51 protein-coding genes and 1 riboswitch are annotated in these 57671 nt (G+C 39.7%); of the genes, 30 read left to right on the top strand and 21 right to left on the bottom strand.

Annotation, left to right across the window (positions count from 1 at the left end; all coding sequences use genetic code 11):
- The first annotated feature begins 232 nt into the window (after window positions 1–232).
- The 3 genes from ACE01U_RS12520 (at window position 233) to ACE01U_RS12510 (ending at window position 3544) form a co-directional block, all read left to right on the top strand.
- Complete coding sequence (locus ACE01U_RS12520; protein ID WP_395579603.1) at window positions 233–1951, top strand: glutamine--tRNA ligase/YqeY domain fusion protein; 1719 nt, start codon at window positions 233–235, stop codon at window positions 1949–1951.
- Window positions 1952–2059: 108 nt separating this feature from the next.
- Entirely contained in the window at window positions 2060–2971 is a 912-nt protein-coding gene (locus ACE01U_RS12515; RefSeq protein WP_291373255.1) for a bestrophin family protein, read from the top strand.
- A 114-nt stretch (window positions 2972–3085) separates the two neighbouring features.
- Window positions 3086–3544 (top strand): SRPBCC domain-containing protein, encoded by a 459-nt coding sequence (locus tag ACE01U_RS12510; RefSeq protein ID WP_086210070.1) that lies wholly within the window; start codon window positions 3086–3088, stop codon window positions 3542–3544.
- Here ACE01U_RS12510 and ACE01U_RS12505 read toward each other — a convergent pair.
- Both ACE01U_RS12505 and ACE01U_RS12500 read right to left on the bottom strand, forming a co-directional pair.
- Window positions 3541–4080 (bottom strand): lecithin retinol acyltransferase family protein, encoded by a 540-nt coding sequence (locus tag ACE01U_RS12505; RefSeq protein WP_086210069.1) that lies wholly within the window; start codon window positions 4078–4080, stop codon window positions 3541–3543. The two genes, ACE01U_RS12510 and ACE01U_RS12505, sit on opposite strands and share 4 nt — an antisense overlap.
- Before the next feature lie 519 nt (window positions 4081–4599).
- Complete coding sequence (locus tag ACE01U_RS12500; RefSeq protein ID WP_395579602.1) at window positions 4600–5517, bottom strand: LysR family transcriptional regulator; 918 nt, start codon at window positions 5515–5517, stop codon at window positions 4600–4602.
- Window positions 5518–5611: 94 nt separating this feature from the next.
- Between ACE01U_RS12500 and ACE01U_RS12495 the strand changes: the two genes are divergently transcribed.
- From ACE01U_RS12495 to ACE01U_RS12465, 7 genes are all read left to right on the top strand, one after another.
- Window positions 5612–6853: an acyl-CoA dehydrogenase family protein gene (locus ACE01U_RS12495; protein WP_395579601.1), complete on the top strand. Its 1242-nt coding sequence runs from the start codon at window positions 5612–5614 to the stop codon at window positions 6851–6853.
- A 94-nt stretch (window positions 6854–6947) separates the two neighbouring features.
- Window positions 6948–8069 (top strand): phosphotransferase family protein, encoded by a 1122-nt coding sequence (locus ACE01U_RS12490; protein ID WP_151706412.1) that lies wholly within the window; start codon window positions 6948–6950, stop codon window positions 8067–8069.
- Window positions 8066–8764, top strand: coding sequence for a histidine phosphatase family protein (locus ACE01U_RS12485; protein WP_151706413.1), 699 nt, complete (start codon window positions 8066–8068; stop codon window positions 8762–8764). The genes ACE01U_RS12490 and ACE01U_RS12485 overlap by 4 nt, the downstream gene beginning before the upstream one ends.
- A gap of 15 nt (window positions 8765–8779) precedes the next feature.
- Window positions 8780–9523 carry an SDR family oxidoreductase gene (locus tag ACE01U_RS12480; protein WP_086210064.1) on the top strand — a complete coding sequence of 248 codons (744 nt, stop codon included), beginning with the start codon at window positions 8780–8782 and terminating at the stop codon, window positions 9521–9523.
- Window positions 9524–9675: 152 nt separating this feature from the next.
- Window positions 9676–9999 (top strand): pyrimidine/purine nucleoside phosphorylase, encoded by a 324-nt coding sequence (locus ACE01U_RS12475; RefSeq protein ID WP_110973988.1) that lies wholly within the window; start codon window positions 9676–9678, stop codon window positions 9997–9999.
- A 252-nt stretch (window positions 10000–10251) separates the two neighbouring features.
- Window positions 10252–10971: an SGNH/GDSL hydrolase family protein gene (locus tag ACE01U_RS12470; RefSeq protein WP_110973989.1), complete on the top strand. Its 720-nt coding sequence runs from the start codon at window positions 10252–10254 to the stop codon at window positions 10969–10971.
- A gap of 8 nt (window positions 10972–10979) precedes the next feature.
- Window positions 10980–11573, top strand: a complete 594-nt coding sequence (locus ACE01U_RS12465) for a uracil-DNA glycosylase family protein (RefSeq protein ID WP_395579599.1) — start codon at window positions 10980–10982, stop codon at window positions 11571–11573.
- A 36-nt stretch (window positions 11574–11609) separates the two neighbouring features.
- Here the strand turns inward: ACE01U_RS12465 and ACE01U_RS12460 are convergent, their stop codons facing one another.
- Window positions 11610–12047, bottom strand: coding sequence for a hypothetical protein (locus ACE01U_RS12460; protein ID WP_086210059.1), 438 nt, complete (start codon window positions 12045–12047; stop codon window positions 11610–11612).
- Between the two features lie 259 nt (window positions 12048–12306).
- Window positions 12307–13860 (bottom strand): phospholipase D family protein, encoded by a 1554-nt coding sequence (locus ACE01U_RS12455; RefSeq protein WP_110973992.1) that lies wholly within the window; start codon window positions 13858–13860, stop codon window positions 12307–12309.
- A 118-nt stretch (window positions 13861–13978) separates the two neighbouring features.
- Here ACE01U_RS12455 and ACE01U_RS12450 point away from each other — a divergent pair, with 118 nt between their 5' ends.
- The 6 genes from ACE01U_RS12450 (at window position 13979) to ACE01U_RS12425 (ending at window position 23069) form a co-directional block, all read left to right on the top strand.
- Complete coding sequence (locus tag ACE01U_RS12450) at window positions 13979–15094, top strand: S-(hydroxymethyl)glutathione dehydrogenase/class III alcohol dehydrogenase (protein WP_395579598.1); 1116 nt, start codon at window positions 13979–13981, stop codon at window positions 15092–15094.
- Window positions 15095–15322: 228 nt separating this feature from the next.
- Window positions 15323–16351, top strand: coding sequence for a flavin reductase family protein (locus ACE01U_RS12445; protein ID WP_395579597.1), 1029 nt, complete (start codon window positions 15323–15325; stop codon window positions 16349–16351).
- A gap of 12 nt (window positions 16352–16363) precedes the next feature.
- Window positions 16364–17530: a fatty acid desaturase family protein gene (locus ACE01U_RS12440; RefSeq protein WP_110973995.1), complete on the top strand. Its 1167-nt coding sequence runs from the start codon at window positions 16364–16366 to the stop codon at window positions 17528–17530.
- A gap of 472 nt (window positions 17531–18002) precedes the next feature.
- Window positions 18003–20105, top strand: coding sequence for an EAL domain-containing protein (locus tag ACE01U_RS12435; protein ID WP_395579596.1), 2103 nt, complete (start codon window positions 18003–18005; stop codon window positions 20103–20105).
- Between the two features lie 471 nt (window positions 20106–20576).
- On the top strand, window positions 20577–21638 hold the full coding sequence (locus ACE01U_RS12430) for a 3-deoxy-7-phosphoheptulonate synthase (protein ID WP_395579595.1): 1062 nt from the start codon (window positions 20577–20579) through the stop codon (window positions 21636–21638).
- A 237-nt stretch (window positions 21639–21875) separates the two neighbouring features.
- Window positions 21876–23069, top strand: a complete 1194-nt coding sequence (locus ACE01U_RS12425) for a PilT/PilU family type 4a pilus ATPase (RefSeq protein WP_086210052.1) — start codon at window positions 21876–21878, stop codon at window positions 23067–23069.
- Window positions 23070–23112: 43 nt separating this feature from the next.
- Here ACE01U_RS12425 and ACE01U_RS12420 read toward each other — a convergent pair whose 3' ends face one another.
- The 11 genes from ACE01U_RS12420 to ACE01U_RS12370 form a co-directional block, all read right to left on the bottom strand.
- Window positions 23113–24336 (bottom strand): MFS transporter, encoded by a 1224-nt coding sequence (locus ACE01U_RS12420; RefSeq protein WP_228199417.1) that lies wholly within the window; start codon window positions 24334–24336, stop codon window positions 23113–23115.
- Window positions 24337–24546: 210 nt separating this feature from the next.
- Window positions 24547–24921, bottom strand: coding sequence for a glycine cleavage system protein GcvH (gene gcvH, locus ACE01U_RS12415; RefSeq protein ID WP_086210050.1), 375 nt, complete (start codon window positions 24919–24921; stop codon window positions 24547–24549).
- A gap of 70 nt (window positions 24922–24991) precedes the next feature.
- On the bottom strand, window positions 24992–26020 hold the full coding sequence (locus ACE01U_RS12410; RefSeq protein ID WP_086210049.1) for an AraC family transcriptional regulator: 1029 nt from the start codon (window positions 26018–26020) through the stop codon (window positions 24992–24994).
- Window positions 26021–26329: 309 nt separating this feature from the next.
- Window positions 26330–28183: an ABC transporter ATP-binding protein gene (locus tag ACE01U_RS12405; protein WP_395579594.1), complete on the bottom strand. Its 1854-nt coding sequence runs from the start codon at window positions 28181–28183 to the stop codon at window positions 26330–26332.
- A 244-nt stretch (window positions 28184–28427) separates the two neighbouring features.
- Entirely contained in the window at window positions 28428–28586 is a 159-nt protein-coding gene (locus tag ACE01U_RS12400; protein ID WP_228147006.1) for a hypothetical protein, read from the bottom strand.
- A 303-nt stretch (window positions 28587–28889) separates the two neighbouring features.
- The gene (locus ACE01U_RS12395) at window positions 28890–30128 is read right to left on the bottom strand and encodes a mechanosensitive ion channel family protein (RefSeq protein WP_086210047.1); all 1239 of its coding nucleotides are present in this window, start codon (window positions 30126–30128) and stop codon (window positions 28890–28892) included.
- Between the two features lie 267 nt (window positions 30129–30395).
- Window positions 30396–30932, bottom strand: coding sequence for a DUF2058 domain-containing protein (locus ACE01U_RS12390; RefSeq protein WP_086210046.1), 537 nt, complete (start codon window positions 30930–30932; stop codon window positions 30396–30398).
- A 20-nt stretch (window positions 30933–30952) separates the two neighbouring features.
- Entirely contained in the window at window positions 30953–31621 is a 669-nt protein-coding gene (locus ACE01U_RS12385; protein ID WP_086210045.1) for a YoaK family protein, read from the bottom strand.
- 39 nt (window positions 31622–31660) lie between these two features.
- Window positions 31661–32854 (bottom strand): serine/threonine transporter SstT, encoded by a 1194-nt coding sequence (gene sstT, locus ACE01U_RS12380; protein ID WP_086210044.1) that lies wholly within the window; start codon window positions 32852–32854, stop codon window positions 31661–31663.
- Between the two features lie 224 nt (window positions 32855–33078).
- A complete protein-coding gene (locus ACE01U_RS12375; protein ID WP_395579593.1) occupies window positions 33079–34818 on the bottom strand; it encodes a SulP family inorganic anion transporter in 1740 nt (579 codons plus the stop codon).
- Window positions 34819–34920: 102 nt separating this feature from the next.
- Window positions 34921–35238, bottom strand: a complete 318-nt coding sequence (locus tag ACE01U_RS12370; protein ID WP_086210042.1) for an ArsR/SmtB family transcription factor — start codon at window positions 35236–35238, stop codon at window positions 34921–34923.
- A 392-nt stretch (window positions 35239–35630) separates the two neighbouring features.
- Between ACE01U_RS12370 and rutD the strand changes: the two genes are divergently transcribed.
- The 8 genes from rutD to cysK all read left to right on the top strand — a co-directional run bounded on the left by rutD (window position 35631) and on the right by cysK (window position 43110).
- Complete coding sequence (gene rutD, locus ACE01U_RS12365) at window positions 35631–36434, top strand: pyrimidine utilization protein D (protein ID WP_151707443.1); 804 nt, start codon at window positions 35631–35633, stop codon at window positions 36432–36434.
- Window positions 36435–36774: 340 nt separating this feature from the next.
- Window positions 36775–37887, top strand: a complete 1113-nt coding sequence (gene rutA, locus ACE01U_RS12360) for a pyrimidine utilization protein A (protein ID WP_110974003.1) — start codon at window positions 36775–36777, stop codon at window positions 37885–37887.
- On the top strand, window positions 37884–38633 hold the full coding sequence (gene rutB / locus ACE01U_RS12355; protein ID WP_151707444.1) for a pyrimidine utilization protein B: 750 nt from the start codon (window positions 37884–37886) through the stop codon (window positions 38631–38633). Before rutA ends, rutB begins: the two co-directional genes overlap by 4 nt.
- 31 nt (window positions 38634–38664) lie before the next feature.
- On the top strand, window positions 38665–39048 hold the full coding sequence (gene rutC, locus ACE01U_RS12350; RefSeq protein WP_086210038.1) for a pyrimidine utilization protein C: 384 nt from the start codon (window positions 38665–38667) through the stop codon (window positions 39046–39048).
- 103 nt (window positions 39049–39151) lie between these two features.
- Complete coding sequence (gene rutF / locus ACE01U_RS12345) at window positions 39152–39676, top strand: NADH-dependent FMN reductase RutF (protein WP_086210238.1); 525 nt, start codon at window positions 39152–39154, stop codon at window positions 39674–39676.
- Between the two features lie 35 nt (window positions 39677–39711).
- Complete coding sequence (gene rutG / locus ACE01U_RS12340; protein ID WP_086210037.1) at window positions 39712–41067, top strand: pyrimidine utilization transport protein G; 1356 nt, start codon at window positions 39712–39714, stop codon at window positions 41065–41067.
- A gap of 45 nt (window positions 41068–41112) precedes the next feature.
- Window positions 41113–41949, top strand: a complete 837-nt coding sequence (locus tag ACE01U_RS12335; protein WP_395579624.1) for an NAD(P)-dependent oxidoreductase — start codon at window positions 41113–41115, stop codon at window positions 41947–41949.
- A gap of 162 nt (window positions 41950–42111) precedes the next feature.
- A complete protein-coding gene (cysK, locus tag ACE01U_RS12330; protein WP_119063476.1) occupies window positions 42112–43110 on the top strand; it encodes a cysteine synthase A in 999 nt (332 codons plus the stop codon).
- 76 nt (window positions 43111–43186) lie between these two features.
- Here cysK and ACE01U_RS12325 read toward each other — a convergent pair whose 3' ends face one another.
- Complete coding sequence (locus ACE01U_RS12325) at window positions 43187–43798, bottom strand: TetR/AcrR family transcriptional regulator (protein ID WP_086210034.1); 612 nt, start codon at window positions 43796–43798, stop codon at window positions 43187–43189.
- Window positions 43799–44311: 513 nt separating this feature from the next.
- On the opposite strand from ACE01U_RS12325, the gene ACE01U_RS12320 reads away from it, so the two are divergent.
- The 6 genes from ACE01U_RS12320 to ACE01U_RS12295 all read left to right on the top strand — a co-directional run bounded on the left by ACE01U_RS12320 (window position 44312) and on the right by ACE01U_RS12295 (window position 52666).
- The gene (locus ACE01U_RS12320; protein WP_395579591.1) at window positions 44312–45484 is read left to right on the top strand and encodes a thiolase family protein; all 1173 of its coding nucleotides are present in this window, start codon (window positions 44312–44314) and stop codon (window positions 45482–45484) included.
- A 319-nt stretch (window positions 45485–45803) separates the two neighbouring features.
- A complete protein-coding gene (locus tag ACE01U_RS12315; protein ID WP_086210032.1) occupies window positions 45804–46697 on the top strand; it encodes a LysR family transcriptional regulator in 894 nt (297 codons plus the stop codon).
- A 150-nt stretch (window positions 46698–46847) separates the two neighbouring features.
- A riboswitch (guanidine-I (ykkC/yxkD leader) is annotated at window positions 46848–46947 on the top strand.
- 27 nt (window positions 46948–46974) lie between these two features.
- Window positions 46975–47715 (top strand): urea amidolyase associated protein UAAP1, encoded by a 741-nt coding sequence (locus ACE01U_RS12310; protein WP_395579590.1) that lies wholly within the window; start codon window positions 46975–46977, stop codon window positions 47713–47715.
- A 17-nt stretch (window positions 47716–47732) separates the two neighbouring features.
- Window positions 47733–48383, top strand: coding sequence for an urea amidolyase associated protein UAAP2 (locus ACE01U_RS12305; RefSeq protein ID WP_395579589.1), 651 nt, complete (start codon window positions 47733–47735; stop codon window positions 48381–48383).
- Window positions 48384–48388: 5 nt separating this feature from the next.
- Complete coding sequence (gene uca / locus ACE01U_RS12300) at window positions 48389–51994, top strand: urea carboxylase (RefSeq protein ID WP_395579588.1); 3606 nt, start codon at window positions 48389–48391, stop codon at window positions 51992–51994.
- Between the two features lie 255 nt (window positions 51995–52249).
- On the top strand, window positions 52250–52666 hold the full coding sequence (locus tag ACE01U_RS12295; RefSeq protein ID WP_228147010.1) for a hypothetical protein: 417 nt from the start codon (window positions 52250–52252) through the stop codon (window positions 52664–52666).
- Window positions 52667–52738: 72 nt separating this feature from the next.
- On the opposite strand, the gene accC is transcribed toward ACE01U_RS12295, so the two are convergent.
- The 5 genes from accC to ACE01U_RS12270 all read right to left on the bottom strand — a co-directional run.
- Complete coding sequence (gene accC, locus ACE01U_RS12290) at window positions 52739–54103, bottom strand: acetyl-CoA carboxylase biotin carboxylase subunit (RefSeq protein ID WP_086210027.1); 1365 nt, start codon at window positions 54101–54103, stop codon at window positions 52739–52741.
- 16 nt (window positions 54104–54119) lie between these two features.
- On the bottom strand, window positions 54120–54539 hold the full coding sequence (accB, locus tag ACE01U_RS12285) for an acetyl-CoA carboxylase biotin carboxyl carrier protein (RefSeq protein WP_004979753.1): 420 nt from the start codon (window positions 54537–54539) through the stop codon (window positions 54120–54122).
- Between the two features lie 16 nt (window positions 54540–54555).
- Window positions 54556–55011, bottom strand: a complete 456-nt coding sequence (aroQ, locus tag ACE01U_RS12280; RefSeq protein ID WP_086210025.1) for a type II 3-dehydroquinate dehydratase — start codon at window positions 55009–55011, stop codon at window positions 54556–54558.
- 1003 nt (window positions 55012–56014) lie between these two features.
- Complete coding sequence (pcaD, locus tag ACE01U_RS12275) at window positions 56015–56791, bottom strand: 3-oxoadipate enol-lactonase (protein ID WP_086210024.1); 777 nt, start codon at window positions 56789–56791, stop codon at window positions 56015–56017.
- A gap of 99 nt (window positions 56792–56890) precedes the next feature.
- The coding region (locus ACE01U_RS12270; protein ID WP_395579587.1) for an acetyl-CoA C-acyltransferase at window positions 56891–57671 on the bottom strand (781 nt) is incomplete at its 5' end.

Here is a 57671-nt window from a genome sequence, read left to right as displayed (position 1 = left end):
GTGTAATCTCCTGATCATGGACATCAAAGCCATGGGTTTTTTGGTTGTGAGAAGCATAAGCAAACTGTAAACTACAAGGCAAGTAAAAACGTTATTTTCTTTGTAAAATAGATCAAATATCGTTTAAGGGGCTGTAAAATATTCATAAATTAGCCGATAGATCGGTTAGAATTATGCTGATGTAGCACAGCCTATTTTTCCTCAATTTTTTCATCAAAGTGATTTTTAAACTATGAAGCCGAATGATGTTGTTTCAACACTGCCAAATAACCCGACACCAAGTAACAATGCCTCTGTCGCAGCGCAGCAAGAACAACAGCCAGGCTTAGACTTTGTGCGCCAAGTGATTACCGAAGATTTGGCCGAAGGACGTACGCAAAAAGTTGTCACACGTTTTCCACCAGAGCCGAATGGTTATTTACATATTGGCCACGTGAAAGCGATTTGCCTAAACTTTGGTATTGCCAATGAGTTTGATGGTTCTTGCAACCTCCGTTTTGATGACACCAACCCTGATGCAGAAGAACAAGAATATGTCGATGGGATCGCCAATGACGTTAAGTGGTTAGGTTTTGAATGGAATGGCGAACCGCGTTATGCGTCAAGCTATTTCGATCAACTCCATGCATGGGCGATTCAACTGATTAAACAGGGTGATGCTTACGTTGATTTACAGTCACCTGAAGAAATTCGTTTGAACCGTGGTAACTTTATTGAGCCGGGTAAAAACTCGCCTTACCGCGATACTTCAGTTGAAGAAAACCTTGCGCGCTTTGAAAAAATGAACAATGGCGAGTTTGCAGAAGGAGAAGCTGTTCTGCGTGCCAAGATTGATATGGCATCTCCAAATGTGCATATGCGTGACCCTATTTTGTATCGTGTACTTCATTCAGAGCATCACCAAACAGGTGATAAATGGAAAATGTACCCAATGTACGACTATGCGCATCCATTATCAGATGCAATTGAAGGGATTACTCACTCATTGTGTACCCTAGAGTTCCAAGACCACCGTCCGTTTTATGACTGGGTGGTTGAAAAAGTTCACTCGGAAGCAGTACCACGTCAGTATGAGTCGAGTCGATTAAATGTAGACTACACCATTACCTCTAAGCGTAAATTACGTAAATTGGTTGAAGGTGGTTATGTTAATGGCTGGGATGACCCACGTATGCCAACGGTTGTCGGTATGCGACGTCGTGGTTTTACCCCAGAAGGTCTACGTGACTTCTGTAAGCGTGTAGGTGTATCGAAGTCAGATGGTATTGTTGATGTTGCAATGCTTGAATACTGCATCCGTCAGTCTTTGGAAAATACAGCTGCTCGTGGTATGGCAGTATTGAATCCACTCAAAGTCACACTCACAAATTTGCCTAACGATATAGATTTAACTCATTCACGTCATCCAAATGTAGACATGGGTGAGCGTGTGATCCCATTAACATCTGAAATTTATATCGACCGTAAAGACTTTGAAGAAGAACCACCAAAAGGCTTCAAGCGTTTAATTCCGGGTGGTGAAGTTCGTCTACGTCATGCTTATGTGATTAAGTGCGATGAAGTAATTAAAGACGAAAAGGGTGAAGTGGTTGAGTTGAAATGTTCAATTGACCCTGAAACTTTAGGTAAAAATCCTGAAGGTCGTAAAGTTAAAGGTGTGATTCATTGGGTATCTGCGACTAAAGGTATTCCAGCTGAAGTCCGTATTTATGATCGTTTATTTAACGAAGCAGCACCTGATGCGGATGATGATTTCCTTGTACATCTCAACCCTGAGTCATTGAAAACTGTACAAGCAGTGATAGAGCCTGCACTTGCACAAGCACAGCCTGAAGAACGTTTCCAGTTTGAACGTGAAGGTTATTTTGTTGCAGATCAGTACGACCATAGCAGTGATAAACCAGTGTTTAACCGTATTTTGGACTTAAAAGATAGTTTTAAGCCGAAATAAGGCTTTTGCTTAAACACTAAATAAAGCTATGCTTTTATGGATGTGGAAATAGATATAAGGCTCAACTTCGGTTGAGCCTTTTCGTAGCGAAATCAAGAGGAATGAACTGTGATTGTTCGAGATAAAACCAATAGTTTTGCATTACTCTTTGCATGGCGTGGCACCATACTCCCCAAGGTTTTTCCTGCACTAATGGTTGGTGTTCTGATTTCAACGCTATTGGTTTATTTATCTACACAGCATTTTGTTTCTGTTCCTGCGGTACCAACTATTGGTTTCACCGTGTTTGGTGTGATTCTTTCTATATTTTTAAGTTTTCGAAATACGGCATGTTATGACCGTTGGTGGGAGGGGCGCAAGCTGTGGGGTGCATTGATTGCCAATTCGAGACATATAATTCGTGATAGCTATGTATTAAATGATACAGCGCGTGAAGTTTTAATGTATCGCGTCATGTTATTTAGTCATTTACTCCGTGACCGTTTACGCAAACAAAGCTATGCATTTGAACATTATAGAGAAAAAACACAATTCAAAGATGAAGAGTGGCAAGTGTTAAAGAATCATTCAAATCAACCTCAATACGTATTAGAGCTTGCACAAAAAGATTTGACCGTCCTTTATAAGCAAGGAGAAATTAGCGACATTATTTACAGTGGTTTACGCCAGCATACAGTTGCAATGGGAGATATTCATGCAGGTTGCGATCGTATTTCATCGACGCCATTACCATTCTCTTATTCTGTTCTATTACATCGCGCCGTGTATTCTTTCTGCGTGATTTTGCCCTTTAGCCTAAGTTCCAGTTTAGGTTTCTGGTCACCCGTGATCGTGGCATTAATTGCTTATCTCGTTTTAGGTTTAGATGCGTTAAGTGCAGAGTTAGAAGAACCTTTTGGGCTTCAGGAAAACGATTTGGCTTTGGATGCAATTGTTCGTGGAATAGAACGTGAAATGCTCAGCTCTCTCAAACATCCTCTACCTCCCGAAATGAGTCCACATAAAGCGAATCTGCGTTAACTAAAACAAATACTCAAGAGAAGATCGGCATCATCTAAGCCATAACAATTCTTCGATATTCTTGGTTCATTAAGATGTGCTATCACTAAGCTTAAAAATGATTAGGATATAAAAATGACTACAGTAATTGAAACCCAAATGTTGATTCGGCGTTCTGTGAATATTGTGTTTAATGCTTTCGTTGACCCACTCATTACCACTAAATTTTGGTTCAGTCAGTCATCGGGTTATATTGAAAAAGGGGCTGTTGTGGATTGGACATGGGATAAATACCAAATTACGCACTCTATTCATGTATTACAAGTCGTTGAGCATGAACTTATTAGTATTGAATGGGGAGCACCTAGAACCAAAGTTGACTTCGTATTTGAGCAAATCGACAGTATGAATACCTATGTCATGATTCGAAACTATGACATTGAGCTTCAGGGCAATGAGTTGATGCATTACGTGATGGATGCTACGGGTGGTTTTACGACCGTGCTTGATGGTGCGAAAGCTTGGTTAGAGTATGATATTCAACTCAATTTGGTTGAAGATAAGTTTCCGCCATTTCAACTTCGTTCGCGTTAGTGATTTTTTTTAGAGCGTTGTTCTTTAAACTCAAGATAGCTACCAATCTGCCGTTTGGCTTTATCACGTAATTTTTTCTTGATATAGAGTACCAAAGCAAAACAGGTCGTGGTGAGCGTTAACATGAGGCTGTTCATAAAGCTCATTACAGAACTGACGTAACCAATAGTCGTCAGTCGGTTCATCATCTTAATGACTTGTGGGCTGCTTTCAACGCCTGTAATGGCCCAGGTACACAAGTGTTCACAGTTGTTAATAATAAGATGATAGTTGTTTTCATGCATACGTGACCGCATTCGTCGCACAACCTTACGGCCTTTATACTTGGGGTTTTGGTATTGATTAACAATAATTTTACGTCCATGACTGAAATTTTCAATCGAGGTCATTTCAATGGGGTGCTTTCTAAAAAGATGAGCAAAACCTGAATAATGAATCACACGCCCACGCCCAGCATAGATGCCGTGATGCGTATAGCCAAAATGCTTGACTATGAGATGAGCTCCCAAAGGATAGTGTGGTTTTTGTTGTTGCATACCTATATGTGCTAATTCATTACAGTTGTCTTTTATCTCTATTTTAAAGCTTCTGCTTAGAATAAGCGACTATTTAGTAGGATTAGCTTTGATCTGAGTTTACGATACTGTTATTCAATAAAGCGAATTAGCATCAAATTTCAAGTCATGTTTTCATTAGATATGGAGTCTGGAAAGCAAAGCTGAAAGCTTATAATTTAAGATAATTTTTATAAAAAACAACATGCTGATGTGTGTGCTTTGATTTCAACCAAAGCTTAATATGCATATTTCATCGCCTACTTTTACATCTATCTACATTCACAACTACATCATCCATACGGTCTCACCATGAACACTGACATGGTGATTTAGGATACAGATACAATTTTTTGTCACGGCCTCGATAATGAATAAACTAAACCAAGGGATGATAGTTTTGTTAATCAAGGTACAAAAAATCTTTCTATTAAGCATCTATATACGGGTTAGGTTGACTCCATAAAATAGCCTAAGCAAAAAAATATAATAACAAATAGCCTAAGCAAAAATTTTAAAAATTTCAGATTTCAAAAAAAGATGTCTTTTATTCTCAGACAAATCCTTATGCCAATAAATACCAATATTCATTTTCGGCAGTTCAATAGGTACATCAAAAATATTGAGAGACGGGGAGATATTGAGATGAGTCAGAATATTTTTAGGAATCGTTAAAATTGCATTGGGGTATTGCTCTAAAATTTGCAATGCAGTGGAATAGTGTTGACAGCGTAAAAAGACTTGCCGAGATAGTTGTTTCCGATTTAAATAAATGTCTTCAACCAAAACGCCAGTGCGCCGCGAAGACACACCAATATGTGGGGCAGCCAAGTAAGTATTCGCATCAATCTGTTTAAGTAGTGTACATGCGACAAATTGGTCCTTAACTAAGCTATTAAATTGAATTCTTTCACCAAAATTTTGCTCTAAGTCAATCACAAAATCAATTTGCTGAGAAACCAAATCAGCATCAACTGTTTTGCGGTCGAGTTTGCTACTTACGAATTGAATACTTAAGCCAAGTTTCTGAAAGTGAGCAACTAACTTTGGGAAAATAATGGGTTCGATTTCATCATGAATGGCAATTTTTAAGCTGTTTACCATGTTTGGATCAAAGCTTTGCTGCTGAATAGAGATACTTTGAATGGCAATTAGAGCACTTTTAATGATGGGATAACTTTGCTCGGCAAAAGGGGTTGGAAGCATTTGGCTGCCCGAACGAACGAACAAATCATCTTTTAAATGCCCCCGTAAGCGTTGCAAGGCATGGCTTGCCGCAGATTGTGTAATCGACAAGATCTGCGCTGCTTTTGAAATACTTTTTTGCTCATAAATGGCAATAAAAAGTGGGTATAAATTAATATCAATACGATGAAAAAGTCCCATGTCGATAGGGGATTTACTATGAATATTAGTCATGTTTGTCTATAAAATAAAATCATTTTTTTCATATTAGTTTTCAGGTTATGTTGATGTAAAGCGAAAATATCAAAATATATCGAAGGAAGTCGTCATGTTTGAACTATCAGCACGTGCTCAAGATTATGTACAACGTACTAAACAATTTATTCAAAATGAAATTGAACCTATTGAAACCGAGTTCTGGCATGAAGTACATGAGCTCAATCAAGGTGGGGACTGGACTAAATGGCAGTGGCCTGTACAACTTGAAGTGCTAAAAGCAAAAGCAAAAGCTGCTGGGTTATGGAATATGTTTTTGCCGTGTCCAGAGTTGGGCCAAGGTCTATCGGTTCAAGAGTATGCTCATATTGCAGAACTCACAGGTCGGAGTCTTCTTGCGCCGACCGTATTTAACTGTAATGCACCTGATAGTGGCAATATGGAGGTATTATGGCGTTATGGTTCAGAAGAGCAAAAGCAACAATGGTTGACTCAACTCCTAGATGGAAAAATTCGCTCTGTTTTCTGTATGACAGAACCTGCTGTTGCTTCATCTGATGCGACCAATATGCAAGCGACAGCTGTGATCGAGGGCGATGAAATTGTCTTAAATGGACGTAAATGGTGGTCTTCAGGCTTAGGTGACCCAAATGCCAAAATTATTATTTTTATGGCGCATACACCTGATGAAACCAAAGATCGCCACCATCAACATTCTATGGTTCTAGTGCCTGTTGAAGCTGCTGGAGTCAAAATAGAACGGATGTTACCAGTCTTTGGTGACTATGATGCTCCACATGGTCACGGCGAAATTAGCTTTAATAATGTTCGTGTACCTGTTTCTAACTTTATTGGTGGCGCAGGTCAAGGTTTTGAGATTGCGCAAGGTCGTTTAGGGCCTGGACGTATTCATCACTGCATGCGTTGTATTGGGGCTGCGGAAAAATCTTTAGAGTTAATGATTGACCGTGGGATGAGCCGTACTGCATTTGGCAAAGAAATTTTAAAACTAGGTGGGAACCTAGAGCGTGTGGCAGATGCACGTGTTGCGATTGATCAAGCACGTTTATTAACCTTGTATGCTGCGTATAAAATGGATACTTTAGGGAATATGGCGGCATTAACAGAAATCTCTGCCATCAAAGTGGTTGCACCAAGTGTGCTTGAAAAAGTGGTCGATATGGCCATTCAAATTCACGGCGGTGCAGGAGTATCACGAGATACACCTTTGACTGGCTTCTTTGCTCAAGCTCGTTCACTGCGTTTGGCAGATGGACCAGATGAAGTGCATAAAGGCATGATTGCCAAATTAGAGTTAGCAAAACGTGGACATAGTACACGTCGTAAAAAATAAGAGTGGGATAGATCATCTATTTGGTTCGCAGTTTAAAAAGAATAGATGATCTTCTAAAACGTGAAGAAAAGATTGATAGTTTGGGAAAAAGAAAATGTCAGCGATTGATGTAGGTGGAACAGTTCGGGCGGGTGAAGAACTGGATGCTGTAGCCGTAGAAAACTGGCTCAAAGCACAAGGTGTCGACTTACAAGGGCCGGTCGAGGTGACACAATACTCTGGTGGTGCATCGAACTGGACGTATCGGTTGAAATACGACAATCTTGACCTGATTTTACGTCGCCCGCCTAAAGGGACCAAAGCCAAATCTGCACATGATATGGCACGTGAATATCATGTACAAAAGAACTTAAGTCCTTTTTATCCTGTTTTACCTGAAATGGTCGCTTTATGTCAGGACGAATCTGTTATTGGTTGCGACTTCTATGTAATGAAACGTGTCGAAGGTATTATTCCACGTGCTAATTTACCTAGAGAGTTGAATTTCAGTGAAACCCAAGTTCGTGAGTTATGTGTCAATGTGATTGATAAACTCATCGAGTTGCATCAAGTACCTTATCAAGGCACAGAACTGGAAAACCTAGGCAAGGGTGAGGGTTACTGCCGCCGTCAAGTTGAAGGCTGGGATGCACGCTTTCAGAAAGCCAAAACCATTAATGTGCCTTCATTTAAATATGTGCGGAATTGGCTCAAAGACAACATTCCTGCGGATTCAAAAACCTGTGTGATTCATAATGATTGGCGTTTTGATAATGTCATTTTAGATCCGAATCATCCGACGCAAATTATTGGCGTTTTAGATTGGGAAATGGCAACGCTTGGCGATCCACTCATGGACTTAGGTTCGGCTTTGGCTTATTGGGTTGAAGAATCTGACAATGCTTTGTTTAAAGCGACACGTCGCCAGCCGACTAACTTAAAGGGAATGTTCACACGTAAACAAGTGGTGGACTATTATTTAGAAAAAACAGGCTTAGAAACGGACAATTGGACTTTCTATGAAGTCTTTGGCATTTTCCGTTTAGCTGTAATTGCACAACAGATTTATTATCGTTATCACCATAAACAGACCAATAACCCTGCCTTTAAAGATTTTTGGATAGTCATTCATGCTTTACACATTCGCGCGCTCAAACTGATTGGTTTACAGAAAATTGAGGCCAATGATGTGGCACAAAAATATATTGTCAAAATGAAGGAAATTTTAGGTAAATGACCACTATTTATTTCATTCGCCACGGACAAGCATCTTTTGGTGCTGAAAGTTATGACCAACTTTCACCAAATGGAGAGTTGCAAGCCAAAATTTTGGGTCAATATTTTGATCAAATTTTAAAAGAAGCACCTGTAGCGGTGTCTGGCTCTATGCAACGACATCAGCAAACCGCGTGTATTTCTTTGGCGGAATGTTTTCCTGAAGTGGATGTTTTGACCAATTCTGCATGGAATGAGTTTAATCATCAGCAAGTCTTTGCCCACTATGAACCGCGTTTTAATGAGCCACACTTACTCAAAGCTGATGTGGCCAAAGAATCCAATCCACGTGCTTATTTGGCCAAGATATTTGAAGGGGCAATTGAACGCTGGACAGGTGGTGACTATCATCATGAATATGATGAATCGTGGCCTGCTTTTAAAAGTCGTATTGAAGGTGCTTTACAAGATTTGTGTGATGAACTTGCAAAAACTAAGCCTCGTTATGCAGTGGTATTTACGTCAGGCGGTGTAATTTCTGTGGTGGCTGGTAAGCTGTTAGGACTGAGTCCAAATAAAACCTTCGCTTTAAATTGGGCCATTGCCAACAGTAGTATGACCACTTTGCGATTGGTGGGGAATGAACCACAACTGTTAAGCCTCAATGAACATCATTTTATTAAAGCCGAAAACTCAAACTTATTGACATGGATCTAAGGGAAGGATTAAGACATGGCTAAAACAATTTTAATTACAGGGGCAAGTTCTGGTATTGGTGCAGGTATGGCACGCGAATTTGCACAGAAAGGCTACAATTTGGCTATTTGTGCACGGCGCTTGGAACGTCTTGAAAGCTTAAAGCAAGAACTTGAAAGCCAGTACGGGGTAAAAGTCATAACTAAAGTTTTAGATGTGACCAATTATGAACAAGTCTTCGAAGTGTTTCGCGCATTTAAACAAGACTTTGGTCATTTAGATCGAGTCATTGTCAATGCTGGAATTGGTGATGGGCGTCGTATTGGTAAAGGAAGTTTTGCAATTAATAAAGCTACGGTAGAAACCAACTTTATTTCAGCTTTGGCACAGTGTGAAGCTGCGGTTGAAATTTTCCGTGAGCAAAATGCAGGACATTTGGTTGTTATCTCGTCTATGAGTGCAGTCCGTGGTATGCCGAAACATTTGACAGCATACGGTGCAAGTAAAGCAGGTGTTGCACATTTGGCTGAAGGGATCCGTGCCGAACTGCTGAATACCCCAATCAAAGTCACCACGATTTTCCCTGGCTATATTCGTACAGAAATCAACGAGGGTGCTAAACCACTGCCTTTTGAAGTGGATGAAAAAACAGGTTCACGACTCTTGGCAGCAGAAATTGAAAAAGCTCCAGTAAAAGCCTATGTTCCTAAATGGCCTTGGTTACCGCTCGGTTTAGCGATGAAAGTTTTACCACTGAAATTGGTTAATAAACTGGGCTAATCCTTGAGATAAAAAGGCTGTAAATCAGCCTTTTTATCTTGAACAATGTCAGGGCATTTCTAAACAAATACTGTTATGTCAGATGAGCATTTGAATGGATTCATGAGTTAGTCATAAAATCAGTGTAGCATTGAAGAAAAGAGGTGATGAAGATGTCAAATCAGTTCGACTTTGTTTCGGTAAGAAAAAAACCCAATGTTCACTTTGGTGGGCGCTCAATCAGTCATGTCATTCAATGTGAAGATGGTTCACGAAAGACCCTAGGGGTTATTTTGCCTACAGATCAACCTTTAACTTTTGAAACACATGTTGCGGAACATATTGAAATTGTTTCAGGTCAATGCCAAGTCAAAATTGGGTTACAGACTGAGATGATGCTTTATCATGCGGGTGAAAGTTTTGATGTGCCTGCCAATAGTCGCTTTAGTATGATGGCAAGCGAAGTGGTTGATTATATTTGTCATTTAGAAAAATAAAAAATTAAGCTGAAAAGAGATGGATTTTTGACTTGATCTGCTGAGAGTTAAATTGCTCAACTGGCATGTTTATAGTCGTTCATATATTAAAAATAGTGAATTTGAATGTAGAAACTGCCACATGTTTACTTTGCGTGTTATGGCAGTTTTCTAAATATGTTTTTTAACTTTACAGTTTTTCATTCTTTGCATGGATTCAATTCAACATATACTGTTTTTATATTTAGGCTACCGAAGATCTAGTTAGCTAACATGCGCTTAAAAATTTATACACTTGTTTTAGTTCCTGTCATTCTTTTACAGGGTTACCAAGTAAAAAAAAATACACCACGACTGCCCGAGCCAATTGGTGAGCGCGTTGGAAAAAAAGGTGTAGGCAAAACACTGTCATTACTCATTTTGGGTGACTCAGCGGCAGCAGGTGTTGGTGTAAATGTGCAGGATGATGCATTATTAGGTTCAATTTTAACTGAGCTGTCATCTGAATTTAGTATTCAATTTTATTTACATGCAACGACTGGCTTCACCACAGATCAAGTCATTCATGCCATTCAAACACTTGAGACACGGCATTTTGATGTGATTATTACTTCTGTCGGTGTCAATGACATTACAAAATTTACCTCGCCACGGGCTTGGATCGTAAAACAGAAACAACTTTATCAAATACTCAAACATAAATTTAGCCCACAACTGACGATTGCATCGGGAGTACCTCCGATGGATCAGTTTCCTGCACTTCCAAACCCACTTGCATGGTTATTTGGTCAATACGCTAAAGCGATGAATTTAAAACTCAGTCAATTTGTTGCGCAAGAACAGCAGATGGATTGGATTGAATACGATTTAGAGAAATTTAAAAATCTGAATTTGGATATGGCAGAGGACGGCTTTCACCCGAGCAAAGAAATTTATCAGCTATGGGGCAAACAAGTAGCTGAAAAAATACGTCAGCATTTTGAACGGGTTTAAAATAATTTATGACGACCTCAGTTGAAATTGAAACACATCCACTCAAACCGTTTTTACCACAGAATGCCAAATTATTAATGCTAGGTAGTTTTCCTCCACCGAAAACACGCTGGAAAATGGATTTTTATTATCCAAATTTTCAAAATGATATGTGGAAAATATTTGGTCTGTGTTTTTTTCAAGATAAAAACTATTTTCTCAATATCGAGCAGAAGACATTTAAAGAACAACAAATCCGTACTTTTTTAAATGAACGAGGTATTGCGATATTTGATACAGCCTATAAAGTGATCCGCCAAAAAGGCAATGCTTCGGATAAGTTTCTACAAATCGTTACCCCGACCAATGTACAACATTTACTTAAACAAATGCCCGAGTGTCGTAATGTCATGACCACCGGTGATAAAGCCACTGATACGCTCATGCTGTCTATGCCTAATGGGACCTTAAAACCACAAATTGGAATGAAGTCTGAGACACATTTTGCAGGACGAGACTTGAGTCTGTATCGCATGCCATCCTCTTCGCGCGCTTATCCTTTGGCTTTAGAGAAAAAAGCTGATGCTTATCAATGCTTATTTAAAGAAATAGGCTTACTTTAAGTCATTTTAGTTGATCTGATGGATAAATGATTTGTATTAATCATCATATTCAACATAGTCCCATAGATTCAATCGTGCTTTAATTTGCTGGCGTAGTTGTGGTAGTAAGGGAAATAAAGTTCCATCTAGCCAGAGACTGAGTGCACTTGAGGAAAGAGGACTCCGACTTTCATCTATTAACTGGGCACCTTTGATGAGGACAAAGGTTTCTTCGGTTACTGGCGTTTCTATTCCTTTAAACTGGATCAATAGTTCATGTCCAGTATCTTGGATGAGCCATTCGAGTTCGATTTGAATATTTTCGTTGGACTTTAAAACCACTTGTCCTTCTATATTGTCTTGATCACTTAAACAATCATGCTCTACACGAACTTTACTTAGAACCCACTCTTGCTTAGCCAAATCATCAAGTGTTTTATATGGGGTTAAAATATTGCTTAAATTAAACTGTTGGCTTAAATCAAAAAATTGCATTACTGAGCTTTAAAAGGAGGGATATAACGAAAGCTGGATATGTTAAATCAAAGTCTGGAGTGAGTAAAATCTTTCAAAGCTATGAGCGAATTTAAGTATTAAATAAGATGAGTTTGGGCTTATTTTTTCATAACGTTCACTACATTTGGCTTTTAGCTCAACTTATTTTTTAAACCAAATGATCAATATGAAGACTTTGTGCAGTGTATAGTGAGTTGGAGTAAGTGAGTTAAAATGTTTAATCGTCATCTCTTTGTCATTACATCATCCATTCAATAGGTAAATATGAGACAGTTTTCATCATAAATCTTTGGAATTTTGTTGTTTCGGGTTCTTTATGGTGTTCAATAATAGTGCCATCTCTTTGACGGTCGAGCCAAATGAGTTGACCTTGTTTATCGAGTTTTAATTCATAGGCAATATGAGGCAAATACTGATCTAACTTTTCAGAAATTGCATTTTGTAATTGATCCGACTCCACGACTAAGCCCACTTCTGTATTTAAATGAGCTGAACGTGGGTCGAAGTTAAATGAACCAATGAATACTTTTCCATCAATGTCAAAAAATTTGGCATGTAATCGAGATGAGCTTCTGCCTTTTGCTGGAATCACATTACCTGTAGCAACTTCATACCATGTTCGATTTTCTCTTTCAATATAAGGTTTAAACTCATACAGCTTTACGCCATTTTTAAGTAAATCGTGGCGATATTTTTTATAAAATGCATGAACGATTGCCACATCATTGGCAAATAAAGAGTTGGTCAGAACGCGAACGCGAGTACCATTTTTCGCAAGGCTTGAAAGATACTCCGTACCAGCCGTTGTTGGAACAAAATAAGCTGAAACTAACTCCATATGCTGTTCGGGCTTGCCCATCAAATTAAACATTTGATTGACAATCATTTCATGAGGCTTTGCATTCGCACGAATTTTATTGGGAGAGTCTGCAATAAAATGTGCTTTAGCCCAATTTATAGGGTGTTGATTCAGCTCTGTATTGACTTCTGATCGTGCCCGATCAATTTTTCGCTCAATGACGTTTTTATCTAAAGCATCAGCTTCGTAATGTTGTCTTAAATCAGTCAGCGCTTGTTGAGTTCCTTGACCGATTAATTGTGGTACAGCGTAGCTTAAGTCATCATTCCAAAAGTCTAGAAATACACGATTGGCTTGCTCTACAGCTTGCCCATAAAACAAAATGTCTAAATCGGTAAATTGGAAGTTTTCACTGGCGTCAAAGTATTCACTACTGATGTTACGACCACCAGTTACGGCAATGGAGCCATCGGCAATGATAAGTTTATTATGCATACGATGGTTGATGTGCTTGAAGCGGAAAGCATAATCAATCACACGTAAATGTCTGTATTTGTAAGGATTGAACAATTTAATTTCAAAATTGGGATGAGCGACTAATGTTTTGAACGTTTCATCTAATGCAGTGCCGTTTTGGTCATCAATTAATAAACGTACTTTTACACCACGATCCGCAGCATTTAGCAGTTCATGTAACATCATATGACCAATAAAGTCATCCCCCCAAATATAGTATTGAACATCCAGACTGTGTTTAGCTTCGCGAATCAAATGTAGACGTGAAGCAATACTCATGAAAGCCTCATCAAGCGCCAAATAGGCTGTAAGCCCTTGCTTTTGTTGTGTAGATACGTCTTGCTCATTGAGCCAATGCTGTGCAAAAACTTCGACTGGGGCTGAGGGCTTAGCCTGATTGGGGGCGAGTTGGCATCCCGCGAGTGTAAAAGCTGTACTCAGTACAATTAGTGGTCTACAAAAAGTTGATATCTGCATATTGGTTTTAAAGACCTAATTTTTATAAGTTATATATTTCACATGTTATAGGTTGAAACCGTGAATAAAAAGCGGTTACTGTAGCTCATCTGTTAAATAGCTGTTAAGGATAGCGAAAATGAAATCACGTGCGGCCGTTGCCTTTGGACCAGGACAAGCTCTGGAAATTGTAGAAATTGATGTTGCTCCACCGCAAAAGGGTGAAGTTTTAGTCAAGATTACGCATACAGGTGTTTGCCATACCGATGCATTTACTTTATCTGGTGATGATCCTGAAGGTGTTTTTCCTGCGGTTTTAGGCCATGAAGGTGCGGGTATCGTGGTTCAGGTGGGTGAAGGTGTCACTAGCGTTCAGCCGGGCGATCATGTTATTCCACTATATACAGCTGAGTGTGGCGAGTGTTTATTCTGCCAGTCAGGTAAAACCAATTTATGTGTAGCTGTTCGTGCAACTCAAGGTAAAGGTTTGATGCCAGATGGTACAACGCGTTTTTCTTATAATGGACAACCGATTTATCACTACATGGGCTGTTCAACATTCTCTGAATATACTGTTGTCGCAGAAGTGTCTTTGGCTAAAATCAATCCAGAAGCTAACCCAGAACACGTATGCCTATTGGGTTGCGGCGTGACCACTGGTTTAGGTGCAGTCAAAAATACAGCCAAAGTACAAGAGGGCGATACCGTTGCTGTCTTTGGTCTAGGTGGTATTGGTCTAGCTGTTGTACAAGGTGCAAAAAAGGCTAAAGCCAGTCGTATTATTGCGGTTGATACGAACCCTGACAAATATAAATTAGCAGCAGAATTCGGGGCAACTGATTTTGTAAACCCAAAAGACCATGACCGTCCTGTACAGGAAGTGATTGTTGAAATGACAGGTTGGGGGGTTGATCACTCATTTGAATGTATTGGTAACACCAATGTCATGCGCTCAGCATTGGAATGTGCACACCGTGGTTGGGGCCAGTCGGTGATTATTGGTGTAGCAGGTGCAGGCCAAGAGATTTCAACACGTCCGTTCCAACTGGTTACTGGTCGTACTTGGAAAGGGACTGCTTTTGGCGGTGTAAAAGGTCGTTCACAACTGCCGGGTATGGTTGAAGAAGCCATGAGTGGAGACATTCGTTTAGCTCCATTTGTCACTCATACTATGGGGCTCGACAAAATCAATGAAGCGTTTGATTTGATGCATGATGGCAAATCTATCCGTACAGTGATTCATTTTGAAGACTAATTCAGTGTAATACATTTAGAAAACCAAGCTTAGGCTTGGTTTTTTTGTTTTTAATGAAACGAAAAGTGGGGTGGCAAAACTGTTCATATTGTTAGACAAAAATGATAGAAAATGTCAATTTGTTAGATTTTGTCCTTTTATGACATAGCTGAAAACAACTTCTAACCGTATCTTGATGATTCAATAATGCACACTTGTATAAAAATAAATTTAGATCAGAGGGTGACTATGGGAAAGCATATTGAGTACCACCCAGAATGGGTTCGAGAAGATTTTGTGGATTTTCTAGCTGAAAAAGTAAATCCGCTGTGGGCTTGGAAAAAGGCCAAAGCACAGATTGTTGCAAAGCATCATTTGTCAGATGACTTCGTGTGCATGCAGTTACAGCCAAATCGTCATTTTAAAGTCGCTGGTTATCAAGCTGGGCAAAGCATCTTAGTAACGGTGCTTATAGGTGGTGTACGTTGGCAACGTAGCTATTCGATTGTCGAGATTTTAGACAATGGTAATCTTGTGATTGCTGTAAGAAAACAGGGAAAAGTCTCAAATACGCTTACTCAGCAGTTCGAAAAAAGTGTAGTTGAAATTTCCCAATCGCAGGGTGAATTTGTTTTAAAAACGCAGCCTCATTCTGCACTGATGATTGCCTCTGGAAGTGGCATTACTGCAATTTACGCATTGATTAATGCTGCATTAAAACAAACACAAATAGTTTCCCATATTGATCTAATTTACTTTACGCGGGATGATGCCTTTCACGTAGAACTGCAACGTTTAGCGGAACATTATCCGCAGTTTAAATATCATCATATAAATACCTTGCTGGATAAACAACATCTGAGCCAAGACTTGCTTAGCCAAAAGGTTGAAGGTTTTGAACAACGCGAATGTTATGCCTGCGGTGCTGCCAATATGATGCAAAGTCTGACACAAATCTATCTGGCTTTAGACTTAATTGACCATCTGCATACCGAATACTTTCAAATTACTGTCGATCACACTCAGAACGCTCAAATGGTCACATTTCAACGTTCGCAGCAACAGTTTCAAGCTCAAAGCAATTTATTAGAAAGTGCCGAACAGGCGGGTTTACATCCCGCACATGGCTGTCGTATGGGGATTTGTAATACTTGTTCATGTACCAAAGTTCAGGGTGTGGTGCGTAATCTACTCACAGGTGAACTGGATCAAAACAATAACACTCAAATTAAGTTATGCATTTCACAGGCGGTTAGTCCTGTTGTAATTAACCTTTAAGAAGGTATAGATATGAATCTTCCCGTATATTTTAGTGAAAGCAGTAAATCCAAATATTTAAGTCCTGCACAAATCGAAGAGTTTGGCTTAAAGGTTGAAGCGATCCGCCGTGAAGTGATGGAAAGCCTCAATGAAAAAGATGCCGAATATATTTACACAATCCGAAATTTTGTCCGCTATAGCGAAATAGGCGCACGTACAATGCTCATGTTTGCAGGGTGGTTACCTCCAGTATGGCTTTTGGGCACAGGTTTATTGGGGGTATCTAAGATCGTAGAAAATATGGAACTTGGGCATAATGTCATGCATGGTCAGTTTGACTGGCTAAATGATCCGAGTCTCAATGGTAGCAATTATGATTGGGATACTATGGCCACAGGCCCCGACTGGAAGCATACACATAATTACATCCATCATACCTATACCAACATTGTCGGGATGGATCATGATGTCGGTTATGGCTTAGTCCGTGTGAGTGATGCACAGAAATGGGAACCTCGCTTTTTGCTGAATTTGCCTTTAGCTGCTCAGTTGATGGTATTTTTTGAGTGGTACGTTGGCATACAAAATCTGCATATCGAAGATGTGGTCGCTTATAAAACCAAAACATGGCGTGAAGTTTGGGTAGAGTCATATAATTTTAGACAGAAGATGAAACGCCAAGTGATTAAAGACTATGTCTTTTTCCCCATCATCGCTGGGCCAAATGCATTGCCTGTCTTTACAGGAAATGCTGTAGCGAATGTTATTCGTAGCTTATGGGCATCCGCGGTGATTTTTAATGGTCACTTTACCGAAGACGCTGAAAATTTTGAAATGGACAATATCGACAATGAAACACGGGCCGAGTGGTATCTGCGTCAAATTCGAGGTTCGAGTAACTTTACTGGAACACAGTGGCTCCATATCTTAAGTGGCAACTTGAGCCATCAAATTGAACATCATCTTTTTCCAGATATGCCTGCAAATCGCTACGCACAAGTAGCCCCAAAAGTTAAAGAATTATGTGCGGATTATGGGATTCATTACAATGAAGCCAGTTTTATCAAACAGTTTTCATCTGTTTGGGCAAAATTGGCGAAATATTCATTACCAAACCAGTGCTATGAAAAGAATGAAAATTCATTTTCATTTATTAAACACAATCTAAATTTATTGAAGAAAGCGCTACTGAATTAATGTATTTAAAATGCATTAATTCAGTAAAAGTCTAATTGGAATGGATCTACCAATTGGACTTCTTTTTTTGCTCAAAATTAGCGCATAAAATACTGATAAATAATGTTTCATTCTAACTAAAAATAATCAGTGATCTGTCTGCATGTTTGAACTTTTATTTTATCTAGTTGTTATTATTTAAATTTTATTACTTTTTTTATATGCTCTTTTCCCCAGCAAGGATAGGCTGAGTTTAATTTCAAATATCGCTTCTGTTTATTTGTCGGATTTGTGTAAATGTTGCAATTTTTCATTGGTATAGGCTCATATAAGTTGTATATGATGCATGGTGTGATGGCAATCACGCAACGTCACTTCACATTTGTTTTTCTTTGTTTTTTTAATTTATATTTATGACTTTGCTTGATTTCTTTTTTAAACAATATGTCTGATTACGGATTAAATCAGCTAGTTTAAGTTGCAGATAATTATTATGTCGCGAATCCAATCACAGCCGAAAATTAAATCTAAAAATTTTGCTTATGAACATGAGGCAGGGAAAACTGCCATTTCTAAAAATGACAGTTTATTGATTGATTCTATTCCACAGCTTTTTTGGTTGCATAGTCATGTATGTAAGTACCTAAACTTATCCCTACGCCAATATTTGGGTGTGATGAATATATCAGAACAAGAATTTAATTTACTTCATTATATTCATCCTGAAGATGTTCAAGTACTCGATGATTTTTTGCATCAAGCAATTGTAGTCGAACATAAATTTGAAAAATCCTGCCGAATTCGTAACCAACAAGGCGAGTATCACTGGTTTTTAATTCAAGCTGAGTTGGAAAATAGTCCAATCGGTGGTTTTAAAATCAGTTGTACCAATATTCATCAGGGCATGAAAATCCATATTGAATCATTGGCTCTTTTAAGAGCTCATGCCGATATGTTGGATGCCAGTGTGGATTGTATTATTGTGGTTGACCCTGATGGCACAATCACACACATGAATAAGTCAGCATGTGAAAATTTTTTTGGGCGTGCAGATTTAAAAGAGTTTGGCATGTCTTGGATCGGAATTTTGCCACAAGCGATTCGTAAAAAAGCTAAAAAGGCGATGCTCGATGCTAACAATGGAAAAAACTCACGTTTTAATGGCATGAGCTTTTCTAAAGACAGTGTCTATTACTGGGATAATGTCCTTACACCTGTACTAGATGTCGATGGTAAAACCCAAAGTATTTTATGTGTTTCACGTGATGTAACTTTACAATACTTGGCAGAACAAAAGCTTAAACAAGGAAATGAACGGGATGAACTTACAGGCTTAAATAACCGTAGAGCGTTTAAAGAAAAAATAAGAAAACTATATACAAATGCACGGGATAAAAAGCAAAAGCTTGCTGTGATGTTGTTGGATTTAGATCACTTTAAAACAATTAATGATACGCTGGGTTATGCTGCAGGCGATCATCTTTTGCGCATATTATCTAAACGCTTAAAACAGACTCTTGAAGGACGAGCATTCTTGGCGCGTCTTGGCGGTGATGAGTTTGGAGTCATTATTCCACATGTACGAGATATTGGTGAACTCAATGAAATTGCTCAACTGATTTTAAAGCAATTAGAGATCCCGATTACATTCGCAGGTAATTATATTAATGGAGGCATGAGTATCGGCTGTGGCTTATATCCAGATGATGCTAGTGATATTGTCGAGTTAATGAAGTGTGCAGATACCGCACTTACCGATGTTAAAGCCCAAGGGCGTGGCGGTATGCGAATGTTTGATCAAGACATGTTTAATGCTGTTCGAGAGCATTCAGCACAACTGAATTGCGCACATCAAATTATTCGTAACTTGACTATTGAGGCTTATTTTCAGCCTAAAGTCTGTTTAAAGTCTGAAAAAATTATTGGTTATGAAGCGCTATTACGTTGGCGAGATGAACATAATAATATTCAAAGCCCTGCAAGAATTGCTGCTGCGTTTAATGATTATGAGCTATCTAGTCGTATAAGTGAAATTATGCAGAATCAGGTTTTTAAACAGATTACTGAATGGCTAGCAAAAGGGTTAAAGGTTGTTCCTATTTCAATCAACGCTGCACCTGTTGAATTTATGCGAGATAACTTCGCAGAAATATTTTTAAAACGGCTTAAAACACATGCTATTCCAGCAAAATTTGTTGAAATAGAAGTCACAGAGTACCATTTAGCAGAACGGGGTTATGAGTACGTTATTCGAGCTTTAAAAAAACTTAAAGCCAATGGTGTGAGAATTGCATTAGATGATTTTGGCACGGGGCATTCTTCACTAACTCATTTACGAGACTATCCTGTTGATATCATTAAAGTTGATTGCTCATTTGTACAGCGATTAAGTGAAGATAAATCAATTTATGCGATTGTTGAGGGATTAGCTAAACTGGGCCCCTTATTATCTATGGATATTATTGCTGAAGGCATTGAAACAGCTACTCAATTACAACTTTTAAGGGAAATGGGTTGTCATATTGGGCAGGGCTATTTGTTTAGCCCTCCAGTTTCGGCTCAACAGGCTGAAATGCAATTATTAAAACGACACTAAACATTGATCTTTAGACAAAGACAGCTTGCATGATTTCCGATTTTCCTGGAGGGTTGTGTTTATGGAGATAGAACAACACTTTTCTATAAAAAAGTGTTGTAAAAGCAAAAAAATCAGCGTATTTTAAATTTCAGATAACATATTTTTGAAGATATAAAAATGTTAAAGCAACCTGTAGTTTCTAACGCGACATATTATTTTTGGCAATTTAGATAGTTGCCTGAACGCGTTCGGGCATCAAAAGGTTGCCCACCCAGTTAATACCTGATCGGCAACCCTGATCAGGTTTTTTTATATCTGCTATTTTAATAAATTTTGGAGAACTTCATGAAAACGATTAACTATTCATACTTTAGCAACTTTTATTGGTTTTACTTTAGTCAATTTATGACTTCAGCCGAACAATCCATTAGACCCATAACGCTCAAATAAAAGCTCGGACTGAGACCACAGTCCAAAGGATACAAACCAATGAATGCTCTAAATACTGCACTACAACAAGCTCAACAAACAGCTCAAGAAACGTCTTTAAGTTCACCACAGCAACTCAAAACACAGCTACCACTTTCAGCAGCATTAAACTTACAAATTGCTGAACAGCGTCAAACGATTCAAAAGATTTTGAGTGGGCAGGATCATCGTCTTATGGTGATTACAGGACCATGTTCTATTCACGACCCGATTGCAGTATTAGAATATGCTGAAAAATTAAAACAATTACAGAGCAAAGTTGCAGACCAAATTTTCTTCGTTATGCGTGCTTATATCGAGAAACCACGGACAACCGTTGGCTGGAAAGGCTTTTTATACGACCCAATGTTAAATGGTTCCTCAAATATGCAGTTAGGCCTAGAGCAGTCTCGTGCATTGTATTTAAGCATTATTGAAAAAGGACTGCCTATTGCCTCAGAAATTTTAAGTCCAATGGCAACAGCATATTTTGATGATCTGTTGGCATGGGGGGCGATTGGTGCACGTACGAGTGAGTCGCAAATTCACCGTGAAATCTCAAGTCACATGCCATTCAGCATAGGCTTCAAAAACGGGACAGATGGTTCTATTCAAATTGCATTGGACGCGATTCAGTCAGCGACAAATCCGCATCAGTTCATGGGGGTGGGGCAGCAAGGCATGGCATGCATGTTGCACTCTACTGGAAATCCGAAGCCTCATTTAATTTTACGCGGTGCAAATTCTGGACCTAATTATGACATAACACATATTCGCCAAATGCAAGATAAAGTGAAAGGCGAATTACCGGCTCTAGTGATTGACTGTAGTCATGGTAATAGTGCCAAAAATCCGCTCAATCAACCTGAGGTATTGCTTAGTATTGTTGAAGAGCGTGCTCAAAGTAATGTATGTGGTGTCATGCTTGAAAGTTACTTGGTAGATGGTCATCAAAAGATCTCATCAGATATGGTCTATGGCCAATCGGTAACGGATGGATGTTTAGGATGGGAAAAAACACAACAGGTACTATTAGATATTGCTGATACTTTAAGAATGCATGCTATACAGCGCAGCGCATGATTGAAGTACCTATAAAAAGACCTTCAGATTTGAAGGTCTTTTTTTGTGATGTAGTTCAGAAAATACTGATAATAATTTGAAAAATAAGTTAAAAATTATTTATGAAAGAATAAATGAGGTTGAGCTGGCGGTTAAAGTTATGCACAATCAGTAACCTTAGAAACATGATAACAAATTGTATTTTTAACAAAAATGCTTTTTAGGGTCAGCTATTTGCACTAATTTTTAGAGAATACTATGTATACTGCAGAACTCTTAGAAGAAGCTCGTCGAATGATGTTCCACATGCTCACCAAGGTGGTTGAGTATGGCGGTTCAGATTTATTTATATCTGCGGACTTTCCTCCGAGTATCAAGCATCAAGGCTTGATGAAGCCTTTAGGGCAACAGAACTTAGCAGCAGATCAAACTAAGCTGTTTGCCTATAGTTTAATGAACGAAAAGCAACGTCAAGAATTCGAAACTGAGCTTGAGTGTAATTTTGCAATTAGTGTTCCCAATGTTTCTCGTTTTCGTGTCAATGTCTTCCAGCAACAACTGCAAGTAGGGATGGTTATTCGTACGATTGCTGCGGAAATACCGAATTTTACCAAGTTGCAGCTTCCAGAGTCCTTAAAAGATGTGATTATGGAAAAGCGCGGTCTGGTATTGGTTGTTGGTGGTACAGGATCTGGTAAATCAACCTCTTTAGCAGCCATGATTGACCATCGAAATGAAAACTCAGCAGGGCATATTATTACCGTCGAGGATCCTGTCGAGTATGTACATAAGCATAAAAAATCAATGATTACTCACCGAGAAGTAGGTGTGGACAGCCATTCTTGGCACAATGCCTTAAAAAATACACTTCGCCAAGCACCTGATGTTATTTTAATTGGTGAGATTCGAGATACTGAAACGATGGAGCATGCAATTGCCTTTGCAGAAACAGGACATTTGTGTCTTGGAACTTTGCATGCCAATAATGCCAATCAAACCCTAGACCGTATTATTAACTTCTTTCCAGAAGAACGAAGAAATCAGCTTTTGATGGACTTATCTTCAAATATGAAGGCGATTATTTCGCAGCGTTTAGTTCGTACTGAAGATGGTCGTGGTCGCCGGGCAGCAGTGGAAATCATGCTCAATACGCCTTTGATGTCAGACTTGATATTAAAGGGGAATTTTCATGAGCTTAAGGAAGTGATGGCAAAGTCAAGAGAGCTTGGAATGCAAACATTCGATCAGGCTTTATTTGATTTGTATAATCAAGGTGCAATTGCCTATGAAGAAGCATTACGCAATGCAGACTCGGTAAATGAATTGCGCTTACAAATTAAACTCAAAAGCAGTAGAGCAAATCCACATTTGAATACAAGTAGTGTTTTATCTTTTGATCAAACAACTCCTGAGAAGTCAAAAGACTTAGAAGAAACACAAGCTGAAAGCTAAGCTTTGAGTCCGTATGTTTAATGATCAGAACCTGCGGACACTTCTATTTAGATATATTTTTACGATTTACGACATAAGTATAGAAGAATAAACTTAAAGCTGTCGTTGTTGCACACAGTAAATAGGTGAAACTATAGCCCTGTTTTGAAATCAGTAGTCCCAGCAAAATTGAACCTAAAGCAATACCTAAGTCATACATGGTAAAAAATGTGGAAGTTGCATGTCCAATCCGATGCTTTTCAGCACGTTGAATGGCTAGGGTTTGTAGGCAGGGTTGAGCTGAACCGAAGCCCATACCTACACATACTGCTGCAATGAGCAAGCCCGCTAATGATTGAATTTGACTTAGGATTACAAGACCTAAACTAAACAAGAGAATAGCAGGATAAATTACATAATTTGCACCATGTTGATCATAAATCTTGCCAGTAATAGGGCGTAGGCTCATCATAGCAATAGCAAAGACAATAAAAAACAAGCTTGCATAATTAAGCAGATGCTTAGACTCTGCATAGGTAGAGATAAACGACATGATGCTGGCATAGGAAAAAGAGATAATCATGGCCATAATTGAAATGTTTAAGGCTTTTATTTCTATAAAATCATCTCTACTGAGCTTATGTTTTTTACTAGATTTAGAATGTTTGGGCTTCGAAGGAATTGGGATAAAAAAGCAAAAGAGAAAACCAAGCCAGACACTAAATGCCAAAAATCCTGCAACCATTTGATAAGACATAGACTGAATAAGCGTCAAAGCGATGAATGGTCCTAGAACAATACCTAGGTTAATTGACATGACAAAATAGCCCATACCTTCGCCTTTACGTTTCTCTGGGATAAACTCATTCACAATAGGAACAGCCACAGTTGTAACAATGCTGAACCAGATGCCGTGCAGAAAACGAATCAATAAAAGCACCTGTAAGTTATCAGCTAAGAGATAAGCTAAGGAAAATAGGCAAAATAAGGCTTCCGAAATGAAAAGTGTTTTCTTTTGACCAAATTTTTCAATAATCAGTCCACTAAAAGGTCGAACAGCAATGGATGAAACCATAAACAAGGTCATGGCTAAACCTGCTTGCGTAAGATTTCCGCCCAAATCTTTTAAAATATAAATTGGTAGAATGGTGGTTTGTGCAAAATAAAAAATGAATAAGAACAAATTATTGAATAAACAAAGAATAAAAGACTTATTCCACAGCGTTGGGGTATTGGACGTGGACATGCTGAACCTTTGGTTTGAGGCTAAGTCACAAGGCGCTTTTATATTTTTTATGCAGGGATCTTGAGACGCTATCGTACAGTTTAGAATTGTTTAATTATAGTACAAAAAACGTGAAAAGTGTGGTTATTGTGATAAATGGAAATAAATAGACGGTCACTGTGCTATAGAAAATGATTTATTTCTTAAAATAGGAGGATAATAAAAAATCAGTCCGAAGACTGACTTTGCTTATTTCAAATGCTTCAGTTTTATTTATAGTCCAGCTTCATAGGCTGTATTTGATAGAAGCTGTTCAACATCGGCCATATTGTCAGGCTTAATTTTATAAATCCAACCTTTACCATAGGGGTCATCATTGACAAAGTCTGGGTCATCTTCCAAATTTGCATTGATTTCAACAACGGTGCCTGATACGGGTGCATGAATGTCAGAAGCTGTTTTGACTGATTCAACGACGCCTGCTTGTTGACCAGCTGTGATCTGTTGACCAACTTCTGGGGTTTCAACATAGACTAAATCGCCTAAAGCATCCTGTGCGTGGTCTGAAATACCAGTTACAACCAGATCACCTTCAATACGCACCCATTCATGTGTACTTGCATACTTCAATTCTGAAGGATGATTCATGAATAACTCCTTAAAATACAAAAAACATTTTTGCATGATTTATACATGCTTTTTTATAAAAACAAAAGGCTTATAAATAGGGATCTTTACGCCAATTACTTGGGCTGCGACCACTCCAGCGTTTGAATGCACGGCTAAAATTGGCTACATCGCTATATCCTAGTTCATCTGCAATTTGTTCCAGACTATAGTCAGTACGAGAAAGTAGTGAGGTGGCATGGCGGTATCGAACTTCGTCAACAATGGTGGAAAATGAAGTACCTTCAGCAGCCAATTGGCGTTTCAGTGTTCGATCAGACATGTGTAATAGGTCAGCCACGTGCTCGATGCTTAAATAGTGTTGTTCCGATCGGGTTAGAATGTCACGAACTCGCATAGATAATCTTCGGCGTTCACCCATAGCGGAGAGTTCGGCTTCACACTGATTAATCGCAATTTGGCTTGCAAGTGGGTCGGCATTGACCATTTTAAAGCCTAAGTAATGTTTATCAAAGCTTAAAAGTAGATGAGGTTGATCAAAACGAACACTATGGTTAGGCAACTTTGTGCGGTAGCGGTCAAAGCCTTCTGGCTCTGGAAAATCGAAATCAATTTCACCAGCCAGAGCCTCAATACCAGTGAGTGCCTTACTCATTGACACAATCCCAAAAATAATACTGATCGCAATATCCGTACGCAAAGGTTCAATATCAACATCGCAACGTAATTGTAAAGTTGCTTTTTCGCCAAAGGTAGAAAAGAAAAGCTGCAAAAAAGGCATACGTAGTTGAATAAAACGATTTGCCAGAACTAAAGCTTCACCAATATCATGTGTGGTCATGATGGCATAGCCAATGAAACCATGAATTGAAATACGCATCTGCGTACCAAGATGGTAGCCTAGAGTGGGCTCACCAGTCAGACGACTGGCTAATTTAACCAATTCATTCGCAGTATGCACTGGGATACGAAAATCAGGCTCAGCAAGTTGTTCGCTGGTGAGTTGAAAAGGGGAAAAGAGTGCCTCTGCGTTATAGCCCCAGCGAGACACAACATCTAATAACAATAAGCCATAAACACCAGGAATTCCTTGATCTTGGCGAAGTGAAACTGTTTTCATGCGCGATCCATTGCATTTTTCTTTCTTTTCGGTCTGAAGTTATATTGGCATGAATAATGAAAATCCATGAAGTATATTGTTTGACAATATACTTTGAGCAAATATAGGTTCAGTTTATCGGTGTTTGAATTCCTCTCAAGTAAATAATAAATAGCATAATTTTTCGTTGCACACATAAGTATTTTACTGTGCTTATAACGATTGTTATAAATAGGCTAATCGTGACTATAGATAAATTAAAAAGCCTAAATCACCTCTAAGGAGATCTAGGCTTAAATGATCATTCAGTCAATAATATTGTTTAGTATATTAAGCTTCCTTTTGCGCTTTGATCGGATGTTGTTCTGTTAAAAAACCACCTGTCTGACGCTGCCATAAATGTGCATAAATGCCATTTTTCTCAATCAGTTCCTCATGCGTCCCTTGCTCAGCAATATGACCTTCATCGAGCACAATTAAACGATCCATTTGTGCAATGGTTGAGAGTCGGTGTGCAATTGCAATTACCGTTTTACCTTCCATGAGGTCATCTAAACTAGATTGAATCGCAGCTTCAACCTCAGAATCCAAGGCACTGGTGGCTTCATCTAAAATCAGAATAGGCGCATCTTTTAAGAATACTCGAGCAATTGCGATACGCTGACGTTGTCCACCTGAAAGTTTTACCCCACGCTCACCGACATAGGCTTCATAACCCGATTTGCCACGTAAGTCTGTTAGTTGTGGGATAAACTCTTCAGCTTTGGCTTTGCGTACGGCAGCAAACATTTCCTCATCTGTTGCATTTGGACGACCATATTTAATGTTTTCAGCGACACTACGATGAAGTAAGGAGGTATCTTGAGTGACTAAAGCAATATTGCGACGTAAGCTATCTTGAGTAATGTCTTCAATATTTTGTCCATCAATTAAAATTTCACCTTGTTTTAACTGATAAAAATGTAATAAAAGTTGAATGAGGGTGGATTTACCTGCACCAGAGCGACCCACAATCCCAATTTTTTCACCTGCACGAATATGTAAGTTTAAATTGTCGATGACATTTTTACTGTTATACGCAAAAGTTACGTCATTAAACTCAATCACACCTTGTTTAACTTCAAGGTCTTTAGCATTAGGCTTATCTTGGATATTAATCGGGCGACCAAGCGTTTTCATCCCATCTTGAATGGTACCGACATTCTCAAATAAGGCTGAGGTTTGCCACATGATAAACTCAGCAATACTACTCAGCTTCAAAATCATGGCTGTTGCTGCTGCAATGACACCAAGTTCAGCCTGTCCATTCATCCATAACCAGACAGCTGTGCCGAGGACACCAACGTAGAGCACGACATTTAAAAATAGGATGCTAATTTCATACTTTGCGCCCAACCGCATTTGCTTATAGACCGTAACCATAAACTCTTGCATCGAGGCTTTGGCATATTGGCTTTCACGCCCAGCATGGGCAAAGAGTTTAACGGTTTGAATATTGGTATAAGCATCGGTTACACGGCCTGTCATCACCGCACGAGCATCAGCTTGTTCGTTAGAGACTTTGCTTAAACGTGGAATAAAGTGATACGCAGCACAAATAAATAAAGCCAACCAAACTAGCAAAGGCACAATTAACAACGGTGAAATAGCACCAAGGACTAGATTGACAGTGATAAAGTAAATCAATACATAGGCCAACATGTCGCCTAAAATGACCCAGAACTCGCGTACGGCGAGAGCTGTTTGCATGACCTTTGCAGACAATCGTCCTGCAAAATCATTATGAAAAAAGTCGAGACTTTGTTTCAGCAAAAGATTGTGAAAGCGCCAACGCAAACGCATTGGGAAAGAACTAAACAAAATTTGGTGCTTAATAATGGACTGGAGGCTGGCAAAGAAAATGTTGGCTAACAAAATACAAAACAGCAGGCTAAGGTTTGAACTGTGTTCTGCTAAAAAGGTTTCAGGCTGACTTTTGCTGAGCCAATTTACCAGTTCACCAATTTTTGCATAAAGGAGTGCTTCAAAACTGGCCGCACCAGCAGTGAATAAAACTAAAATCACTAAATATTGACGGACACCTTTAGCTGCCTGCCAAACAAATGGAAAGAAAGTGGTTGGTAAAGGCTGGTTTAGTCCTTCTTCTGGATAGGGATCAACACGCTTTTCAAACCATTTGAACATAAATAAAACCTTGTAAAAATAAGCTGTTTAGGGAATAACAGTTTGTTTTATAGATAATCAGAGTTCGAGAATTTTAGCATGAAAAGGTCGTTCAGTTGTTTGTAAATTACAAGACCATGTGTCTGTTTAGGAAATGGTAGTTTTGTCCAGAGAGAATTGCTTTTAATACAAATTTTGTGCTTAGACATGGTGTTTTATACAAGGGAATCCAATTTAAGTTGGACTCCCTGAAACACTTAATGTGTTAGTTTGCTTGAGCTTCCGAAGTCGCCGTAACATCAGCTGCAGTAGCTTCCGAAGCAGAAGTCGTGTTTTCAGTTGTAACTACCGCTTGAGTTGTTTCTACAGATTGCGCTTCTGCTGCAAAGGAAGAAGTCGCTGCAACAGCTAAAAGAGTAGCCATGAAAGTTTTATTTAAAGTATTCATTTTAGAATGTCTTACTAAAGTTAAAAGGAATGGCTAATTTAATGAAGAGAAAAGGTGGATGTTGTGATAAAGACGTATATTTCATGTAATTATTCATGTAATTTATTTACACAATACTCAATCTAATTAACACAGTTTTTAATCACTAATGTTAAAGCAGAATAGATTTTCCCGGGAAATGATGAAAATTAAGCCAATAGACTTAGTAAGTATTTTTATATATTTGAAAAGTTTGGGCACACTCAAATTGAAACTATTTGAGTGTGCTAAATAAGAAATTTAATGTTCAGATAGTGCAACTTGCATATCATGCCCTGAAGGTGCTTGGTAAATTCTGAGTCCAAACTCTGGAATAATCGCAATTAAATGATCAAAAATATCTGACTGAATAGCCTCGTAGTCTTTCCATGCAATTTGGTTGCTAAATGCATAAATTTCTAGTGGCAAACCTTTTTCCGTTGGCTGTAACTGACGTACGATGAGGGACTGGTGTTTTGAAATATTGGGATGCTGATTAAGGTATAACTCGACATAAGCACGGAACGTTCCGATGTTGGTCAAGCGTCTTTGGTTACACGGTGATGTATTGTCAAGTTTTTGATTAAACTCAATCAATTCACTACTCTTATGATCTAAATACTGATCTAGTAACAGGAAATCGCGCAGTTTAACTTGCTCTTCTTCTGACATGAAATGAACACTGCTTTGATCAATATAAATGGAGCGTTTAATACGCCGAACGCCAGACTGTGACATTCCACGCCAGTTTTTAAAGGTGTCAGTGACCAATTTGTTGGTTGGAATGGTGGTGAATGTTTTGTCAAAATTCTGTACGGTAATGGTATGTAATGACATATCAATCACATCGCCATCGGCATTAAGTGAGGGCATTTCAATCCAGTCTCCAATACGTACCATGTCATAAGATGAAATCTGCACAGAAGCCACCAATGACAAAATTGTATTTTGGAAAACCAGCATCAACACTGCAGCCATTGCACCAAAACCTGCAAGCAAAGTGAAGACATCTTTTTTCAGGAAAGTCCCTAGAATCATCAAACCACAGACAATAAAGATAATCAGCTTGATGAGTTGCAAATAACCTTTGATGGGTTTATTGCGTGATTTAGGATTACGCTGATACACCAAATTGAAGATATTAAGCAATTCACCGATGGCTAAGGCGATGGTCAAGAAGATGAATGCTTGCGCTGCCATTTGCACAAAGCTGACCATTTTCGCAGACAGGTGGGGAACGGTGACGATACCATTCATAATGACGATTGCTGGGACAATGTTCGCAATTCGACGAATCACACTATGCTGCGACATGATGTCATGATTGGCAAATTTTAGCTTAGTGATGAGATGCCGAATACCACGGACAACAACATGTTTAGCAATAATATAGGCCAATATTGCAATTAAAATCAGTATGCAAAACCCTGTGAGCATTTCGATCCAAGGATACTGATCTGACCAGTCTTTTAAGTTCTGTATAAAATGAAATTTATCCAAAATTTAGTCTTCTTTTGATTAAAACACTGAAAATAGTGTAATCAGCTATACAGATTAATCAAATCATGTCACTAAATTTATACACGTTTTCAACGACTTGATTATTTACTCGTTGTTGGGAGCGTTGGCTGAATTATAGATAGATTCAATAGATGTGTTGGATTGAAAGATAAAAGACCAACATGATAAGGAGGGATTTATCACTATCATTTTATTGTAAAAAAGCCTCCTTGTCGGAAGCTTCTTGAACGTTAAATGGTCAAATCATTACCACATTAAGTCATCTGGAATGACATAGGCTGCATAAGGATCTTCTTCATCAGTGACAGCTTCATTCTTTTCTGAGTTATTGACAATAATAAAACCTTCAAGTTTAGCATTGATACGTTCAGCTAAAGCTTTTGGTAAGAAAGCATAGTTGTCATGATCACGAGCAATCACCAAACTGCCTGCAACTAGGGCATTATAAATTTGTTGATTGATATATTGTTTTTTGATTTTGCCATCATCAATAAATTGGTAGATGACTTCGCCATCCGTATCACGGATTTTATGCTGTGAAATCATTTGAATAATGGCTGCTTTGAGCTCTTTTTCTTGCAACAGCGTTTTCTTCTCAAGCTCTATGGCTTGATCTTTCTCTAATTTTTGCTGTTTGTCTTGCGCAATTTTTGCCTTAATCTCAGCTTCATTGCTTTGACCAGTTCTTTGCTCATGCACTGCTTGTTTAGAGAGTTTTTTTGCCTTTTTATTGTCGACTAAACCGGCTTTGAGTAACTGAGCCTGTAATGCATTTTTAACCATAACGAATTCCACAATTGCGTTTAAATACGACGATATCGAAAATAGATGATCCAATATACAACACTAAGGATCAAGCTTAATGCTGTCGGGATTAAGAAAGAGTTGAGTTTGAAATAAGGGTAGATCAAACTTGCGCTGAGTCCACCAATGAAAAAACCAATTAAAATAAGAAGATGTAATACAACACGGCGTCGCTCGACCACGAGACCTCTTGCCCGATAGCCGAGTGCTAAACCTAAGTCGGTTAAGACACCAGACAAGTGTGTGGTTCGAATGATGGTTCCTTTGTAGTGGCTGACCATGGCATTTTGTACACCCATTGCAACACATGCCCAGAGCAGTGCATAGCGCGGAAAGTACGGCAGGAACAACCAGCATAGAAAAATAAAAAAAGCCACCAGACTAAGGGGTAAGCCATAACGGCGACCCAACTGAAAGTGGCTATTTCCTAAAATGATACCGCTGTAAAATGACCCTACCACATAGCACAATGTAACAAGCGCAAGGTATAAGATGTGCTCAGGTTGCCAGTTCGCAAGTGACATGGCTAAAACACTGATATTACCTGTCATGTGGGAAACGGACTGGTGTAATACTGTGACCAGTCCTAAAACATTAATCATTCCAGCATTAATTGCTAAAAAGAATGCACCCAGTTGTATCCAAAATGGTAAGTGTTGAAATGGCATAACTTCAAAAATGAAACAATGTACTGATTCTACAATATATTATTTTGAAGCTCGGTCAACTGCTGCAGTGAATAATACATCAGTTGATGAATTAAGCGCTGTTTCAGTTGAATCCTGCAATACGCTAATCACCATCCCGATAGCAACGACTTGCATCGAAATATCAGAAGAAATACCAAACAGGCCGCAAGCAACAGGGATCAACAGCAAAGAACCACCTGCAACACCAGAAGCACCACATGCTGACACGGTCGCAAGTACTGATAAAATCATCATCGTAGTAAAGTCAACATCAATCCCCAAGGTATTGACTGCTGCAAGTGTAAGTACAGTAATGGTCACAGATGCGCCAGCCATATTGATGGTTGCACCCAAAGGGATTGCTACGCTTGCCGTAGACTCAGGAACGCCTAAGCGCTTTGCAAGGTCCAAGTTAACTGGAATATTCGCAGCAGAACTACGTGTAAAAAATGCAGTAATACCGCTTTCACGTAAACATTGGAATACTAAAGGATAGGGGTTGCTGCGTGTTACAACCGCAACCATAAGTGGGTTAATTACTAGTGCCACAAAAGCCATAGTACCCAGCAATACTGCAAGCAACTGAGCATAGCTTTCTAGAGTACTTAGACCCGTTTCAGCAAAAGTGACGGCCACTAAGCCAAAAATACCCACTGGTGCAAAGTTAATTACGAGGCGGATAACACTGTTTACCGCATGAGCTGTGTCATTTAAGAAGTCTTTAGTCGTGTCTTTTGCATGGCGAAAAGCTACGCCTAAAGCAACAGCCCAAGCTAAAATACCAATGAAGTTTGCTTCGCTAATTGCAGTTACAGGGTTAGCGATGAAACTGAGCAGTAAATTCTTAAAAATTTCAATCAGGCTACTTGGTGCTTGTAGATCCGTATTTGCAGGTAAATTTAAGTATAATGTACTTGGGAAAATAATACTGACGGCAACCGCTGCAAACGCAGCGAGCAACATACCAATTGCATACATGATGATAATTGGACGTAGATTTGCACTGTGGCCCACTCTAAAATTGGCAATAGAGGCAAGAACTAAAACGAAAACAAGTACAGGCGCCACAGATTTTAACGCTTTAATAAACAAGTCGCCTAGTAGGCTCAAATAAGGTGCAACACCGGGAAAAACAAGAGCTACACCAATACCTAAAATAATGGCAATGATAATTCGAGTAACTAAACTCATTCGCGCTAAAACAGAGAACATAGAGGCGCCTTGAAAATTACGAGGACAAAATACGGATTTTAAGTGCGCCATTTTATACCTAATTTCCTAACTGACTGAAAAATATTTAAATATAAAAATTAAGTTATTGTAATTTCAGTTTTTATTATTCATTCTTATTCATAAAAATGACATATTTAATGGGTTTTTATCATAAAAAGACATAGAAAGTTTTTCATTTGTGCCAAAAAACTTTCATATATAGATCATATTGAATGTGTCGATAGAAGCTGTGGTGCAAGCGTTTGAATTGCTTGATAATGAGTCAAGAATATTTTTCCACTTAAATGCTTCAACAGTTTTGAGCCTTGTAACCGATCCATCACAGGGCCTTTAACTTCCGATAAATGCAACTGAATGTTTTGTTTAGATAACTCTAAATTGATATCTTCTAACATTTCTAAAGCACTTAGGTCGATACTGCTGATACTTGAACAATTGATCACGACATGAGCCAGTGCAGGTTGCTGGCTGACTGCATTAATCAGTTCACCTTTTAAGACATTGGCATTGAGAAAACTTAGGTTTTCATCTATACGCATGGAAAGCACTTGTGCAGCTGTTTGAACATCATGACGTTCAACATTGCGAAAATGTTGTGTACCTTCGACCAAACCAATCACCGCAATATGTGGACGGCTAATTCTCCAAAGCAATAAAACAAATGTTGAGATCATGCCAATGATCAGACCTGTTGAAATATCTATACATACGACCCCAAAGAACGTGATCCACATAGCAATACCATCTGCTTTTGAATATTTCCATGCTTCAATAAAGGGTCTAAAGTCTACCAATTTCCAAATAGAGACAATAATCGTTGCAGCCAGAATGGCTAAAGGCAGGTTTTGAAAAAAACCAGTAAAGTATAAGCTCACTACAATAATCAATAATGATGATATCACTCCTGCCATAGGGGTTTGAGCGCCTGCATCTGCATTAACGACAGTACGAGATAAACTGCCTGTGACAGGAAAGGCTGAACTCAAACCAGCACTGATGTTGGCTAATCCCAAAGCGATCAGCTCTTGGTTACTATTCAGTTGACTACGATTTTGTAGCGCTGTTGCTTGGGCAATAGACAATGATTCAACAAAACTGATCATTGCGATCATGGTGGCGCCTGGCAACAGTTGCAGAACTAGAGCCCAGTTCCAATACGGCATATCGAGCGGAGGCATACCAGATGGAATTACTCCGACCGTTTTGATTCCAAATGTTTGCAGTTGGAAAAAATAGACTAAGGCGATCGACGCAACCACTAAAAATAAAGGAATGGTGCGCGAAAGTAATACAGTCGATCCGAACCAAGACTTAATGGCATGGCTGTTTAGTAGTTTGGGAGTGTAAATTAAAAAAGCGATGGCGCAGAGTCCAAAGACTAGCGTCCCTACGTGAGTGAGACTAATGTATTGCCAAACACTAGTCGCAAACTCGGGGATATTATTGGCTTTTAAAGGCAGATCAACAATAAACTTCAACTGACCCAAAGCAATGAGTAAGGCCGAAGCAATAATGAAACTTTGAATAACGGGATGGCTAATGAGTTGAATTAAAAAACCAAAGCGTAGCATCCCCAAACACAGAGAAATAACACCGACCATGAGCGCCAATAGACAGGCTGCCTGTATATAGACAGGTGAACCAACTTCGAACATTGAATTCAAAGTCGCAAAGGTCATCATGGAAATGATGGCAACGGGACCAATCGAAAGCGTGGGACTGCCGCCGATGATGGCATAAATAATCATCGGGATGATACTGGCATATAATCCTGTAATTGGAGGTAAACCTGCCAACATGGCGTATGCCATGCCTTGAGGAACCAACATGGCAATGACAATAAAGGATGCAAGTAAATCTGATTTAAAAGTAGGCGTGTCATAGTGCTTGAGCCACTGCCATGCGGGGAGATAAAGGCCTAGACGACGATTCCAATCAGACATAAAAAAATCTAAATCATAAATTTAGATATATTATGCATAAAAAATGCTAAGAAGTCTTAGCATTCATTATACTCACATCAAAAATAGCATAATTATTTGATTTTAAAGACGTGGTTTAGGGCAATACAACTGATATAAAGTATTTAAGACTTCTACCATACGTTCGTCTTTAATGGAGTAGTAAATTTGCTTACCGTCACGACGTGTATTTACGACATCGCTTTTGCGTAGCATCATCAATTGCTGAGAAAGTGTTGGCTGTTTGATGTCAGTAATTTCTTCAATTTGTGAAACATTAAGTTCTTGTTGCGACAAATGGCATAGAATTAATAAACGATCGGTATTGGCTAGAGATTTTAAAATACTCACAACAACTTCAGCAGAGTCGCGCATAGACGTGATTTCAAGTCCTGTGTTCATTTAAAACCTACTCATAAAACAAAACAACTGTGCGCTTAGTATAAAACCAAGCAGTTCATAATGTTGTGTTTTCATGTGTAATATGCATGGCTTTTAGTGAAATAAAATATTAGTTAAAGTTATATATACGTTCTATTTACATCAAAAATAGTTATCTTGAATATCACTTAAGTTCTCGATATTTATATAATTTAAGGATAAAAATTTAATAATATTTGTATTCTTTATGATTATTTATAATAAGCTTTTATTATTTTTTCATATATGAGTCTTATGACAGCATAATCTTTCATCTATTTATAAAATAGCACTATAAAATTTAAAAATATATGTATTTATTAAAGGCATAATTATTGCAACTTATTTTTTTTGACCAATAAGTAAATTTTAAGATGAATGTACAAATTTTTCCCTCAAATGAAGAAAGTGCAGAATATGTGGTTCTATCGTCTGGTTTAGGCGGACATGGTCAGTTTTGGCAACCCCAAATTCAAGTGCTACAGTCTAAGTTTCATGTATTGATTTACGATCAAGAAGGTTGCTGTGCTGATGCAGCATTATTAAAACCAGATTATTGTATGCGAGATTTGGGGCAGCAACTTTTGCTGATTTTAAAACAACATCATATTCAACGATTTCATTTTATTGGTCATGCATTGGGCGGCTTTATTGGTGCCGAATTAGCATATTTATGCCAACTGACAGCGTATCGTATGTTGTCCATCACGATTTTAAATGGCTGGGATACGCTAGATGCGCATACTTATAAATGCTTTGAAACACGAATCAATCTTTTAAAATGGGCTGGAACAGAAGCTTATGTCAAAGCGCAAGCATTGTTCTTATATCCACCCGCTTGGATTTCAGCAAATATAGAAAGTATTCAAAAACAAGAACAGCTCCAAGTTCAAAACTTTCCACCACATGAAAATGTATTACGACGACTGAGTGCTTTAATGGCTTTTCAACTGAGCGAGGAGATACGAGTGGCTTTGCAGAATATCCCTATGCATTTGATCGCGAACCAAGATGATTTCCTTGTGCCTTACCAACGCTCACAAAAGCTAAAACAGTTGTTTCCGCATGCGCAGTTGACTCTTTTAAGGCAGGGCGCTCATGCGGCGACTGTAACTGAGACAGCACGGATGAATAACGAAATATTGGGCTTTTTAATAGCACAGGAAAGTTTGGTTTAAATGTTAATTGTTTAATTCAACTTTATAAAATAAAGGTGTCTAGATTTTATATCTAGACACCTTTTTCTTTAGGCGAATACATTTAAAAAAACTAGTTTGGTTCATTTTCTGCACAATGTTCGACCATAGATCACAAATATAGTGCATGGTGATAATTATTATTTTACTTTTTGGTAAAAAATAAAAATAATTAAAATATAATAAATATTTGAAAATAAATAATAAAAATAAATTGGCACGGCTTATGCAAATGTATTTTTATCAAACAAAGAGTAAAAACTTTGCGCTGATTGAATATTTTTAATTCATCAGCATTCACCGAGGCCAGAGGATAAAAGAGATGAAAATAGGTGTGTTTTGCCCGATTGGAAATAATGGCTGGCTGCTTTCGGAAAGCGCCCCACAGTATATGCCTTCATTTGAACTAAACAAAAAAATTGTTCAACGCGCTGAGCATTATGGCTTCGACTTTGCTTTGTCGATGATTAAGCTGCGTGGTTTTGGCGGGAAAACTGAGTTTTGGGATCATAACCTTGAGACATTCACTTTGATGGCTGGGCTTGCAGCAGTAACCAGCAAAATCAAAATTTATGCAACAGCAGCGACATTGGTAATGCCACCTGCAATTGTGGCGCGTATGGCATCAACGATTGATTCTATTTCAAATGGGCGCTTTGGTTTAAATGTGGTGACAGGTTGGCAAGCTCCAGAATATACGCAAATGGGGATGTGGCCAGGAGATGAATATTTTGCACAACGTTATGAATATCTCTCGGAATATGTAGAAATTCTACGTGAACTTTGGGCAACAGGGCGTTCAGACTTCAAAGGAGAGCATTTTACCATGCAAGATTGTCGTGTCAGTCCACGTCCACAAGCAGACATGAAAATTATTTGTGCAGGTCAGTCTGATACAGGACTTGAGTTTTCTGCCAAATATGCCGACTACAACTTTGTCTTTGGTAAAGGGTTGAATACACCAACAGCCTATGCAGAAATCAATGACCGCTTAAAAGTACAAACGGATAAAACAGGCCGTGACGTGCAAACCTATGTGTTGTTCATGGTGATTGCTGCACAAACCGATGAAGAGGCACATGCAAAATGGCAAAAATATAATGCTGGTGCAGATATGGAGGCCATCAATTGGCTAATGAATCAAGGTGGTAAAGATACCAAATCTGGAGCAGATACGAACATCCGTCAAATGGCCTCTTCAGTTTCACCTGTGAATATCAATATGGGAACCTTAGTAGGCTCGTTTGAGCATGTTGCACAAATGTTAGATGAAATTGGTGAGATCCAAGGGACGGAAGGCATTTTGCTTACCTTTGATGATTTTGTACAAGGGGTCGAAGACTTTGGTCAGCGCATACAACCTTTAATGAAATGCCGTGAACATATCGTGGTTGAAGAGGACGTATCCCAAGCTATTTTGGAGAAAAGTGCATGAATGAGCCGATTGTCTGTACAGAATTTACTAAACAGTGCCTGCACGCAAAAACATTGAAAGCCGAACCTGAACATATTGCATTGGCACCTGAGCACACGGCATTGATTGTGATTGATATGCAAAATGCCTATACCTCAGAAGGTGGCTATTTGGATTTAGCTGGGTTTGATGTATCTAAAACTAGACCTGTGGTTGAAAACATTCAAAAGTCCGTTCTTGCTGCACATGCAGCGGGTATACAGGTGATTTACTTTAAAAATGGTTGGGATGATCAATATCGCGAAGCAGGAGGGATTGATTCGCCGAATTTCCATAAGTCGAATGCTTTAAAAACCATGCGCAAAAATCCTGAGCTACAGGGAAAGCTATTGGCAAAAGGTGGTTGGGACTTTGAGTTGATTGATGCACTAAAGCCAGAACCACAAGACTTGGTGATTGAAAAGCCTCGTTATAGCGGATTTTTTAATACCGCACTGGACAGCATGTTGCGGGTACGTGGAATCCGAAATTTAGTTTTTGTTGGTATTGCGACCAATGTTTGTGTTGAGTCAACTCTCAGGGATGGTTTTTTCTTGGAGTATTTCGGGGTAGCTCTTAAGGATGCGTGCTATCAGGCTGGGCCCGTCGAAGCACAAGAAGCAAGTCTCTATAACATCAAAACCTTTTTTGGTTGGGTATCTGATACACAAAGTTTTGTAAACACCTTTCAGACCTCTGGCAATAAGCCTCTGGCAAAAACAGCATAAGCCAAACATACAATAGATTAAAGGAAGTCTCATGCCTAAAGAAATTATTGTGCCAGAAGGCACAGCGAAACCACTGGCTCCATTTGTACCTGCGACTAAGGCTGACAATATCGTCTATGTATCAGGCACTTTAGCTTTTGATGAACAGAACAATGTTGTCCATGTGGGCGATGCAGCTGCACAAACTCGACATATTTTAGAGACTATTAAACGAGTCCTTGAAACAGCTGGCGGTACGATGGATGACGTGACTTTTAACCATATTTTTGTGAAAGATTGGGGGGATTATGGTGCGATTAATGCTGTATATGCCGAATATTTTCCAGGTGATAAGCCCGCGCGCTATTGTGTCCAAACTGGATTGGTTAAGCCTGATGCTTTAGTGGAAATTGCTTCGGTTGCACATGTGGCTTGAGTTGAATAATCAAATTTTAACGTCCTGAATGGAGGAATTTGACATTCAGGACATGGAGAATACGATGAATGCAAAACTATTACACCAAGATCAGGTTGAAGCCATGCTAAACACTATAGTGCCTGAAGAAAAAGCGGAAGTGATATTGGATCAACACCTGTTCCGTCAAGGCATGGCGAATCTTGGTGCTGCGGTTAATGTGATTACGACGGATGGTGCAGCGGGTCAGGCAGGTTTTACTGCATCGGCAGTATGTAGTGTGACAGATACACCACCGACCTTATTGGTCTGTTTAAACCGTTCATCTTCTGTGTTTGATACATTTAAAACAAATCAAGTACTGTGTGTGAATACGCTATCGAGCCAGCAACAACATTTATCTAACGTATTTGGAGGCAAAACTCCAATGTCTGAACGTTTTGCTCAAGGCACATGGTCCACACTTTTGACCAATGCTCCAGTCTTGGATGATGCCTTAGTGAGTTTTGACTGCGAAGTGGTGCAGAGTATGTCTGTGGGGAGTCATGATGTTCTGTTTTGCCAAGTCAAAGCCATGAAGCAAAGTTGTGGACTGAATGCACTTATGTATTTTAAGCGTGGTTATTGCGAGCCATTACCAATGTGTTAATTCAAAAAATCCTACTTTTAAGGGAGGGGAAACCCATGCAAACAAAAGAATCGTGGTTTCCAAAATTTAAGCCTTATCAAGGCGATTTAGATACAACTGCTGTGCAAACAGATGAGTACTTGCCCGTAGGCAAAAGCATTATTTTAGGATTACAACATGCTTTCGCCATGTTCGGTGCAACTGTGCTTGCGCCATTGCTGATGGGTTTTGATCCGAACTTAACTATCTTTATTACAGGGATTGGTACGATACTTTTCTTCCTAATGACTGGCGGACGTATGCCAAGTTATTTGGGGTCTAGCTTTGCCTTCATTGGTGCAGTGGTTGCAGTCACAGGCTACACGGGTGTCGGATCAAATCCAAATCTTTCGTTAGCATTGGGTGGAACCATTGCATGTGGTGTATTGTACGCTTTAATTGGCTTAATTGTGATGCGTACAGGCACAGCATGGATTGAAAAGTTGATGCCACCTATTGTGACAGGCGCTATCGTAATGATCATTGGTTTACACCTTGCACCTGTTGCAATTAAAAGTGTATCGGCCAATCAATTTGACTCTTGGATGGCCTTAATCACAATTATTTGTATTAGTGTGATTGCGGTATTTACCAAAGGGATGGTGCGCCGCTTATTGCTTCTTTTAGGCTTGGTTGCATCCTATTTTATTTACTTCTTACTGACCAATGTCATGGGTTTTGGTACTGCAATTGACTTTGCCAAAGTTGGTCAAGCAGCATGGTTTGGTTTACCGACTTTCCATAGCCCAACCTTTGATGTAAATGCCATGATGTTGATTGCACCTGTTGCAATTATTTTGGTGGCGGAAAACTTAGGACATTTCAAAGCAGTTTCAGCGATGACTGGGAAAAATTTGTCTCCTTATATGGGTCGTGGTTTCTTTGCGGATGGCGTGTGCACTACGCTTTCAGCTTCAGTTGGTGGAACAGGGATGACGACTTATGCTGAAAACATTGGAGTCATGGCGGTCACTAAAGTTTATTCAACCACAATCTTTGTTTTTGCAGGTGTGTTTGCCATTTTACTGGGGCTTTCCCCTAAGTTTGGTGCAGTGATTAGTACGATTCCCGTTGCACTCTTGGGTGGTGCATCCATTGTTGTTTTCGGTTTGATTACGGTTGCGGGCGCAAAAATTTGGGTCGATAACAAAATTGATTTTACCAAGAATAGTACTTTAATGATTGGTGCGGTGTGTCTGATTATGGGAACAGGTAATTACAGCTTACAAATTGGTAGTTTTGACCTAGGTGGTATTGGCACCGCAACACTAGCAGCTATTCTTCTTAATCTTTTCTTAAACCGAGGCAGTGAAAATGAGCAGGCCATAGAAAAGTCGGATGACCAAATCAATAGCACTATTGCACACGGTTAGGAGTACGTTTTGAGTCTGAATATTGCATTTATAGGACTGGGCGCAATGGGTTGGCATATGGCCTCCCATTTGCCAAAACTGGGTCATAATGTTTGGGTGTGGAATCGCACATCGGAAAAAGCTGCATTGCATGCGCAAACCTTTGGCACTGAGCCCGTTCAAATCCAACAAGCGGTGCAAGCCGATATTATATTTTCATGCTTACCGACCAGCGCAGATGTTGAAGCTTTAATTACATTACATCCACCTAAGTCTGAAAGTTTATGGGTGGACTGTACCAGTGGCGTGCCTGAGTCTGCGCAGCGAATTTCCACTGATTTGGCAGCACGTGGTGTAACTTACTTAGATGCACCTGTTTCGGGTCAAACCATTGGTGCTGAACGCGGTACGTTAACGGTTATGGTAGGTGGCAATATCGCTGGATTTGAAAGGGCAAAACCGATCATTCAGGCATTTGCGGGGCTGATTGAATACGTCGGGGAAAGTGGTGCAGGCTTTGCAGTTAAGGCGGTGAACAATACACTCATGGCAACACACTTATGGGCTCTGTCCGAGGGTTTGTCTATTTTGAAGCATCGAGGCGTTGATTTGGTCGGAGCATTGAGTTGTATCAATCACTCTAGCGGTAAAAGTACGATGTCTGAAACGGTGATGGCGCAAAAAGTTTTGAGCCGAACTTTTCAAAAAACTTTTGCTTTAAACCTGTTGCAAAAAGATATTGGCATTGCGTTGGATTTGGCGGAGGAAGGACAGATGAAAACTCCTATTTTTCATACAACGCAGGAATTGTTTTTAAAAACAGATCGAGAACAGGCTCCGCAAGTGGATTTTAGCGCGGCAGTCACGGAGTTGGAAAAGTGGAATAGCCTAACACTAATATAAGTGGCTCACTTGGTACTAAAAGTATGGGGAAACCCATACTTTTTCCGTTTAAATGATTTATTTATCAAATAAAAACATATGCACGACCAAATGTCAGTTTGCATTTAAAAATCAGGGTATGATAATCAATACATCATTAAAAACAACATAGGAAACATTGCTATGAGTACGGATTCAGCTTTTCCAACGCCTCATAATTTAGGGATAGCGGTTTATAGTAATAACGCAGAAGCGATTGGTAATACCCCATTGGTTCGTATCAACCGAATTATACAAAGCCCAGCAACCGTTTTAGCCAAAGTTGAAAGCCGTAACCCAGCATTTTCAGTCAAATGCCGTATCGGGGCTGCACTTATTGCAGATGCTGAAGCGCGTGGTGTACTTAAAGAGGGAATGCACATCGTAGAGCCTACCAGTGGGAATACTGGGATTGCTTTGGCATTTGTTGCTGCAGCAAAAGGCTATGCATTAACCCTGACTATGCCATCAAGTATGAGTATCGAACGCCGTAAAGTAATGAAAGCTTTAGGTGCTAACTTGGTGCTTACCGACCCTGCAAAAGGCATGCGTGGTGCGGTAGAAGAAGCACAGCGTTTAGTAGATGAAAACCCAGAAACTTATTTTTTACCACAGCAGTTTGAAAATCCAGCAAACCCAGCTATCCATGAAGCAACTACAGGCCCTGAAATTTGGGAAGCAACAGGTGGTAAAGTTGATATTTTAGTGGCTGGTGTCGGAACAGGCGGTACGATTTCTGGGATTTCAAGTTATTTTGAAAAAGTAAAAAAACAAGCCTTGTACTCAGTTGCGGTAGAACCTGCTGAGTCGCCGATTATAGGGCAAACCAAACGTGGCGAAGCTTTGACACCTGGACCACATAAGATTCAGGGGATTGGCGCTAATTTTATTCCTAAAAACTTAGACCTTGACTTGGTCGATGAAGTGATGCCAATTGATGCTGCAACAGCAATTGATTGGGCACGTAAAACAGCAAGTCAAGAGGGTATTTTAGTGGGTATTTCAAGTGGTGCAGCGATGGCTGCTGCAGCAGAACTTGCAGTACGCCCTGAAAATGCGGGTAAAACCATTGTGGTGATTTTACCTGATGGTGGTGAGCGTTATTTATCTTCAGTTTTGTTTGAAGATATTTCAGCTGATTAATTGGATGTAAATGTAAAAAGCCAAACATCAACTGTTTGGCTTTTTATTATTTTAGTCGCTTAAGCAGTTTTGAAACTTAAAGGACTGCGTGTGAAATTTTATCAGGTGTCATGAGGGCTTGATTAACATACAGTTTAATCAGGCGTTCGCGTGAACCAATTGATTTTTGATAATACGTTGAATTGAGCAACAAAGAGGCACCGTAGGTCACTGTCCATACATAAGATAAATAATCACGAATGGACATTGCGCTATCTAAAGACTTTAAGTAGTCAGAGGTCATGTCTTTAATTTCGATAATACGTTGCTCACGTATTTGATAGAGCTTCTCAAAAAGTTCTTTAAGTTTACGTTCGCTATTGGTTAAACGTTCTTCAATAACGTGCAGTAAAATCGTACGATTTGAATTTAACATGTTGTACAACATGTATTCAGAAACATAGGTTTTAATATCATTATTGTACTTCTGAGAAATTTCCAGCAAGCGAGTTTCATTCAATATAATCAACTCCAAATAGAGTTGGTTCTTACTTTTGAAATGCTTGTAAATTGTACCCTTGGCAATATCGAGTTCCGTTGCTAATTCGCTTAAGGTGATGTCTTGATTATTATCTAATAACAAAGTCTCAGCCATAGCTAAAATTTTCTCTTTGCGTAATAGAAAATTCTGTTGGCGTACTGAAGTCATTGGCTTTTCCAGTATATTTTATGAGAACTATAGAGAGGCTATTTAACTCGGTTCAATATTTAAATTCAACTAAGGTCTTGAATATTACTACAATCGTTTTAAAAATATCCACTTGTTCAAGAATTGAAATAAATTTGTTTGCAACAGCTGAAGACAACTGTCAGTAAAGTTAGCCTCTAGAGATCACTTTTATGGAAATACATTTCATTTTTGTGATTTTTACACTATTGTCAGAAAAACTATATATTGCCTTAAACGTAGTGATGGATAGTTCTGGCTCAGATCTAAGCCTACATTGGTTATTGCGTGTTGAACTATTCGGATGCTTCGATTCTATCGAATATTACCGATTGCGCAAGATCATAACGTTGTGAGCGAAATCGTGGACTAAAGGCATCAAAAATAAGGCGTTTAAATTGAGCCTTTATTAAGACGAAGAATAGTTATGGAGCGTTTTTGAGTGCATAAAATGTCGCTTAAAAACAAATAAACATCAAAAAGGATGAATGGAAAATGATTGTTATTGTAGACGGTGTACGTACAGCAATGGGTGGCTTTCAGGGTTCGTTGTCGGCATGTACAGCACCTGAACTTGGTGCGGTCACGATTAAAGAAGTGCTAAGCCGTTCTGGCTTACAACCGACTGATGTAGACGAAGTCATTTTTGGTTGTGTCCTTCCAGCGGGGCTTAAACAGGGCCCTGCACGTCAAGCAATGCGCATTGCAGGTCTACCAGACTCAACAGGTGCAACAACCATCAATAAAATTTGTGGCTCGGGGATGAAAGCCGTCATGCAAGCGGCTGACGCGATTAAAGCAGGTTCAGCTGAAATTGTGGTGGCAGGTGGTATGGAGTCGATGTCAAATGCGCCGTACCTACTTGAAAAAGCACGTGCGGGTTACCGTATGGGACATGGTAAAACAACCGATCACATGTTCCAAGAAGGCTTAGAGGATGCTGAAACAGGTCTGTCGATGGGTGTCCTTGCTCAAGAAATGGCAGATCAAAAAGGCTATACCCGTGAACAGCAGGATCAGTATGCCATTGGTTCTTTAAATAAAGCCGTTGCTGCGATTCAAGGTGGCTACTTTAAAGATGAAATCGTGCCTGTGACAGTGAGTAGTCGTAAAGGTGATGTTGTAGTTGATCAGGATGAGCAACCCCTCAATGCCAAAGTGGATAAAATTCCAACTTTACGCCCAGCATTCAAAAAAGACGGCACGATTACCGCGGCAAATTCGAGTTCTATTTCAGATGGGGCTTCTGCATTGGTTGTAACTTCATCTGATGTTGCAGACGCACGTGGTCTGAAACCATTGGCAAAAGTTGTGGCTTATGCCAGCAATTCTCAGCATCCATCTGAGTTCACCATTGCCCCTGTAGGTGCCATTGAGAAAGTTTTAGCCAAAGCAGGTTGGTCTGCTGATGATGTTGACCTGTGGGAAGTCAATGAAGCCTTTGCGATGGTCACCATGCTTGCAATTGACGGTTTTCATTTAGACCCTGCTAAAGTGAATGTGAATGGTGGTGCTTGTGCACTTGGACATCCATTGGGTTCTTCTGGTTCTCGTATTATCGTGACTTTACTGCATGCTTTGAAACGTACTGGTGGGAAAAAGGGTGTAGCTGCTTTATGTATCGGTGGTGGCGAGGCGACTGCTATTGCCGTCGAGCTGTTGGGTTAAAGCTGTAATATCTTTAGCTGTGCCTGTGAAGAAAATACTTTAAATAGCTATAATTCGGCATGGTTGATTTCATCAAAGGTTCGATTGATTCGGGCCTTTTTTGTTATGTAAAATATATGCAGAACATGCGACATAAATTTTCAGGAAAAGTATCTATTGTTTAGTACAGCTAAAGGTATAATTCATGTGCTTTTATTGTTGAAACGTCTGATATTAGACCTAGATGCTTATAATAGTAAGTTTTGAGCATTGGATCATCGCTATAATGGGTAGATGATGGATCGTCTACCATCACATGCATATAAGGAATATTTTTTTCGTGTTTGAACTGGACTGTAAATTACTCAGTATCTTTTTTTACGTTTATAAGTTTAAGAGTGTATCGCTTGCGGCAGATCATTTAGAAATGAGTCAACCGACGGTGAGTAATATTCTGAATAAAATTCGCCAACATTATAATGATCCGCTGTTTTTGCGGATTGGCAACGAAATGATGCCGACAGAGTTGTCTAAGCAATTGTTTCCGTTGGTCAGTGAGGCTTTAAACAAGGTTGAAATCATCAATAACTTTACGATTGATTTCGACCAAGCCACTTCGCAGCAACAGTTTAGTTTGGCTATGACTGATGTTTCGCATTTGGTGTTGTTGCCGAAAATTTCGCAGTATTTGAAGAAACATGCACCACATATTCGTTTGAATATCCGTCCGATCACCTCTGAAACCAGTTATCAAATGGCAAATGGTGAAATTGACTTGGCGTTGGGTTTTTTACCGCAATTGGAAAATGGTTTTTACCAACAGCAACTGTTTGAGCAGTATTATGTGGTGATTGCAGCCAAAGATCATCCGCGTTTGACCGGTGATAGTATCAGCACAGCGCAATACTTGGCTGAGTCACATATTGATATTGATGCAGGCATGGGACATTACCATATTGAAAACGAGCTGCTTAATTTAGAACTAAAGCGTGACATTTTAATGCGTTTACCGAGCTATTTGGGGGTAGGCTTGGTGGTACAAGAAACAGATGCAATCGCCACAGTTCCATACTATTTGAGTGAAGTTCTACTTTCACGTGGCAATTTAAAGATCTTTAATGCGCCAATTGCCTTTCCAAGTTATGGAGTGAAACAGTATTGGCACATGTCTTGTCATCATAAAACCAGCCACCAATGGCTGCGTCATATGTTTCATGAAATTTTAATGAAATAGCATTTTTAAAAATTTGATGCTTTTTATTGGTGCGTATAGCAAAGATATTCGTGCTGAAAATTGAAAGCGCCCGTTTATTGCTCATAAATGGTATTACAAAGCTTGAAAATCGTAATACTAAATTGGCACGGCCTTTGCACAATCTAAACTGAAAGAGTGATCTAGGGTTCCGATACATTTTTGATGTATGTCTGTGACCGAGAGTTCACGGTTCGTAAGAACTACACGGAGGGATAAAAGCCCGGGAGGTAAACAGTTACGATTTAGGCAGAGGCGCATGAGCACAATAACATATCACGACGATAACGCACTATGGACTGAACTTTTACCGGGTGGACATCACTGGTCTGGGCGTATTCAACGTGGCACAGTCTTACAGTTTAAAGCCTTAGGGGCACAAGCTAACGTTTCTCTTTTCTGCGTCAACAGTGAAGATAAGCTCGAACGTTTTAATATGCCAGATAGTTTAAAGGCACAGCATACGGCATTTCTAAGTGCAGGACATGTGTTGTATTCGGACTTAGGTCGGGTTATGGCCTCAATTGTTCAAGACGATCATGGTTGGAATGATGCCTTGTGTGGTCCGAGTCGCACAGAACAAATTCAAAAACAATTCGGCACTCAAACTTTCCAAGATGCACGAAATAAGATGTATCGGAGTGGACGAGACAGTCTGTTACTTGAAATGACCAAGTTTTCATTAGGTCAAACCGACCTGTCAGCTACGGTCAACCTATTCTCCAAGGTTCGTCCTGATGATGCGGGCAACTTATCTTATATTGATACTGACAATACCCATCAAATCATTGAACTGCGTTTTGAGATGGACTGTCTGGTGTTCTTATCTGCCGCACCACATGGTTTGAGCCAAGTCGTAAAGTATCAGCCTGCCGATATTCAAATGAGTTTATTCAAAGCCTCCGCTTTAACCGCACATGATATTTGTCGTGATTCATGCCCGCAAAACCAACGCGGTTTTCAAAACAACGCGCGTTATTACGCATTTGATGCTGTTTAAGCCCAAGGAGAGTACGCATGACCATTTTACAAGCATTTGATCAAGCTGTTTTAAATGAAGTCTGTCCAGCGGGTGAGGCATGGATGGGTGAAGTCAAGAAAGGGCAGTATTTCCGTATTATTGATCTCGAAGGCAATCAAGCGGTCGATACCTTATTTATTTCTGCGAGCAACCCTGAAGAGCGTTACAGTGCAACTGATACTTTAGCCATCAATCAGCAGATTTATCTCGAAAAAGGCACAGCTCTATATACCAACTATGGCAACAAAATTGCCACGATCCATGATGATAAATGTGGTCGTCATGACACCTTGGGTGGCGCTTGTTCATGTGAAAGTAACACCGTACGTTATGCACACGACACATTTCCGATGCACAGCTGTCGCAATAACTTTATGACAGCTTTAGCTTTGCACCCAATTGCGAAAAAGCATGGACTGAATGTTCGTCATATTGGGCCGAATATTAATTTCTTTATGAATGTTCCTGTGAGCAGTGAGGGACATCTCAAATTTGACGATGGAATATCGGCACCCGGTAAATATGTTGAAATTCAAGCGGAGATGGATCTTATCGTGCTGATTTCTAACTGCCCGCAGCTGAACAATCCATGTAATGCCTATAACCCGACCAAAATTCAACTGATTGTGCGTGAAGGTAAGGAGTAATTAGCATGTTTAAAAAAGTTCTCATTGCCAACCGTGGTGCAATTGCCTGCCGAGTAATTCGTACATTAAAGAATTTAGGCATTCAGTCTGTTGCGGTGTATTCAGAAGCAGATCGTGATTCCTTACATGTGACTTTGGCTGATGAAGCGGTATTTATTGGTGATAGCCCAGCCAGTCAAAGTTATTTAAATATTGAAAAAATTTTACAGGTTGCCAAAGAGACGGGCGCTGAAGCCATTCATCCGGGTTATGGATTCCTGTCTGAAAATGCCGAATTTTGTGACTTGTGTGAGTCACAGGGCATTGTGTTTTTAGGGCCAAATTCTGCACAAATGCGTAGTTTTGGTTTAAAGCATACCGCACGCGAACTTGCCATTCAGGCGGATGTGCCATTGTTACCGGGTAGCCAGCTTTTAGCAGACGAAGCGGAAGCACTGATCGAAGCAAATCGTATCGGCTATCCCGTTATGCTGAAAAGTACTGCAGGTGGTGGCGGTATTGGTATGCGTTTGGTGTGGAACGAAGTTGAGTTGAAAGATGCTTATGCAACCGTATCTTATTTGGCACAAGCCAATTTTAAAGATGCAGGTTTGTATTTAGAAAAGTTTGTAGAAAATGCGCGGCATATTGAAGTCCAAATCTTTGGGGATGGCCAAGGTTTGGTTTTGGCTTTGGGAGAGCGAGACTGTTCAGTACAGCGCCGTAATCAGAAAGTAATTGAGGAAACTCCAGCACCGCATTTAAATGATGAACAACGTGATTATATTCAAGGTGTTGCAATTCAACTGATGCAGTCAGTGAATTACCGTTCGGCAGGTACGGTTGAATTTGTGATGGATACTGACACCCAAAAATTCTATTTCTTGGAGGTGAATACACGGTTGCAAGTTGAACATGGTGTGACCGAACAAGTGTTTGATGTAGACCTTGTGGAATGGATGGTCACTTTAGGTAGCGGTGACTGGACTGCACCGATAGAGGCGCTTAAATCTAAAGGTCATTCGATTCAAGTCCGTTTATATGCTGAAGATCCAATTAAGAACTTTCAACCCAGTGCTGGCTTACTGACTTATGTCGACTTTGACCCACAAGCACGCAATGAAACATGGGTCGAAACAGGTTCAAATGTATCTTCCTTTTATGATCCGATGATTGCCAAAATCATTGTGACCTGTGAGAACCGTGAAAGGGCAATTCAAGCCATGAGTGATACTTTGGCAAAAACTTCAGTGGCAGGAATTGAAACTAATCTTGAGTATTTACAAAATATTATTGACTGTGACGTGTTTAAAATAGGGATACAGACCACACGTTTTTTAAATACTTTTGAGTGGATAACCCAAAAAATTGAGGTGTTACAGTCCGGTATTCAAACCTCAATACAAGACGTCAATGGTCGTTTGGGTTACTGGGATGTTGGAGTGCCACCATCGGGTGCGATTGATCCTTTATCTTTAAATATAGCCAATCAACTATTGGGGAATTCATTTAATACCGCAGGGCTAGAATGTACATTACAAGGCCCAACTTTAAAGTTTCACTGTGACAGCCAAATCGTGATTACGGGTGGTGAGATGTTTGCGACATTGGATGGTGTCGACGTTGCCATGTGGCAGACCCTTAATGTTAAAAAAGGGCAAATCCTTAAAACGGGTAAAATCACCACAGGTTGTCGCAGTTATATTGGTATTAAAGGCGGGCTGAATGTACCCGCCTATTTAGGCTCGCAAGCGACTTTTACTTTAGGTCAGTTTGGTGGTCACGCAGGACGCAATTTACTCATTGGAGATATGTTGCCCATTACGGCTTATACCTCAGCAGAAACTGTTGCACTCAGCGCAGCACAGGTACCAAGCTTTAGCAATGCTTGGAACATCGCGGTGATGTATGGACCGCATGGTGCGCCCGACTTTTTCACTAAACGCGATATTGAGCGCTTCTTTGAGCAAGAGTTTGAAATTCACTTTAACTCAAGTCGTACAGGCATCCGCTTAGTGGGGGAAAAACCTGAATGGGCACGTACCGATGGTGGTGAGGCAGGACTACATCCTTCAAATATTCATGATAATGCTTATGCCATTGGCGCGATTGACTTCACTGGAGATATGCCGATTATTTTAGGGCCCGATGGTCCAAGCTTAGGTGGTTTCGTTTGCCCAGCGGTGGTGGTTAGTTCAGAACTATGGAAAATTGGCCAGCTTAAAGCGGGTGATAAAGTTAAATTTATCCCAATTTCTTATGATCAAGCTCAAGCATTAAATCAAAAATATCATGCCGCGTTAAAAGCGGATACGACTGAAAATGTAGATTTTGCCCCAAGCTTGCATGCTGAAATGGACACACTCTCAGATGCAGTTTTGGCGACTCTAAAAGGTGTGAACGCTGCACCTGATGTGACTTATCGCCCCGCAGGGAACAGTTATTTATTGGTTGAATACGGAGAGTTGGTTTTAGACCTCAATTTACGTTTCCGTATTCACGCTTTAATGCAATGGGTCAAAGACCAAAGTATCGAAGGGATTATTGATTTAACCCCAGGAATTCGTTCGCTACAAATTCATTTTGATTCATTGGTGCTAGATCAAAAGCATTTGTTGGCATTATTACAGCAAGCAGAAAGTGAATTGCCTGACGTGACCGCAATGGAAGTGCCGTCGCGTACAGTCTATTTACCTTTGGCTTGGGAAGACTCGCAAACCCAGCTGGCAACTGAGCGCTATATGCAAACGGTACGTCCAGATGCGCCGTGGTGTCCAGATAATATTGAATTTATCCGCCGCATCAATGGACTAGAGTCAAAACAAGCGGTGAAGGATGTTGTGTATAGTACCAATTATTTGGTCATGGGCTTGGGGGATGTTTACTTGGGGGCACCTGTGGCAACACCACTGGATCCACGCCATCGTTTAGTGACCACCAAATATAATCCTGCACGTACATGGACGCCTGAAAATGCAGTCGGCATCGGTGGAGCGTATATGTGTGTCTATGGCATGGAAGGCCCTGGCGGTTATCAGTTTGTTGGGCGTACCACCCAAATGTGGAGTCGTTACCGCAAAAATCCAGACTTTGAACAGGATAAGCCATGGTTACTGCGCTTCTTTGATCAAATTAAATTTTATGAAGTATCTGAATCAGAATTGATGCAAATGCGGGAAGACTTTAAAGCAGGGCGCTTAAAGCTCCGTGTAGAAGATGGGGTTTTAAATCTAAAAGAATATAATGATTTCCTCATTGAAAATGCAGCATCCATTTCAAGTTTTAAAGCAGTACAGCAAGCGAACTTTGATGAGGAACGCCGTCGTTGGCATGCAGCCGGTTTGGTTGAATATGTTTCTGAAAGTCTTGATGCGGTTTTAGATGACAGTGAAATTCAGATTCCTGAAGGTGGCTGTGCAGTAGAGTCGCACATGCCGGGTTCTATTTGGAAAATTGAGTGTAATTCTGGAGATGTGGTAGAAGAAGGAGCGACATTAGCTGTGATTGAAGCTATGAAAATTGAAATTCCAATTATTGCCCCAGAACGTATGCGTGTTGAGTCCATTACTATTGAAAAAGGACAAACGGTCAAAACAGGTCAGGTACTGTTTACGTTAGCCCCTGTTGCTTAAACTCAAATATTCCTAAATGAAAGGATTGCTAGGGCAGTCCTTTTTATTGCGTTTCAAAGCAGATAAATCTAATCACTACATCATTTTGTTAAATAAAGCTTCCGATGCGTAGCAGAAAATAGATTGTTATGAAATGGTTATAAAATGATGTTTTGCATGAAAATATGCTAATTTAGTACGACGCTAAAAAACATTATGGCTTGTATGAAAAAAACATTACTCGGCATGTTATTCATGTTAACTACATCAGTAGTTATGGCAAATACGCCAAATCAGACTGAGGTCACTCAAGCATCAAATCAAAATAATATTCGCGTGATGACTCGCCCAGAAATCGTGGGTTTGTGGGGAATGGAGCTACCAAACAACAGGAAATGCGTTGAATACTATAATTTTAAAAGTAATAGCGATGTCGTGATCAAAAGTGGCGAGGAATGGTCTACAGGAATTTACGACTATCAACCGTCAAACGATCAAAATGTTCAGTTGCCCGCACTCATTTTGCAAGTGAAGTATGATAATAATGAAGTCGATTGTTCTGGCTTAAAAGAAGATCAATCTGGTGAAATGTCTCAATACTTTGTGAAATGGAAAAGCCCATCAACCATTAACTTCTGTGCCAATGATAAAGGTCAGCAGTGCTTTGCAACACTACGCCGTGTTTTGCCTTAAGTATTTGTATCGTCTATAAAAAAACCGCGATTAATCGCGGTTTTTTTTAGAAAGACTAATCAACTCTTTAGATTAGTCTTTATCTTGATGACCTTCAATTTGCTTTAACAAGTGTTTTTCAAGATAGTGAATATCCATCGCTTGTTCGCAGAACTTTTTATCTTGAAGAATCAAATCTTTGTGCAATGGAATATTGGTTTTAATTCCAGTCAAAATCATTTCATCAAGTGCTTGGCGCATACGTGCAAGAGATGTTTTACGATCTTTACCGTGTGCGATCAGCTTCGCGATCATCGAGTCATAATAAGGTGGAATGCTATAGCCTTGATAGATATGTGAATCAAGACGAATACCTGCACCACCTGGTACATAAAAGTTCTCAATTTTACCTGGTGAAGGTAAGAAGGTCGTTGGATCTTCAGCATTGATACGGCATTCAATCGCATGGCCTTTGACTTCAACTTGATCTTGTTCAATTTCAAGACCCAAGCCACCAGCAATGCGGAGCTGTTGTTCAATAATGTCGATACCTGTCACCATTTCAGTTACAGGGTGCTCAACTTGAACACGTGTATTCATCTCAATAAAGAAGAATTCACCATCTTCAAACAAGAACTCAAAGGTACCTGCACCACGGTATTGCATTAATTTACAAGCATTTACGCAAGCTTCTAAAATGTCAGCACGTGCTTGCTCAGGTAAGTTTGGCGCAGGCGCTTCTTCTAACACTTTTTGATGGCGACGCTGTAAAGAACAGTCGCGGTCATAGAGATGAATCGCGTGACCATTACCGTCAGCAAGAACTTGAACTTCAACGTGACGAGGTGTTTGCAGGAAACGTTCCATATACACCGTGTCATCGCCAAACCACATTTCAGCATCACGCTGTGCAGCTTGAACAGATTCAAGTAGGGTGTCGACACGTTCTACAATACGCATACCACGACCACCACCACCAGAAGCAGCTTTCACGATCAATGGGAAACCAATTTCTTTGGCTTCTGCTAAAGCATTTTGAGGTGTAACTGCATTTGCAGATCCCGGTACGGTTGGAACACCTGCTTTACGCATTGCGGTAATGGCAGAAACTTTGTTACCCATCAAACGAATATGTTCAGGGCGTGGTCCAATGAAAATGAAACCTGAGTTTTCTACAATTTCAGCAAATTCAGCATTTTCTGATAAGAAGCCATAACCTGGGTGAATGGCATCTGCACCTGAAATTTCAGCTGCTGTAATAATGGCAGGAATATTCAAGTAGCTTTCACTGCTTGCACCTGGTCCAATACATACTGCTTCATCTACAAAACGTAGGTGCATTAAGTCTTTGTCAGCATCTGAATAGATCCCTACAGTCTTAATCCCTAAAGTTTTGCAGGCACGGGTGATGCGCAGGGCAATTTCACCACGGTTTGCAATTAAAACTTTTTGCAACATTATGAGTCCCCGTCTATTACGCGCGGTAGCGGAATAATGGTTGACCGAATTGGATCACTTCGCCGTTTTTCACTAAAATTTCTTCAACTACACCGCTTTGCGTTGCTTCAATCGGGTTCATGATTTTCATTGCTTCGATAATACCAAGTGTTTCACCAGCCGTGATTGTTTGACCGACTTTAACAAATGGCGCTTCACCTGGGCTAGGAGCAGCATAGAACACACCAACCATTGGCGAAGTTTCTACAGCACCACGTGGTGTTTTTGCTGCTGGAGCTTGGGCAACAGGAGCTGCCATAGCAACAGGAGCACCAGCTGCAACAACTGGACTGCGACGAGTAAGAGCAATAGATTGATCGCCTTCTTTAACTTCAATCGCTTGTAAGTCAGATTCAATCATCAGGTCGATGAGTTTCTTGATTTTACGAATATCCATGTGACAGTATTCCTAATTATGATTGCGTAGAGGATTGAATTTTGTTGAGAGCGTAATTGAGCGCAGCGCTATAACCTTGAGCGCCTAAGCCACAAATCACGCCAATGGCTTTATCTGATAAATATGAATGATGTCTAAACGCTTCGCGCGCATGAACATTTGATAAATGAACTTCAATAAATGGAATGGCTACACCAAGTAGCGCATCACGAATTGCCACGGAAGTGTGGGTGAGCGCAGCAGGGTTGATAATAATAAATTGCACGCCATCCGCTTGGGCTTGATGAATACGGTCGACAATGGCACCTTCCCAATTACTTTGGAAAGTGTCGAGAGAAATGGAAGCATGTTTAGCTTGGGCGATGAGTTGTTGGTTGATGTCTTTTAGCGTTAGAGAGCCATAAACTTCTGGTTCACGCATTCCTAGCAAATTTAGATTCGGTCCATGAATAACCAAAATGGTCGAACTCATTTAGCTTGCTCCATTTATAAGTTGCAATAATTCTTTGCAAGATGGCTGCAAAGTTTGCGTATTATGGCATAAAGTTCTACATTTTTTTTATAGTTTGTTTGAATTGACGTAGATGCTTAGTGCCAAACTTCGGCAATATAATGTAAATTTTGCAAGGAATTGGCAATGTTAAAAGATTACAAATTTTCGAATGATTACTCTTTTTTACATTGTAAGTTAAATTGACCAAAAACTGCATTTTTGTTTTAGGTTTACAGCATGTAAATGACGTAGTTACCCATGCGAAAAACAGTATGATTCTGTTGATCACGCTGAAATTTATTACAGTATCTTAACCGATTTTTAAGTGCTAACACTGTATATCAAAATAACAGTACTGTCTGAAAGTGTTTGTATCTGCTGACTTGGCTATCAAACCGCATTATCGCGCAGGCTCGAATAAATCAGATTTCAAAGTCTTTATAAAGCAGCATATTTTCTAAAGTGAATAGAAATATAACATCACTTTCTTTAAATAAAACATAAGTTTGTTACATCAATATTTAGAAATGCTTTATTTTATTCACGGATGTATTCTGACAGTTACATGTTATGAAAATAATGGAATTATCCTAGGCGGGATGTGGCCAAGCCTAAAGCTATAGTTATTTCTTTAGTTTTCGACTTGTTTTTTTTGCCTATGTTTAGTTGTGAGTGAATTGTAGCTTGTATGTCTGAATACTTGGTTTTGGGTAAAAAAAATACAGTCATTTCATATGGTTTTTTGATCCAAAGATTGGCTCAATCACGCCATGATTGGCTATTTTGTTCACGAGAGCGTTCTTGATCATGACAAAAGTAGCAGAGTAGTGCAGGTTGGGTATTGGCAATAAGTACGATAGAGTCGGAAAAGGTCTAAAATACATAAGTATTTATGGTTGTTTTATATGCAGTTTTTAATTCGCTGACGACAGAAATATAAAAAACAGCCCGCAATGAGCTGTTTTTTTATCAGGTAAAACGATTAGGCAATAAAATCCAAGATGACCTGATTGAAAATTTTGGGCTGTTCAATATTTGAGATATGTGATGCATCTATTTCAAATAAAGCACTACTACGTACATGATTGACCATGTATTGAGCATCGGCGATTGTAGTCACAGGATCTTTACTACCTGCAATCACAAGTAGAGGTACTCGAATACTTTCGAGTTTTTCACGTAAATCCGCTTTAGCCAAAGCTTCACAGCAACTCGCATAACCTTCTGGGCTGCCAGCACCTAAGTCGTTTGAAAGCGCTGCTACTGTTGCTGCGTTGCTTTGGATAAAGGGTTCGGTAAACCAACGGCTCGCGGCCGTTGATGCAATCGGTTCTAAACCTTGGCTACGAACGAGAGATGCTCGCTCATTCCAAGCCTGTTCACTGCCAATTTTTGCGGAAGTATTGCATACAATGGCACGGTGGAAACGTTCAGGCTTATGAATGACTAACCACTGACCTGTGAGACCGCCCATAGAAATGCCGCAAAATATGGCTTTTTCGATGTTCAGGTGGTCGAGTAAATGGATCAAGTCTAGACCAAGTAGTTCAATATCATAAGGTCCTTGAGGTGCAGAAGACTGGCCATGCCCACGAGTGTCATAGCAAATCACGAAATAATTTTTCTGGAAAAAATTGATTTGTGGCTTCCACATGTTGAAGTTTGTACCCAGTGAGTTTGAAAAAACAAGCGCAGGATTTCTTGAATCACCAAAGGTCTGATAGTGAATTTCGGCATTATTTGAAGTAAAACTTGGCATAAGTTCTTCCTTAATTCATTAAAAATTTTCAGTGTTTCTACTGTTGTTATCAGCAATAAGTGTTATGAGTAGAAACACCACGTCAGATCAGAAGGAGGGTTAAACGCGCTGAATAATCAAAGCAATCCCTTGACCGACACCAATACACATCGAACACAAGGCATAAGTTCCATCCGTTTGTTCTAACTGGTTTAAAGCTGTGGTGACTAAACGCGCACCCGATGCACCGAGTGGATGACCGATGGCAATTGCACCACCGTTTGGATTCACTTGAGTGCTGTCATCCTCTAAACCAAGATCACGCGTGACCGCTAGTGCTTGTGCTGCAAAGGCTTCATTTAGTTCAATCACATCCATCTGCTCTAATGTCAGATTGGCTTGTTTGAGTAATTTTTTGATGGCAGGCGCAGGTGCAAAGCCCATGATGCGTGGTTCTACACCCACAGCCGTAGATGCAATAATCTTGGCACGTGGTTTAAGTTGGTACTGCTCAACCGCTTGTTCCGAAGCAATCAGTACAGCAGCCGCACCGTCATTGATGCCTGAAGCATTCCCCGCAGTGACGGTGCCTTCTGCTGTGACGACTGGCTTGAGTTTTGCCAAACCTTCGAGTGTGGTCGAGGCACGTGGATGTTCATCCGTGTCGACCACAATTGGATCACCCTTACGCTGCGCAATATTTACAGGGATGATCTCATGTTTAAAAAAGCCTTGAGCTTGCGCGGTTGCGGTGCGCTGTTGACTCGTCAAGGCAAACTGGTCTTGATCTGCACGATCAATATTAAATTGTTGTGCCACGTTCTCCGCAGTCTGCGGCATAGTGTCTACACCATACATCGCTTTCAGCTTAGGATTGATAAAACGCCAGCCCATAGTGGTA

Source organism: Acinetobacter halobius, assembly GCF_044130335.1.
In the GTDB taxonomy this organism is placed as follows: Bacteria; Pseudomonadota; Gammaproteobacteria; order Pseudomonadales; family Moraxellaceae; genus Acinetobacter.
This window is presented reverse-complemented; position numbering and strand designations above follow the sequence as displayed.

What these genes read in the sequence shown, in the direction of transcription:
- ACE01U_RS12520 (WP_395579603.1), top strand. Translation starts at nt 233, where the DNA reads ATGAAGCCGAATGATGTTGTTTCAACACTGCCAAATAACCCGACACCA.
- ACE01U_RS12510 (WP_086210070.1), top strand. Translation starts at nt 3,086, where the DNA reads ATGACTACAGTAATTGAAACCCAAATGTTGATTCGGCGTTCTGTGAAT.
- ACE01U_RS12505 (WP_086210069.1), bottom strand. Translation starts at nt 4,080, where the DNA reads ATGCAACAACAAAAACCACACTATCCTTTGGGAGCTCATCTCATAGTC.
- ACE01U_RS12500 (WP_395579602.1), bottom strand. Translation starts at nt 5,517, where the DNA reads ATGACTAATATTCATAGTAAATCCCCTATCGACATGGGACTTTTTCAT.
- ACE01U_RS12495 (WP_395579601.1), top strand. Translation starts at nt 5,612, where the DNA reads ATGTTTGAACTATCAGCACGTGCTCAAGATTATGTACAACGTACTAAA.
- ACE01U_RS12490 (WP_151706412.1), top strand. Translation starts at nt 6,948, where the DNA reads ATGTCAGCGATTGATGTAGGTGGAACAGTTCGGGCGGGTGAAGAACTG.
- ACE01U_RS12485 (WP_151706413.1), top strand. Translation starts at nt 8,066, where the DNA reads ATGACCACTATTTATTTCATTCGCCACGGACAAGCATCTTTTGGTGCT.
- ACE01U_RS12480 (WP_086210064.1), top strand. Translation starts at nt 8,780, where the DNA reads ATGGCTAAAACAATTTTAATTACAGGGGCAAGTTCTGGTATTGGTGCA.
- ACE01U_RS12475 (WP_110973988.1), top strand. Translation starts at nt 9,676, where the DNA reads ATGTCAAATCAGTTCGACTTTGTTTCGGTAAGAAAAAAACCCAATGTT.
- ACE01U_RS12470 (WP_110973989.1), top strand. Translation starts at nt 10,252, where the DNA reads ATGCGCTTAAAAATTTATACACTTGTTTTAGTTCCTGTCATTCTTTTA.
- ACE01U_RS12465 (WP_395579599.1), top strand. Translation starts at nt 10,980, where the DNA reads ATGACGACCTCAGTTGAAATTGAAACACATCCACTCAAACCGTTTTTA.
- ACE01U_RS12460 (WP_086210059.1), bottom strand. Translation starts at nt 12,047, where the DNA reads ATGCAATTTTTTGATTTAAGCCAACAGTTTAATTTAAGCAATATTTTA.
- ACE01U_RS12455 (WP_110973992.1), bottom strand. Translation starts at nt 13,860, where the DNA reads ATGCAGATATCAACTTTTTGTAGACCACTAATTGTACTGAGTACAGCT.
- ACE01U_RS12450 (WP_395579598.1), top strand. Translation starts at nt 13,979, where the DNA reads ATGAAATCACGTGCGGCCGTTGCCTTTGGACCAGGACAAGCTCTGGAA.
- ACE01U_RS12445 (WP_395579597.1), top strand. Translation starts at nt 15,323, where the DNA reads ATGGGAAAGCATATTGAGTACCACCCAGAATGGGTTCGAGAAGATTTT.
- ACE01U_RS12440 (WP_110973995.1), top strand. Translation starts at nt 16,364, where the DNA reads ATGAATCTTCCCGTATATTTTAGTGAAAGCAGTAAATCCAAATATTTA.
- ACE01U_RS12435 (WP_395579596.1), top strand. Translation starts at nt 18,003, where the DNA reads ATGTCGCGAATCCAATCACAGCCGAAAATTAAATCTAAAAATTTTGCT.
- ACE01U_RS12430 (WP_395579595.1), top strand. Translation starts at nt 20,577, where the DNA reads ATGAATGCTCTAAATACTGCACTACAACAAGCTCAACAAACAGCTCAA.
- ACE01U_RS12425 (WP_086210052.1), top strand. Translation starts at nt 21,876, where the DNA reads ATGTATACTGCAGAACTCTTAGAAGAAGCTCGTCGAATGATGTTCCAC.
- gcvH (WP_086210050.1), bottom strand. Translation starts at nt 24,921, where the DNA reads ATGAATCATCCTTCAGAATTGAAGTATGCAAGTACACATGAATGGGTG.
- ACE01U_RS12410 (WP_086210049.1), bottom strand. Translation starts at nt 26,020, where the DNA reads ATGAAAACAGTTTCACTTCGCCAAGATCAAGGAATTCCTGGTGTTTAT.
- ACE01U_RS12405 (WP_395579594.1), bottom strand. Translation starts at nt 28,183, where the DNA reads ATGTTCAAATGGTTTGAAAAGCGTGTTGATCCCTATCCAGAAGAAGGA.
- ACE01U_RS12400 (WP_228147006.1), bottom strand. Translation starts at nt 28,586, where the DNA reads ATGGCTACTCTTTTAGCTGTTGCAGCGACTTCTTCCTTTGCAGCAGAA.
- ACE01U_RS12390 (WP_086210046.1), bottom strand. Translation starts at nt 30,932, where the DNA reads ATGGTTAAAAATGCATTACAGGCTCAGTTACTCAAAGCCGGTTTAGTC.
- ACE01U_RS12385 (WP_086210045.1), bottom strand. Translation starts at nt 31,621, where the DNA reads ATGCCATTTCAACACTTACCATTTTGGATACAACTGGGTGCATTCTTT.
- sstT (WP_086210044.1), bottom strand. Translation starts at nt 32,854, where the DNA reads ATGTTCTCTGTTTTAGCGCGAATGAGTTTAGTTACTCGAATTATCATT.
- ACE01U_RS12375 (WP_395579593.1), bottom strand. Translation starts at nt 34,818, where the DNA reads ATGTCTGATTGGAATCGTCGTCTAGGCCTTTATCTCCCCGCATGGCAG.
- ACE01U_RS12370 (WP_086210042.1), bottom strand. Translation starts at nt 35,238, where the DNA reads ATGAACACAGGACTTGAAATCACGTCTATGCGCGACTCTGCTGAAGTT.
- rutD (WP_151707443.1), top strand. Translation starts at nt 35,631, where the DNA reads ATGAATGTACAAATTTTTCCCTCAAATGAAGAAAGTGCAGAATATGTG.
- rutA (WP_110974003.1), top strand. Translation starts at nt 36,775, where the DNA reads ATGAAAATAGGTGTGTTTTGCCCGATTGGAAATAATGGCTGGCTGCTT.
- rutB (WP_151707444.1), top strand. Translation starts at nt 37,884, where the DNA reads ATGAATGAGCCGATTGTCTGTACAGAATTTACTAAACAGTGCCTGCAC.
- rutC (WP_086210038.1), top strand. Translation starts at nt 38,665, where the DNA reads ATGCCTAAAGAAATTATTGTGCCAGAAGGCACAGCGAAACCACTGGCT.
- rutF (WP_086210238.1), top strand. Translation starts at nt 39,152, where the DNA reads ATGCTAAACACTATAGTGCCTGAAGAAAAAGCGGAAGTGATATTGGAT.
- rutG (WP_086210037.1), top strand. Translation starts at nt 39,712, where the DNA reads ATGCAAACAAAAGAATCGTGGTTTCCAAAATTTAAGCCTTATCAAGGC.
- ACE01U_RS12335 (WP_395579624.1), top strand. Translation starts at nt 41,113, where the DNA reads ATGGGTTGGCATATGGCCTCCCATTTGCCAAAACTGGGTCATAATGTT.
- cysK (WP_119063476.1), top strand. Translation starts at nt 42,112, where the DNA reads ATGAGTACGGATTCAGCTTTTCCAACGCCTCATAATTTAGGGATAGCG.
- ACE01U_RS12325 (WP_086210034.1), bottom strand. Translation starts at nt 43,798, where the DNA reads ATGACTTCAGTACGCCAACAGAATTTTCTATTACGCAAAGAGAAAATT.
- ACE01U_RS12320 (WP_395579591.1), top strand. Translation starts at nt 44,312, where the DNA reads ATGATTGTTATTGTAGACGGTGTACGTACAGCAATGGGTGGCTTTCAG.
- ACE01U_RS12310 (WP_395579590.1), top strand. Translation starts at nt 46,975, where the DNA reads ATGAGCACAATAACATATCACGACGATAACGCACTATGGACTGAACTT.
- ACE01U_RS12305 (WP_395579589.1), top strand. Translation starts at nt 47,733, where the DNA reads ATGACCATTTTACAAGCATTTGATCAAGCTGTTTTAAATGAAGTCTGT.
- uca (WP_395579588.1), top strand. Translation starts at nt 48,389, where the DNA reads ATGTTTAAAAAAGTTCTCATTGCCAACCGTGGTGCAATTGCCTGCCGA.
- ACE01U_RS12295 (WP_228147010.1), top strand. Translation starts at nt 52,250, where the DNA reads ATGGCAAATACGCCAAATCAGACTGAGGTCACTCAAGCATCAAATCAA.
- accC (WP_086210027.1), bottom strand. Translation starts at nt 54,103, where the DNA reads ATGTTGCAAAAAGTTTTAATTGCAAACCGTGGTGAAATTGCCCTGCGC.
- accB (WP_004979753.1), bottom strand. Translation starts at nt 54,539, where the DNA reads ATGGATATTCGTAAAATCAAGAAACTCATCGACCTGATGATTGAATCT.
- aroQ (WP_086210025.1), bottom strand. Translation starts at nt 55,011, where the DNA reads ATGAGTTCGACCATTTTGGTTATTCATGGACCGAATCTAAATTTGCTA.
- pcaD (WP_086210024.1), bottom strand. Translation starts at nt 56,791, where the DNA reads ATGCCAAGTTTTACTTCAAATAATGCCGAAATTCACTATCAGACCTTT.